The 44,754-nt window shown below is 67.8% G+C and carries 37 protein-coding genes and 2 pseudogenes; 18 read left to right on the forward strand and 21 right to left on the reverse strand.

Features of this window, described 5'->3' with window-relative positions:
* Positions 1–238 precede the first annotated feature (238 nt).
* The 7 genes from NA8_RS28770 to NA8_RS28800 all read right to left on the reverse strand — a co-directional run bounded on the left by NA8_RS28770 (position 239) and on the right by NA8_RS28800 (position 7,200).
* On the reverse strand, positions 239–1,435 hold the full coding sequence (locus NA8_RS28770; RefSeq protein ID WP_157106976.1) for a glycosyltransferase 87 family protein: 1,197 nt from the start codon (positions 1,433–1,435) through the stop codon (positions 239–241).
* A 161-nt stretch (positions 1,436–1,596) separates the two neighbouring features.
* A complete protein-coding gene (locus NA8_RS28775; protein WP_063053463.1) occupies positions 1,597–2,415 on the reverse strand; it encodes a class II glutamine amidotransferase in 819 nt (272 codons plus the stop codon).
* A 99-nt stretch (positions 2,416–2,514) separates the two neighbouring features.
* On the reverse strand, positions 2,515–3,948 hold the full coding sequence (gene rox / locus NA8_RS28780) for a rifampin monooxygenase (protein WP_063053464.1): 1,434 nt from the start codon (positions 3,946–3,948) through the stop codon (positions 2,515–2,517).
* 207 nt (positions 3,949–4,155) lie between these two features.
* A complete protein-coding gene (locus NA8_RS28785; RefSeq protein ID WP_063053465.1) occupies positions 4,156–5,205 on the reverse strand; it encodes an ABC transporter ATP-binding protein in 1,050 nt (349 codons plus the stop codon).
* Positions 5,202–5,960, reverse strand: a complete 759-nt coding sequence (gene modB, locus NA8_RS28790; RefSeq protein ID WP_063053491.1) for a molybdate ABC transporter permease subunit — start codon at positions 5,958–5,960, stop codon at positions 5,202–5,204. Before modB ends, NA8_RS28785 begins: the two co-directional genes overlap by 4 nt.
* A 50-nt stretch (positions 5,961–6,010) precedes the next feature.
* Entirely contained in the window at positions 6,011–6,790 is a 780-nt protein-coding gene (gene modA / locus NA8_RS28795) for a molybdate ABC transporter substrate-binding protein (protein ID WP_063053493.1), read from the reverse strand.
* Positions 6,791–6,801: 11 nt separating this feature from the next.
* Positions 6,802–7,200 carry a TOBE domain-containing protein gene (locus NA8_RS28800; protein ID WP_063053492.1) on the reverse strand — a complete coding sequence of 133 codons (399 nt, stop codon included), beginning with the start codon at positions 7,198–7,200 and terminating at the stop codon, positions 6,802–6,804.
* 206 nt (positions 7,201–7,406) lie between these two features.
* On the opposite strand from NA8_RS28800, the gene NA8_RS28805 reads away from it, so the two are divergent.
* The 5 genes from NA8_RS28805 (at position 7,407) to NA8_RS28825 (ending at position 13,688) form a co-directional block, all read left to right on the forward strand.
* The gene (locus NA8_RS28805; protein WP_063053466.1) at positions 7,407–8,603 is read left to right on the forward strand and encodes a PucR family transcriptional regulator; all 1,197 of its coding nucleotides are present in this window, start codon (positions 7,407–7,409) and stop codon (positions 8,601–8,603) included.
* A gap of 156 nt (positions 8,604–8,759) precedes the next feature.
* A complete protein-coding gene (gene lpdA / locus NA8_RS28810; RefSeq protein WP_063053467.1) occupies positions 8,760–10,211 on the forward strand; it encodes a dihydrolipoyl dehydrogenase in 1,452 nt (483 codons plus the stop codon).
* Between the two features lie 11 nt (positions 10,212–10,222).
* Positions 10,223–11,392, forward strand: coding sequence for a pyruvate dehydrogenase (acetyl-transferring) E1 component subunit alpha (pdhA, locus tag NA8_RS28815; RefSeq protein WP_084467163.1), 1,170 nt, complete (start codon positions 10,223–10,225; stop codon positions 11,390–11,392).
* A gap of 19 nt (positions 11,393–11,411) precedes the next feature.
* Positions 11,412–12,395, forward strand: a complete 984-nt coding sequence (locus NA8_RS28820; protein WP_218019524.1) for an alpha-ketoacid dehydrogenase subunit beta — start codon at positions 11,412–11,414, stop codon at positions 12,393–12,395.
* A gap of 18 nt (positions 12,396–12,413) precedes the next feature.
* The gene (locus tag NA8_RS28825; RefSeq protein ID WP_174550151.1) at positions 12,414–13,688 is read left to right on the forward strand and encodes a dihydrolipoamide acetyltransferase family protein; all 1,275 of its coding nucleotides are present in this window, start codon (positions 12,414–12,416) and stop codon (positions 13,686–13,688) included.
* Between the two features lie 434 nt (positions 13,689–14,122).
* On the opposite strand, the gene NA8_RS28835 is transcribed toward NA8_RS28825, so the two are convergent.
* On the reverse strand, positions 14,123–14,596 hold the full coding sequence (locus NA8_RS28835) for an iron chaperone (protein ID WP_063053470.1): 474 nt from the start codon (positions 14,594–14,596) through the stop codon (positions 14,123–14,125).
* Between the two features lie 56 nt (positions 14,597–14,652).
* Positions 14,653–15,009, reverse strand: a complete 357-nt coding sequence (locus tag NA8_RS28840; protein WP_063053496.1) for a VOC family protein — start codon at positions 15,007–15,009, stop codon at positions 14,653–14,655.
* A 275-nt stretch (positions 15,010–15,284) separates the two neighbouring features.
* Here NA8_RS28840 and NA8_RS28845 point away from each other — a divergent pair, with 275 nt between their 5' ends.
* Complete coding sequence (locus NA8_RS28845) at positions 15,285–18,095, forward strand: ATP-binding protein (protein ID WP_063053471.1); 2,811 nt, start codon at positions 15,285–15,287, stop codon at positions 18,093–18,095.
* A 99-nt stretch (positions 18,096–18,194) separates the two neighbouring features.
* Here NA8_RS28845 and NA8_RS33220 read toward each other — a convergent pair whose 3' ends face one another.
* A complete protein-coding gene (locus NA8_RS33220; RefSeq protein WP_439957430.1) occupies positions 18,195–18,416 on the reverse strand; it encodes a hypothetical protein in 222 nt (73 codons plus the stop codon).
* A 51-nt stretch (positions 18,417–18,467) separates the two neighbouring features.
* Here NA8_RS33220 and NA8_RS28855 point away from each other — a divergent pair, with 51 nt between their 5' ends.
* The 3 genes from NA8_RS28855 (at position 18,468) to NA8_RS28865 (ending at position 20,823) form a co-directional block, all read left to right on the forward strand.
* Positions 18,468–19,124 carry a hypothetical protein gene (locus NA8_RS28855; RefSeq protein WP_063053473.1) on the forward strand — a complete coding sequence of 219 codons (657 nt, stop codon included), beginning with the start codon at positions 18,468–18,470 and terminating at the stop codon, positions 19,122–19,124.
* Positions 19,125–19,397: 273 nt separating this feature from the next.
* Positions 19,398–19,979, forward strand: coding sequence for a TetR/AcrR family transcriptional regulator (locus NA8_RS28860; RefSeq protein ID WP_063053474.1), 582 nt, complete (start codon positions 19,398–19,400; stop codon positions 19,977–19,979).
* A gap of 7 nt (positions 19,980–19,986) precedes the next feature.
* A complete protein-coding gene (locus NA8_RS28865; RefSeq protein WP_063053475.1) occupies positions 19,987–20,823 on the forward strand; it encodes an alpha/beta fold hydrolase in 837 nt (278 codons plus the stop codon).
* 191 nt (positions 20,824–21,014) lie between these two features.
* Here the strand turns inward: NA8_RS28865 and NA8_RS28870 are convergent, their stop codons facing one another.
* From NA8_RS28870 to NA8_RS28880, 3 genes are all read right to left on the reverse strand, one after another.
* Entirely contained in the window at positions 21,015–22,445 is a 1,431-nt protein-coding gene (locus tag NA8_RS28870) for a S8 family peptidase (RefSeq protein ID WP_063053476.1), read from the reverse strand.
* A 52-nt stretch (positions 22,446–22,497) separates the two neighbouring features.
* A complete protein-coding gene (locus NA8_RS28875; RefSeq protein ID WP_063053477.1) occupies positions 22,498–23,094 on the reverse strand; it encodes an HdeD family acid-resistance protein in 597 nt (198 codons plus the stop codon).
* A gap of 315 nt (positions 23,095–23,409) precedes the next feature.
* Positions 23,410–24,363 carry a coiled-coil domain-containing protein gene (locus tag NA8_RS28880; RefSeq protein WP_063053478.1) on the reverse strand — a complete coding sequence of 318 codons (954 nt, stop codon included), beginning with the start codon at positions 24,361–24,363 and terminating at the stop codon, positions 23,410–23,412.
* Positions 24,364–24,651: 288 nt separating this feature from the next.
* Here NA8_RS28880 and NA8_RS28885 point away from each other — a divergent pair, with 288 nt between their 5' ends.
* Both NA8_RS28885 and NA8_RS28890 read left to right on the forward strand, forming a co-directional pair.
* Positions 24,652–25,794 (forward strand): epoxide hydrolase family protein, encoded by a 1,143-nt coding sequence (locus NA8_RS28885; RefSeq protein ID WP_063053479.1) that lies wholly within the window; start codon positions 24,652–24,654, stop codon positions 25,792–25,794.
* A 215-nt stretch (positions 25,795–26,009) separates the two neighbouring features.
* Positions 26,010–26,618 (forward strand): annotated as a pseudogene (locus NA8_RS28890) (Tn3 family transposase); the annotation flags it as partial.
* A gap of 81 nt (positions 26,619–26,699) precedes the next feature.
* Here NA8_RS28890 and NA8_RS28895 read toward each other — a convergent pair.
* Positions 26,700–27,563 carry a class I SAM-dependent methyltransferase gene (locus NA8_RS28895; RefSeq protein ID WP_063053497.1) on the reverse strand — a complete coding sequence of 288 codons (864 nt, stop codon included), beginning with the start codon at positions 27,561–27,563 and terminating at the stop codon, positions 26,700–26,702.
* 104 nt (positions 27,564–27,667) lie between these two features.
* Positions 27,668–28,276 carry a helix-turn-helix transcriptional regulator gene (locus NA8_RS28900; RefSeq protein ID WP_174550152.1) on the reverse strand — a complete coding sequence of 203 codons (609 nt, stop codon included), beginning with the start codon at positions 28,274–28,276 and terminating at the stop codon, positions 27,668–27,670.
* Between the two features lie 93 nt (positions 28,277–28,369).
* Between NA8_RS28900 and NA8_RS28905 the strand changes: the two genes are divergently transcribed.
* From NA8_RS28905 to NA8_RS28915, 3 genes are all read left to right on the forward strand, one after another.
* Positions 28,370–29,374 (forward strand): NAD(P)/FAD-dependent oxidoreductase, encoded by a 1,005-nt coding sequence (locus tag NA8_RS28905; RefSeq protein WP_063053499.1) that lies wholly within the window; start codon positions 28,370–28,372, stop codon positions 29,372–29,374.
* Positions 29,375–29,477: 103 nt separating this feature from the next.
* A complete protein-coding gene (locus NA8_RS28910) occupies positions 29,478–31,076 on the forward strand; it encodes an MFS transporter (RefSeq protein WP_063053481.1) in 1,599 nt (532 codons plus the stop codon).
* 91 nt (positions 31,077–31,167) lie between these two features.
* Entirely contained in the window at positions 31,168–31,359 is a 192-nt protein-coding gene (locus NA8_RS28915) for a hypothetical protein (protein WP_063053482.1), read from the forward strand.
* A gap of 273 nt (positions 31,360–31,632) precedes the next feature.
* Here NA8_RS28915 and NA8_RS28920 read toward each other — a convergent pair.
* The 3 genes and pseudogenes from NA8_RS28920 to NA8_RS28930 form a co-directional block, all read right to left on the reverse strand.
* Positions 31,633–34,124 (reverse strand): annotated as a pseudogene (locus NA8_RS28920) (heavy metal translocating P-type ATPase).
* Between the two features lie 4 nt (positions 34,125–34,128).
* Positions 34,129–34,389 (reverse strand): hypothetical protein, encoded by a 261-nt coding sequence (locus NA8_RS28925; RefSeq protein ID WP_063053483.1) that lies wholly within the window; start codon positions 34,387–34,389, stop codon positions 34,129–34,131.
* Positions 34,390–34,876: 487 nt separating this feature from the next.
* Positions 34,877–35,170 carry an SHOCT domain-containing protein gene (locus NA8_RS28930; RefSeq protein WP_063053484.1) on the reverse strand — a complete coding sequence of 98 codons (294 nt, stop codon included), beginning with the start codon at positions 35,168–35,170 and terminating at the stop codon, positions 34,877–34,879.
* A gap of 1,376 nt (positions 35,171–36,546) precedes the next feature.
* Here NA8_RS28930 and NA8_RS28935 point away from each other — a divergent pair.
* Positions 36,547–37,752, forward strand: a complete 1,206-nt coding sequence (locus NA8_RS28935) for a site-specific integrase (protein WP_063053485.1) — start codon at positions 36,547–36,549, stop codon at positions 37,750–37,752.
* A gap of 275 nt (positions 37,753–38,027) precedes the next feature.
* On the opposite strand, the gene NA8_RS34135 is transcribed toward NA8_RS28935, so the two are convergent.
* Complete coding sequence (locus NA8_RS34135) at positions 38,028–38,810, reverse strand: hypothetical protein (RefSeq protein WP_157106978.1); 783 nt, start codon at positions 38,808–38,810, stop codon at positions 38,028–38,030.
* A gap of 190 nt (positions 38,811–39,000) precedes the next feature.
* Here NA8_RS34135 and NA8_RS34140 point away from each other — a divergent pair, with 190 nt between their 5' ends.
* On the forward strand, positions 39,001–40,371 hold the full coding sequence (locus NA8_RS34140) for an ice-binding family protein (RefSeq protein WP_063053487.1): 1,371 nt from the start codon (positions 39,001–39,003) through the stop codon (positions 40,369–40,371).
* A gap of 402 nt (positions 40,372–40,773) precedes the next feature.
* A complete protein-coding gene (gene ligD / locus NA8_RS28950) occupies positions 40,774–41,715 on the forward strand; it encodes a non-homologous end-joining DNA ligase (RefSeq protein ID WP_063053488.1) in 942 nt (313 codons plus the stop codon).
* 59 nt (positions 41,716–41,774) lie between these two features.
* On the opposite strand, the gene NA8_RS35835 is transcribed toward ligD, so the two are convergent.
* Together NA8_RS35835 and NA8_RS28955 are read right to left on the reverse strand one after the other, a co-directional pair.
* Entirely contained in the window at positions 41,775–42,161 is a 387-nt protein-coding gene (locus tag NA8_RS35835) for a formyltransferase family protein (protein WP_369690273.1), read from the reverse strand.
* 143 nt (positions 42,162–42,304) lie between these two features.
* Entirely contained in the window at positions 42,305–43,720 is a 1,416-nt protein-coding gene (locus NA8_RS28955) for an amidase (RefSeq protein WP_063053489.1), read from the reverse strand.
* A gap of 42 nt (positions 43,721–43,762) precedes the next feature.
* Here NA8_RS28955 and NA8_RS28960 point away from each other — a divergent pair, with 42 nt between their 5' ends.
* Entirely contained in the window at positions 43,763–44,368 is a 606-nt protein-coding gene (locus NA8_RS28960; RefSeq protein ID WP_063053490.1) for a TetR/AcrR family transcriptional regulator, read from the forward strand.
* Positions 44,369–44,754: the final 386 nt, after the last annotated feature.

Genomic DNA, 44,754 nt, shown 5'->3' on the forward strand with positions numbered 1-44,754 from the left:
CGGCCGACGAAGGCCAGCAGCTGGTGGTCGGGCGCGCCGACAGGTGCGGACTGTTGGATGGCGAACATGCCGGGCCTGCGGAAGGCGCTGAAGTCCATCGCTTCCATGATGGTCAGCAGGTGTCGGCAGAGGTTCTGGTCGACGCGGTCTTGCTGGGTTGTGCTCACGGCGAGATCCACGCCGTCGGATCCTCGCCACCGCCGGCCGCACCGGCTAGCGGAGCGGCAGCGGGCGTCGTTCAGCGTGACGATGCGGCCGCCGGTCTGCCCACGAACTGGGGCACTCCCGGGTAATCGCGAAATGTTCGAGACCCCTCGCCGCGCAGCCGCGCCACCGACCACACTGTGGCGCAGAGCAGCAGGCCGTTGCGCATTGTCAGAACAATGACTCCCGGCCAGCTTCCGGTAGCCACCCGGTCGTAGACGAACGGGAATTCCACCTGACTCAGCAGCGCCGTCGCCAGCACGAGCACCACCACAGGCCGCTGCGTGGTGCCCGAGTCGAGCGCGCACACCGCGGCCACCGCCACCGCCCACACCAGGTACTGCGGGCTGAGTACGCGGCTGGTCACCAAGGCGAGCAATACCGCGGCCAATGCGAGATCCGCTGCCGGGGGCCGCATGCGCCACCAGGTGAACAGCAATATCGCGCCGCCGACGACTGCGGCGGCCACGCACCCCCGGGCCGCGGCGGACACCGCGGGCCCGGCCAACTCATCGGCCCCGTAACGGTGCACGATGGTCCACCCGCCGTTCACCAGACGAGCGATCAACAACGGTGTGGCAGCGGCGGATTCGATCTGCAACCCGCGCTTCGACTGGAATTCCAGAAACGACCACGCACCAGGGCCAAGCGCTGTCAAGCCGACGCTCGCCGCCAGACCGGCACCGGCCGCCACCGCGCTCATCCGCCACAGCGTTCGCCGGCGCAACCCCAGCAGAACCACCACCGGCCACACTTTCAGCAAGACGCCCGCAGCAGCGGCCGCGCCCGCCACCGCGGGCCGGCGCGTCGACCACAGCAGTGCCGCGGCCGCCGTCGCGGCGACGATCAAATCGAATCGGCCGTAACAGACCCGGCCCAGCAATGCCACCCCGACCGTCCATACCCACGGCCCTGTCTGCGCGACTGCCCGTCCGTCACGGCGTGCGGCCCGGATCAGCAAACTCAGTACGCTCGCGTCCGCCGCGGCGACCAGCGCGAAGAACAACCAGTTGTAGGCGAACCCGCCGCCGAGCAGCCAAGGCACCGCCAGCAATATCCCCGCTCCGGGCGGATACTGCCACCGCTCGTCGTCCAGCGGGAAAACACTCCGGCCGACGATGATTTCGGCCCATTCCCGGTACAACGTCAAGTCCGCGGCCGAGGCATCCCAAACGCTGTGCGGCAACACCGTCACCCCGGTGAACACCACCATCAGTAGCCGAGTAACCACCCACACCAACCACAACGTCGATACCGACGACAGCCCACGCACAACGCCGCAGCCTAACCATCGCCACACCTTTCCCCCACAAGACGCAGGCCACGACGAGCAGGCACCGACGCACCGGCACAACGGATTCCGACCATGCGGTCAGCGGCCGACCTGGCGTGTCAGGGGGCGATCGGCTGGAACGGGCGGGTTTCGTCGTGGCCGAGGCGCACGACGCCGGCCGATGATTCCCGAACCTCGTTCCACTCCCCCGGCAGGTCGCGCAGCGGCTCGGAGACGACGAATCGCGCCTCCTCGCCGAGCAGGCGGAGAGCTTTCACCTCCGGGTGCAGCGCACGTACTTTCGCGACATCGGTGGAGTAGAACAGCGACCGTGATCGCCGTTCCGTGGAATACCGGAAGAACCACATGGATGCGCCGTCGGTGGTCGCGACGGTCATCTGCACCGGGGCCTCGACCTTGTATGCGCGACCGACGTCCTCGACGAAGCCGACCGCACGGGCGACCGCGCCGAACGGGTCGTCGACGAGTCCGAAGCTCAGTGCCAGGAAGAAGAGCACTTCCGAATCCGTGGAACCCTCGATGTCGGCGAACAACGCCGGTTCCACCGCCGTCATCAGATCGCGCTTGAACCCCCGGAAACCGCGCAGCGATCCGTTGTGCATCCACAACCACTGCCCGTGACGGAACGGGTGGCAGTTGGTGCGCTGCACCTCGGTTCCGGTCGAGGCGCGCACGTGCGCGAAGAACAGCGCCGTGCGCACCTGAGCCGCGATCTCACGCAGGTTGCGGTCGTTCCACGCCGGTTCGATGTTCTTGAACATGGCCGGACGCGGGCCTTCGCCGTACCAGCCGATTCCGAAGCCGTCACCGTTCGTGGTCGTCGCACCGAGCCGGGAGTGCAAGCTCTGATCGATCAACGAATGCGCCGGCCGGAACAAGAGTTCCTCGGCCAGGATCGGCTCACCGGAATAAGCCATCCACCTGCACATACATCGATTCAAGCAAAGCAGGCGGCGTTCGGCCACCAGCATCGGCGCCCAGACCGCTGGTCGCCGTCTCGGATCATGACCGCACGCTCAGCCGACGGGGGCGCCGAACCACTTCGGCAGCTGGCCGAGCAACTCCTGCTGATCTTCACCGACCCACGCCACATGACCGTCCGGACGCAACAGCACCGCGGGCACCTCCAGTTCCTCGCTGACGTCGACGACGTGGTCGACGCGATCCGCCCAGCCCGTCACCGACAGCAGGCCGGTCTGGTCGAGCAGCAGCCCGCGGCCGCCGTGCATCCGCTCGTAGAGGCGCCCCCGCTTCAACGCCACGTCCCGCATCCGCCTGCCGAGCAAGTCGTGCCCCTCACCGAGGTCGTAGCGAACCCCGACCGCGGTGATCATCTCGGTGACGTACCGGTTCACCTCCTCGAAGTCCATCAGCTTCGAGAACAGCTCCCGCAGCGCGGTCGCACCCGGATCGGCCCCCATCAGGGTGATCTGCGCGCGGGTGTTCTCCAGCACGCGCGCGCCCACCGGGTGCCGTTCGGTGTGGTAACTGTCCAGCAGTCCCTCCGGCGCCCATCCGTCGACCTCGGCGGCCAGTTTCCAGCCGAGGTTGAACGCGTCCTGGATCCCGAGGTTGAGCCCCTGCCCACCGGTCGGCGGGTGGATGTGCGCCGCATCGCCGGCCAGCAGCACCCGGCCGACCCGGTAGCGCTCGGCCTGCCGAGTGGCATCGCCGAACCGGGACAGCCAACGCGGCGCCCGCGCGCCGAAGTCGGTGCCCGCGAAGGTGCGCAGTTGCTGTTTGAACTCCTCGAACGTCGGTGCGGCCGCACGATCATCGCTCACCCCGGCGGCGGGCACGACGATGCGGTACACACCGTCCTCGTGCTCGACGGCGGCGGCCCCGAACCGCTTCTGGGTCTGGTGGACCTCCGCGACGATCGCGGCCACCGCCGCCGGGTCCTCGGTCAACTCCATCACGCCCAGCAGCGTCTCGACCTTGGTCGGCTCGCCGGGGAAACCCACGCCCAGCAGTTTGCGCACGGTGCTGCGAGCGCCGTCGCATCCGACGAGGTAGCGCGCACCCAAGTGCGTCCCGTCCGCCAGTTCTACGGTCACCCCGCCTTCGTCCTGGGTCAGCCCCACCAGTTCGCAGCCGCGGCGGATCTCGGCGCCGAGTTCGAGAGCACGCTCGTTCAGCAGCCGTTCGGTGACCGTCTGCGGATTGGCGAGACCGTAGGGGTGCGCCGTGTCCATCCGGTCCGGCCACGGCTTCACGATGCCGCCGAAGAGACCGCCGACCTGGAACTTCTTACTGACCGCGAGGAACCTGTCCAGCAGGCCGCGCTGGTCCATCATCTCGACGCTGCGCGCGTGCAGTCCCTGCCCCCGGGACCGCTCGGTGAGCTCCGCCTCCTTCTCCAGCACCAGCGTGTGCACGCCGTGCAGCCGCAACTCGCAGGCCAGCATCAATCCGGTCGGTCCGCCGCCGGCGACGATCACATCGATCACACAAACTCCATCCCTGTATCCCGCGAAACCCATTCGGAGCCGAAGCGCACATACCCCGCGAATCCTGGATTTCCGCAGGTTGTGGCTTCGGCTGGAGATTGTGCAGCACGACCGGGGCCTTGCCGCAAGGCCCCGGGTGCGACATATGTTGAAAGTGGCAAGGAGTGCAAGACTCCTTGCCTCCGCTTTCTCACGGCCTCCGCTTTCTCACGCCGGGTACGCACGCGTTTCGGTGGCCTTCACCGCGGCCCACAGCCGCTGTCCCGGATGTAGCCGCAACTCGGCGACGGTGGCCGGTGTGATGTCGGCGAGTACGGGCGGGGTGCCGTCGAGACGAATCCGCGTGATGTGCGCGTGTTGCTCGATACCGGTAATGGTGACCGGCCAGCAGTTGCGTGGGCTGCCCACGGGTTGTCGCGGATGCAGGCCGACGGCGTTCGGGCCGAAAGCCACATGGACCCGCCCCTGCGCGGGGTCGGCGATGGTGATGCTGCCGCCCCCGTCCAGGTCGACGAGCGTGCCACGCGCGGTGCCGCGGTAGAGGTTCAGCCCCATCAGCGTGGCCACGTAATCCGATCGGGGCCGCGCCGCCACTTGCGCGGGCGGTCCTTGCTGGACGATCGCGCCGTCCTCGAGGATGACCAGCCGGTCGGCCAGGACCATCGCGTCGAGCGGGTCATGGGTGACCAGCACGGTGTGGCCAGGGTAGTCGCGCAGATGGTGGGCGAGGTCGGAGCGCACGTGCAGCTTGGTGCCGGCGTCCAGCGCGGCGAGTGGCTCGTCGAGCAGCAAAAGCTGTGGTTCGGTGACCAGCGCGCGGGCCAATGCGACCCGTTGCGCCTGCCCGCCCGACAGCGCTCGCGGTTTGCGCTCCGCGAAATCCGCCAGTCCGACCCGGTCGAGCCAGCGGGTGGCCTGCGCGCGGGCGGCAGCGCGCCGATACCCCCTGGCGCGCAGCCCGAAGGCGACGTTCTCCAGTGCCGACAGATGCCCGAACAGCAGGTAGTCCTGGAACACGACACCCACCCGCCTGCGTTCGGCGGGCACGAAAATCGACGGTGGCGCGTCCCAGGTGGTTCCGTCCAACCGGATGTGCCCGCCGGTCAACGCGATCAGTCCCGCCAGGGCGCGCAGGGCAGTGGTCTTGCCCGCTCCGTTCGGACCCAGCAGGGCGACCACCTCCCCCGGTTCGGCGACCAGGGGCAGCTCCAGCGCGAAGCGCCCTCGGTCGATCCGCAGGTCGGCCTCCAAGCTCATACCGCTCCCCGGATCCACCGTTCGCGCAACGCGACCAGCACGGCGACCGAGACGGCCAGCAACACCAGGCTGAGCACGATCGCGGCGTCCGGATCGGTCTCCAGCGCGAGATAGACCGCCAGCGGCATAGTGGTGGTACGGCCCGGGAAGTTGCCCGCGAAGGTGATGGTGGCGCCGAACTCACCGAGTGCACGCGCCCAGCACAGCACCGAACCCGCGATGACACCGGGCAGGACCGACGGCAACGTGACCCGGCGGAAGGCATACCAGCGGGTGGCGCCGAGCGTGGCGGCCGCCTCCTCGACGCGCGGATCAGCCGCCCGCAGGGCTCCTTCGACGGAGATCACCAGAAAGGGCATGGCCACGAATGCTTCGGCCACGACCACCCCGGCGGTGGTGAACGGCAGCGAGACATCGAACCATTCGTAGAGGTACCGTCCGATCAGCCCGCGTCGCCCCAGCACCAGCAGCAGCGCGACACCACCGACCACCGGCGGCAACACCAGCGGCACGGTGACCAAGGCGCGGATCAGCCCGCGCCCCGGCAGTTCGGCGCGCGCGAGTACCCATGCCAGCGGAATGCCCAGAACCAAGCAGATCGCCGTGGCCACGGTCGCGCACACCAGCGAAAGCCGCAGCGCCCGGCCGACTTCGGCACTGAACAGCCGATCCGGCATGGTCGCCCACGGCGCTCGCGACAGCAGCCCGATCAGCGGGACGACCAGGAACGCCAGCCCACAGACGGCGGGCAGCATCAGCGCGACCGGTCGCCGCCCGAGTACGGCCCGCCGACGCGAGGGCGCGATCACGGGGTGTCGAACCCTGCCGCGGCGAAGACCGACTCGGCCTCCTTCGAGGTCACGAACTCGACGAACGCCGCGGCGGCCGCCGCGTTCGGCGCGTGCGCCAGCGGCGCGACCGGGTAGTCGTTGATCGCCTTGGCCGATTCCGGGAAGTCGATGCCCTCGACCTTGTCTCCCGCCGCCTCGACGTCGGTGCGATAGACCAGTGCGGCGTCGACCTCACCGAGGGTGACTTTGGTCAGGACCGCCTTCACGTCCTGCTCGCGGGTATCGGGCCGCGGTGTGATGCCCGCGGTCTGGAACACCGTCTCGGCCGCGGCACCACAGGGCACCTGCTCCGCGCACAAGGCGAGCTTCGGCTCGGTCCTGCCGAAATCGGCCAGCCCGGTGATATGCCCGGGATTGCCTTTCGGGACCGCGATCTCGAGCCGGTTGCGCACGAAAGTGACCGGCGTGGCGGTGACCGAACCTTTGTCGCGAACCTGCTGCATGTTCTTCGGCGCGGCCGAGGCGAACACGTCGGCCGGTGCGCCTTGGTCGATCTGTTCGGCCAGGGCGGAACTCGCGCCGAAGCTGAAGACCACCTCGATACCCGGGTGCGCGGCCTCGAACTGTTCGCCGAGTTCGCCGAACGTCTCGGTCAGCGAAGCGGCGGCGAACACGGTCACCGTGCCCGACACATGCTGGGCGTCGGCGTGCCCGCTCGTGTCGCCGGAACCACAGCCCGCCGTGGTCACGACAGCCAGCACGGTCGCGGCCGCGACACCCCATTTGCGAATCATGCTCATCCTCGTCAACTTTCCGGTATCTCCACGACGACGTGCGTGGATTTCACCGACGCGACAGCGATGCTGCCGACTTCCAGACCGAGCTCGTCGACCGATTCCCGGCTCAGCAGCGACACCAGTCGGAACGGTCCGGCCTGCATCTCCACCTGCGCCATCACGGTGTCCTTGACCACCCGGGTCACGATTCCGCGCATCCGGTTGCGGGCCGAGGCCGCCACCGTCGCCCCGGGTGCGGGCGCATCGGCATTGGCCCGCAGGAATTGGGCGAGCTCGCGGCCGCTGACACCCTTGCGGCCGCTGTCGAGCTGAATCGCGGTCAGACGGCCCTGATCGATCCATCGACGCACCGTGTCGTCGCTGACCCCCAGCAACGCGGCCACTTCACTGATCCGTAGATTCGACACGAAGTACAGCATATTGCCGCATCCACGGCATTGATAACCGATGGCAGCCGCGATATCGCCGCGAGCGGTGGCGCTGTCTCGCCGGAAGGTCGAGTACGGGGGTGAGACCACCCGGTCCATCGCACCGGTTCGTCGGCTATACCGTCGTGGTAAGCCGCCGCTCGCGTAGTCGTCGCGCACGGCCGATGAGAAGGACCTCTAGCGACATGTCGACATCGAAGAAGGCGATTCCGCGAACGCGCAGCCGGGAGCTGGCGGCCGCCTGTCGTGCGGACATCCCGGCGCTGACCGATCGGCTGATCTCGGAGATCTTCACCGACAATCCCGAGTGGACCGACTATTCGACGGTTGCCCGCGCCGACCTCGTCGACGGCTGCCGCCGCTACGTGACCCGCATCCTCGACCTGCTGGGCACTCCGGCCACCGCGTTCGACGACGAGGTCGCCGCGTCCATCGGCCGCCGCCGCGCCGAACAGGGTGTGCCGCTGGAAGCCATGCTGCGCACCTTCCGGCTCGGCGGCCGGATCGTGTGGGAGGTCTTGCTCGACAAGGCAGACGAACTCGCTCCCGGCGAGATCCGTGCCGCGGGCACCGGGTTGTGGGCCGTGATCGACGCGCTGTCCTCGTCCCTGGTCACGTCCTACCGGAATACCGAACTCGAGCAGCTGCGCAGCGACGAGCGCCGCAGGCATGCCCTGATCGAGGACCTGCTCGCGGGCCGAGCCCACGACACCACCTTCGCCGCCCGCGCCGCGCGTGAGTTGAACCTTCCGGCCGGTAGCGCCTTCCTCGTCGTGGTCGCCTGCGGCGAAGGCGAGGCGGTGCAGACCGGCACAGAGACCGCGTTGGCCGCGGTCGGTATCCGTTCGGTGTGGCACGATCGCGTCGACTCGACGGTCGGGCTGATAGCGGTCGAGCGCCACGACGTCGACTCCGTTCTGCGCCGGATCGAACCGCATATCCGCGGACGAGCAGGCGCCTCACCGACAGTCGGCGGACTGGCGCAGGTCGGCACCGCGCACGGCTGGGCACTGCTGACCCTGCAGACCTTGCCCCTGGACGCGACCGGGCTCGTGCCGCTGCATGAGCGCTTCCAGCACGCACTGCTCGTACGCTCGGCCGACCTGACCGACATGCTGGTCACGCACACTCTCGGTCCGGTTCTGGCACTGCCCGCGGCCGAACGCGCGACCTTGCTCGACACCCTGGCGGCCTGGTTGACGCACGACTGCTCCGCGGCCCACGCCGCGACACGACTGCATTGCCACCGCAACACTGTCATCAATCGGCTGCACCGCATCTCGACCTTGCTCGGGCGCCCGCTCGAAGGCCGGCGCGACTATGTGGAACTGTCACTGGCACTGGCCGCGCTCGACCTCGCCCGAGCGTCGGACGGAACCTGATCCTGTCGGACGATTGGGCGCAGCGCCCAATCAGGCCGCTGCACTACTGGGCTTCGTGGCAATTGTCTGTGCACTTCGCTACGGCAACACTCGATAGCGATGATCCACCCCACAACCGAGGGTGGATCGAATCATCGAGGACGAGGAGCACCACGAGTGCCGGATTTCGATCTCCTGGTGGTCGGCGGCGGCCCCGGCGGATATGTCGCCGCCATCCGCGCGGCCCAACGCGGCCTGCGGGTCGGCTTGGTCGAGAAGGAGCGCCCGGGCGGGGTCTGCCTCAACTGGGGCTGCATTCCGACCAAAGCGATGCTGCGATCCGCTGAAATCTTCCACACCCTGAGCACCGCAGCGGATTTCGGAATCTACGCCGACAACGTGCGCTACGACTTCGCCGCGGTGCGCCACCGCAAAGACGGCATCGTCAAGCAACTCACCGACGGCGTGGCGAGCCTGCTCGCCGCCAACGATGTCACGGTGATCGAGGGTCACGCCCGCTTCACCGGCCCGACCTGTGTCGAGGTGTTCGAGGCGGCCCAGTCGCCGGTCTTCCCCGGCGGGCCCCGCTACGCCGCCGCGCCGACGGCCACCGCCACCCGTGCGATCAGCGCGACCGACGTGATCATCGCGACCGGGTCGGTGCCCGCGCGACTGGCGATCCCGGGTGCAGACCTGCCGGGCGTCATCACCTCCGACGGCGCGTTCGGGCTGACCGACGTGCCCGAACGCCTAGTCGTCATCGGCGGCAGCGCGGTCGGCGCGGAATGGGCCAGCCTGTTCGCAGGCTTCGGCAGTCAGGTGACCATCGTCGAAATGCAGGACACCCTGGTGCCGCTGGAGGACGCCGACCTCGGCGCCGCCCTGGGACGGTCGTTCACCAAGCGCGGCATCACCGTGCTCACCGGCGCCACGGTCGATGCCATCACGCGCACCGACGCGCTGCGGGTGAGCGTGACCGGCAAGCACGCGCGCGAACTCGACGCGGACGTGGTGCTGGTCGGCGTCGGACGCCGTCCCAACACCGCCGATCTCGGCCTGGACGTCGCGGGAATCGACACCGACGCTCGCGGTTTCATCCCCGTCGACGAGCAGCTGCGCACCGGCGTCAAGCACGTCTACGCCATCGGAGACGTCACCGGGCGCGCCCTGCTCGCGCACGTCGCCTCGCATCAGGGGCTCACCGCCGCGGATGTGATCGCCGGTCACCCGGCGCGCATCGACTACACCGCGATCCCGGCCGCTACCTTCACCCACCCTGAGATCGCGAGCGTCGGGCTCACCGAGGCGAAGGCACATGCCGCCGGCCACGACATCGTCACCGCACGCTTCCCCTTCGCCGCGCTGGGGCGGGCCCAGACCTTCGGCGAGACCGAGGGATTCGTCAAAATCGTTGCCGGGCAGCGTCATCGAGAAGTGCTCGGCGTGCACATCATCGGCCCGTCGGCCAGCGACCTGATCACCGAGGGCGCGTTGGCAATCTCCCTCGAGGCGACCCTCGACGAGCTCGCCGACACCATCCACGCCCACCCCACTCTCGGCGAGATCGGCATGGAGGCGGCCCTGGCCGGCCTCGGACTGCCCGTGCACATCGCGCCCAGGAAGCGTTGAGGAGCCCCGCCGTGACCACCAGCACCACCCCCCGCAAACCTAGTCGCAAGACGACTCGGTCGGCGACGCGTCCCCCCGCGCCGATCGCCGAGGACCGCGGCATCGACGATGCCTCCACGCAAACCCGCGTCGCCGCCGCGGGCAGCGCCCCGGTCGATGCGCGCATCACCGCACAGGACCCCGACACCCTGCGCGGACTGTATCGCGACATGCTGTTCGTGCGCCGGTTCGAGGAGCGCACCGCACAGAGCTATCAGCAGGCCCAGATCGGCGGTTACTGCCACCTCAACCTGGGCGAAGAGGCCACCGTGGTCGGGCTCGGCGCGGCCATGCGCCCGACCGACTACCTGTTCACCAACTACCGTGAGCACGGCTACGCGCTGGCCAAAGGCATCGAGCCCGGCCGGGTCATGGCCGAACTCTACGGCCGCTCCACCGGCACCTCCAAGGGCTGGGGCGGTTCCATGCACATGTACGACACCACCACCCGCCTGCTGGGCGGCTACGCCATCGTGGGCGGGCAGGTGCCGTTGGCCGTCGGCGCGGCGCTGGCCATCGACTATCGCGGCGAAGACGACGTGGTGGTCTGCCAGATGGGTGAGGGCACCACCAACATCGGCGCGTTCCACGAGTCGTTGAACATCGCGGCGCTGTGGAACCTGCCGGTGGTGTTCCTGGTGATCAACAATCAGACCGGGATGGGCACCACGGTCGAACGCTCCTCCGCCGAACCGGATCTGTGGAAGCGCGCGGCCGCCTACCGCATGCGCGGAGAGCGCGTGGACGGCACCGATGTGCTGGCCGTGCGCGAGATGGCCGGTGAACTGATCGAATCCGCCCGGCGCGAGCGCAAACCCGCTCTGCTGGAGGCGGTCAGCTACCGCCTCAAGGGCCATTCGGTGGTCGACCCGGCGAAATACCGCACCGAAGAAGCCGTTTCGATCGCCCGGAGCAACGATCCCGTCGTCCGGTGGCGCGACGCGCTGCTCGCCGCCGGTGTATTGAGCGACCGGTCCGTGGCCGCGCTGGAAGACGAGGTGAGCGCCGAGGTCGCCGCGGCGGTCGAATTCGCCGCGAGCAGTCCGCACCCGCAGCCGTCGAGCCTGTTCGACTACAACTACGCGACGCCCGTGGCGGGCGACTCGCGCCGCCTGCCCGCCGATCCGCTCTTCTCCCGTTAAGGACATCACCGTGTCTGTCATGACCTATCGTGAAGCGCTGCGCGAAACCCTCCGCGAGGAGATGCGGCGCGACGACGATGTCTTCCTCATCGGGGAGGAGATCGGCATCTTCGAAGGCTCCTACAAGATCACCGCTGGTCTGCTCGCCGAATTCGGCGAGCAACGGGTGCGCGACACTCCTATCGCCGAAGAGGGTTTCGTCGGCGCCGCCATCGGCGCCGCCATGCTCGGCCTGCGCCCGGTGGTGGAGATCATGACGATCAACTTCTCGCTGCTGGCGCTGGACCAGATCGTCAACCACGCCGCCAAGATCTACGGCATGTTCGGAGGGCAGACCAGCGTGCCCATGGTCATCCGTACCCCGGGCGGCGGCGGGCAGCAGCTGGGCGCCACACATTCGCAGAACATCGAGCTGTACTACGCCTTCGTGCCGGGTCTGAAGGTGGTCGCGCCCAGCACTCCGGCCGATGCGCGAGCGCTGCTCAAAGCCGCCATCGAAGACGACGATCCGGTGCTGTTCCTGGAGAACTTGTCGCTGTACAACACCAAGGGCGAAGTGCCGGAGAATCTTCCGGCCGCGCGAATCGGAAAGGCCGCTGTCACGAGAACCGGCGCCGATATCACGCTGATCGGCTACTCCCGGATGGCCACGGTCTGCACCGAGGTCGCCGAGCGACTCGCCGCCGACGGCTTCTCCGCCGAGGTCGTCGACCTGCGCAGCCTTCGCCCGCTCGACCGCGACACCCTCGTCGAGTCAGTTCGCAAGACCGGTTGCGCCGTGATCGGCGAGGACGACTGGCTCACCTATGGAATCGGCGCCGAGGTCGCCGCCTCCATCTCCGACGGCGCCTTCGACTATCTGGACGCTCCGGTTCGCCGGGTGGCCATGGCCGAGGTGCCGCTGCCCTACGCCAAGCCGCTCGAACGGCTCGCCCTGCCGTCGGCCGATTCGCTGTACACCGCCGCGGTGGAAACCCTCGCGGCAGTCGGCAAACGACGCTGAGACCCGAGGACGCATCCCATGCCCGAAATCACCATGCCCCGCCTCTCCGACACCATGGAGGAAGGCGTCATCGTCTCCTGGCTCAAACAGGTGGGCGATCCGGTCGAACGAGGTGAAATCCTCGCCGAGATCGAAACCGACAAAGCCCTCATGGAGCTCGAAGCCTACGACAACGGCGTGCTCGAGCGGATCCTCGCCGCCGAAGGCGCGCGGGTGCCGATCGGAACCCCGATCGGTCTCATCGGCGACGGCAGCGCGACAGCCGCGACCGGTGTGAGCGGTAACGCCCCAACCCCGGCCGCCGCCGCACCCGCCGAGCATGCGCCCGCAGCTCATCCCGGCAACGGCCCCGAGCAGGGCAGCCGCGCGGTCCCGGCCGCCACTGACGGCGCCCACGCGACGCCGGAACGCAAAAAGACCTCGCCGCTGGCCCGCAAGATCGCCGCCGAACTCGGTGTCGACATCTCCACCGTGGCGGGCACCGGCCCCGGCGGACGCGTCGTCCGGCAGGATGTCGAATCCGCCCATCGCGCAGCCGAACTCGACTCGCCGACCGAAGTCGTCCCCGCTGCCTCGATCGGGACCTCTTCTGCGGCTGCGGGTGACTACGAGGAGATCCCGCTGACGACCGTTCAACGGGTCTCGGCCACGCGGCTGACACAGAGCAAACAGCAGGCCCCGCACATCTATCTGACCTCCGCGATCGATGTGACCGAGTTGTTCGGCTTCCGCGCGCAGATCAACGCCACACTGGCGCAGACCGGCGCGGGGAAGGTCAGTGTCAACGATCTGCTGGTCAAGGCCGTCGCCGTGACGCTGCGAACGAACCCTTCGGTCAACGTGTCCTTCGCGGGCGACAAGCTGTTGCGCCACCGCGGAGTTCACCTTGGCATCGCCGTCGCCACTGCCGCGGGCCTGCTCGTCCCGGTGCTGCGCGACGCCGATCGCAAGAGCGTGTCGGAGATCGCCGCCGAAAGCCGCGACAAGGCCGAACGCGCCCGCGAGCGCAAGCTGCGCACCGACGAGATGAACGGCGGCACCTTCACCATCTCCAATCTGGGGATGTTCGGAATCGAGCACTTCACCGCCGTGATCAACCCACCGGAGGCCGCCATTCTGGCCGTCGGCGCGGCCACCGACGAACTGCGGCTGGACGAGGATCGAGTGGTGACCAGGAAAATCCTGCGCGTCACCCTGTCCGCCGACCACCGCGCCATCGACGGAGCCGTGGCCGCCCAGTTCCTGCAACAGCTGAAAGACCTGCTCGAGCATCCCCTCCGGATAGTGACCTGACGCTACGGCCATTACCCTCCCCGAGCGGGCGGCGATTCACCTCCGACCGACCCGGCAGCGGGCGCGTCCGGCCTCGAGCTGCTGGTCGAGCCACGCTGCTACCCCCGTCGGCGGCGCCACCCGGGCGTGACGTTCGCCGGTTGCAGCAACGTCGTGAAGGCCGGTGTCATCGTGTCGAATTCCGGAAGTGACAGCTCGTAGCGAGTGAACAGCTGTTGTACGGCCAAAACCATCTCGAGTATTTCGCGGAAACAGTCGTCCGGTCCGGACGCGCCTCGCAAGGAGCAGGTGGCCAGGTAGCTGCGCCGGGCAAGGGTGTCGGCGAGAACCGGGAATCTGACACAACCTGCGACGCCATCCGCGCGTAGCGAAATCAGCACGACGGCGACTTCCGTGCTCGGCCTGCCACTGTGGCGCAGTGGCAGGCCGGTTCTTCAGCTCACCGCCTTCTTCACCAGGTCACTGATCCGCGCCTCGTCGTCGGCGGTCAGCTTCGTGAGCGCGAAGGCGGTCGGCCATACAGTGCCGTCGTCGAGGGCGGCGATGTCGTTGAAACCGAACGTCGCGTACCGCGACTTGAACTTCTCCGCGCTCTGGAAGAAGCACAGGACCTTGCCGTCCTTGGCGTAGGCGGGCATGCCGTACCACAGTTTCGGCGACAGCTGCGGAGCGCAGGCTTTGACGATGGCGTGCAGACGTTCGGCGATGACCCGATCGGATTCCTGCATCCCAGCGATCTTCGCCAGCACGTCGTTCTCCCCGTCCGCCTTGGCCGCTCGGGAGCCCCGGCGCGCGGCCGTCTTCAGCTCTTGGGCATGTTCTTTCATCGCGGCTCGTTCCTCGTCGGTGAAACCGACGGAAGCCTTCGTCTTAGTGGTGGTACGGGTAGTGGACTGCTGCGCGGTCATGAGCTGGTTTCCTTCGTGGCGATCGTGGATGAAAGTGGGGTCGGGGGGTTCGGCGCTCAGCGGTCCTGGATCAACCCGAGCGCGTTGCCGTCGGTGTCGGCAACGGTGGCGACCAGGCGGCCGCCGCCGACGTCGTGCGCGTGCTCCGTCACGGTGGCGCCCGCGGCGGTCAGCTCGGCCAGCTTCGCCTCGATGTCGAGCACGTGCCAGTAGGCCACCGGTGCGGTCATGCCTTGCGGGCCGCCGCCGGGCACCAGCCCGATGTGCTGGCCTTCGGCCTCGAAACCGACGTAGTAGGACGTGTCGGTCTGCGGCGCCACGCCGAGCAGGGCGGCGTACACGGCCTTCGCCGCCGCCAGGTCGGACACCGGATGCAGCACCGTCTTGATGCCCTGGGTGGAAGAGCTGGTCATGATCACTCCTGAATTCGTCGGTCTCGTTGTTCCTGGTGCCGCCTGTCGAGGCGAACCGAACGTGCACACAGCATCTCCTCCGGCGCGGCCGGCGCACATCCGTGGCGACCACGGAACCGACCACGGAACGCGGCACGGATCACCCACGGTGGGTGCTCGGGCGCCGCGCGGACGTGGTCAGTGGCGAGGGCTGCGGACAGGCCGGAATCAACTCCCCACCACCGGAAACCGACCGCGGAGTAGGAGTGCGGCGCGCATACGGCAGAATCGGTGCCATGGCGGCGGCGGTGGAGATCTCGGCTCGGGAGGCCGAAGTGCTGGCGCTGGTGGGGGAACATTTCAGCAACGCCGAGATCGGGGCGCGGCTGTTCATCTCCGTGCGCACCGTGGAGAGCCATGTCTCCTCGCTCCTGCGCAAGCTGGAGGTGCCGGATCGGCGGGCACTCGCCCAGCGAGCGTCCGATCCGCCTCGCGCGGACCGGGCGCACCCGGCGCCGGTTCTGCCGACACCGCTGACCTCGTTCGTCGGCCGGGCGCGGGAGCGGGCCGAGCTGACCGAGATGATCAGGAAACATCGGCAGGTGACCGCGGTCGGCCCGGGCGGGGTGGGCAAAACCCGGCTCGCGCTGGCGGTGGCCGCGCAGATCGCCGACGAATACTCCGACGGAGTGTGGTTCGTCGACCTGGTCCCGATCACCAGCGCGGATACCTGCGTGGTCGCCGGCACGGTCGCCCTCGCACTCGGTCTCGGCGAGCAACCCGGCCGCGCCATGGACGAGACCGTGCCGGCCGCGCTGGCCGACCGTCGTGCCTTGCTGGTGCTCGACAACTGCGAACACGTGCGGGATGGGGTGGCGCCGTTCATCGAACGGCTGCTCGCGGCGTGCCCCGGCGTGACGGTGCTCGCGACCAGCCGGGCCCGGCTGATGGTTCCGTTCGAACGGGTGTACGCCGTCCCGCCGATGTCACTGACCGGCGAGGGCGCATCGGATGCGGTCGAGTTGTTCATGGACCGCGCGGCGGCAGGCGGCTGGCCGCCGAATCATGCGCTGCGCGACGATGTCGCCGCGTTCTGTGCGCGGCTGGACGGGGTGGCGCTCGCGATCGAACTGGCCGCCGCCCGCTGGACCACGCTCGGGCTCGACGGCCTCGAAGCCGGGCTGTCCGACCAGCTGCGGATGCTGGCGGGGGGCTCGCGCGCCGAGGACCGGCACAGCTCGGTGCGGGCAGCACTGGACTGGAGTCACGCCCTGCTCGAGCCGGACGATCGAGTGCTGCTGCGGCGGGTGTCGGTATTCATGAAGTCGTTCACCGTCGCGGCCGCGGCGGAGGTGGCGGCCTCCGAGAAGAACGTTGTCGCCGACGGCCTGGCCCGGCTCGCCGAGCAGAGCCTGCTGGTGGTGACAGCATCCCCGAGCGGTACCGCATACCGTGCGCTGGAAACCATCCGCCAGTACGGGATGGAGCGGCTCACCGAAGCCGGTGAGCTGGACGACATCCGGGCGCGTCACCTGAGCTGGTGCCTGACCACGGCCGCCGAGCTGGCGGTGGTGGGAACGGAGTGGCGGCCACGATTCGACTCGGTGGCCGACGACTTCCGCGCCGCGATGGCGTGGGCGGGCGACCGGCCGCAGCAGCGCGCGGATGCCGCCCGCTTCGCTCAGCACCTGGCGCAACTGTGCTTCACCCGGAATCTGATCGGCGAGTCCCAGATGCGCTACGAGCAGGCGGCCGCGCTCGCGGACGACCCGGCCACCGCTGCCTCGATGCTGCGACACGCCGCTTCCGCGGCCGGGTGTCAGATGCGGGGCGACGACATGCACCGTCTGCGCCGCGCGGCCGCCGACGCCGCCCTCCGGTCCGGTGACTGCGCCGGCGCCGCTCGCGACCTGGCGATCGCAGCCGCCGACGCGTACCGGTTCGCGAGCAAGTTCGTAAGGCCGTTGCCGTCGGAGGAGGCGGCCGCACTCATCACCGAGGCGCAGCAGCTCGCCGGGGACGACCCGGCCGCCCAGGCCGCCGTGGCGCTGGCCGACACCGGGCGGGCGCTCACCGATGCCCTCATCGCCCAGCACTCCCCCGACGACACCGTGCCGCGGACCATCGAGCGTGCCGAACGGGCGGTCGAACTCGCGCACCGCACGGGCGACCCGCTGGCCGAGTCCGCCGCTCTCGACACTCTCGCCGGTGCCCACAGTCTGGCCGGTGACACTTTCGCCGCCGCGGACATCGCGCGGCGGCGGATGGCGCTGCTGGAGTCCACCACGAACACGCCGGCAGGCACCCACGAGCTGATCGACGCGCTCGGCGAGGCGGCCGAGGCCGAACTCGGCGCGGGGGACCTGCGAGGCGCCCGCCGATGGGCACGGCAGCTTGCGGATCATCCTTTGCTCGCCGAAGTCGGCCATCGTGCGACGAGCTGGCTACTGGTGACCGACGCGCTGGCGGGCAACGTCGATGAGGTACTCACCCACAGCGTCCGGTTCCTGGAGGCGTGGCAGCGGGCAGGCCAGCCCGCCAAGTCGGTCCTGGGTCCGCCGGTAGCCGGTGTGGCGATGATCCACAACCTGCGCGGCGACCACGACGCCACGAGCGAATGGGAGGCTGCCGTGCTCCGGCTCGGCACGCCACCAGCGCACACCCACGGCTACGGCGCGGTCTTCGACGCACTCGCCATGCTCCACCGCGGGCAGATGAGCGAGGCGCTGGAACGGCTGGCGGCCGAGCCCGGCGAGGTGTGGAGATGGGTCACGTGGATCTGGCTGCACTGGTATGTGGCGCTGCGGGCCGAGGCCGCAGTACTCGCCGGGGTCTCCGATGCTGGGGACCGCTTGGCCGAGGCCAGGACCATCGTCGCCGGAAACCCGGTCGCCGGCGCCATCGTGGAGCGAGCCGAAGCCCTGCACGCCGGTGACCGGCAGCGGATGCTCGCGACGGTCGCCGCGTTCGACGCCGCCGGTTGCCGCTACCAGTCGGCGCGAACCGAGGTGCTCGCCGGCGGCGATCATGCCGCCCGCGGCGCGGCCGCGCTCGCCGATCTCGGCTTGGCCCCGATGGCTCCCCAGGGAGGGAGGGCCCAATGCTGATCGACTTCGTTCCCGACGGGAATCTGTACCCCTTTGTTCCGTCCGAACGCCTGTATCCCGCGGATGCGCGCCGTCTTCCGCGATCTCGACTCGTCTTGCCTAGTCGTCCTGCGGCGACCGGCGACGGAACCATTTCCGGATACGCCTGCCGATTCCGGTGACGCCTCGCGGTTCCGCAGCAGCGGTTCCGACGACTTCCGGGACCGTTGTCGCCTGGGCGAATCGTGCGTGCAGTTGTTCGCGAACCTGGTCCGGGGTATAGGCGCGGCGGCGGCGCTCGGCGCGCACCACTACGACACCGGTGGCAACCACACCGGCCACACCCGCTAATCCCACTGCCTTCCACCACCTCATACCGCATAGGCTACGACCATGACGGGGACGGGCATCAGTCTCGACCGAGCGGTCGAGGTCACCAGAACGGGCGACATCTGGCTTTTCCGTGGGCATTCCACGGCCGACCGGGTGATCCGGATGACAACGAACAGCCCGGTGAACCATGTCGGGATGTCCGTCGTGATCGATGATCTGCCCGCGCTGATCTGGCACGCGGAACTGGGGCGATCCCTGACCGACATGTGGTCGGGAACCGCGCACCGTGGCGCTCAGCTGCACAACCTGCGCGACGCCGTGCTCGTGTGGGCGCACCGCTACGGTCAGCGGGCCTGGTTGCGCCAGTTGGAACCTTCGGTCAGCCGGGAGATGGAAGACGGCGCGCTGCGCGCCATCGCCCGCCTCGACGGCACCCCGTTCCCGACCACTGCGGGCATGGCGGGGCGCTGGCTACGCGGCCGCGCCCGCCTCCCCCGCCGCGCGACGAGTCGGGCGGCTGCCCGGGAACTGGAGAACGCGTACTGCGCCGAAATCGTCGCCGCCACGTATCAAGCAATGGGACTGTTGCCCTCCCACCGCAGCCCCGACTGGTACGACCCGGGCCGATTCTGGAGCGGAGACGGACTGCACCTGTCCGGCGACTACACATTGAGCGGCGAAATCGCCGTCCGGACACCGGCTCAGCCGAGTTCTTGAACAAGAATCGTTTTCTCGCAGCGGAATATTCGTTCGCCGCCACTTGGTTTCCAGGCGCCGGAGATCACGTCGAGATCAACGACATCCTCGCGGCGCGCACTGGCACGCACTCACAGCGGTGGCCGGCGCGAGAACGCGCGGACTCATTGGCCACGCGCTGATCGCTTCCTCGCGGTGTGCGAAACAACGCCGACCGGGACGGCCGGCATGCATTGCCAAACCTAGGCACCCTAGGTTATAAACTAGTAGATGTAGGTTTTCGGAGGGACGCACATGGCGCGAGCAGGGTTGACCACGGAGCGGATCACGCTCGCCGCGGCCGACCTCGCCGACGAAGTCGGATTGGATAATGTCACGATGTCGGCGGTGGCCAAGCGGTTCGGCGTGCAGGACGCGAGCCTGTATTCCCACGTCAAGAATCTCCGGGATCTCCGCGCGCGCGTAGCCGCCCTGGCGGCCACGGAGAAAACCGAGCTGATCGCCGCTGCGGTGGCCGGTCGCGCCGGACGCGACGCACTCGCCGCTTACGCCCACGCCTGGCGGGATTACGCCCTGCGCTTCCCCGGCCGCTACGCCGCGACCCAACTCCCGTTCGATCCCGAAGCGGCGCACACCACGACCGGCGCGCTGCGCGCCATCGAACTGACCTACGGCATGCTGCGCGCCTACGGTTTGGCCGAACCCGACAGCACCGACGCGGTCCGATTGCTGCGCAGCACCTTCCACGGATACAGCGTTCTGGAGGCGACCGGCGGTTTCGGGCACACACGCTCCACCGCCGACTCCTGGGAACGCATTATCGACGCCCTGCACGTCACCCTCGAGCAGTGGCCGACCGCCCAAAGAGAAAGGTGAGGAAACCATGAGATCCGGCACTCTGCAGGTCCCGGGAGCGACGCTGTACTACGAGGTGAGCGGCGCCGGGCCGGTGCTGCTGTTGCTGCCGGGCAGCGGAGGCGACGCGGCGGTCTTCGACCCCATCCTCGAGCCCCTCGCCCAGCACTTCACCGTGGTCACCATCGACCCGCGCGGTTACTCACGCAGCGTGCTCGAGCCGGGCCCGCCGGCCGACATCGAGGTCGGGGTGCAGAGCGAGGACGCCCACTTACTCCTCGAGCACCTCACACCCGCGGGCGAACACGCCTACGTCTTCGGCGGCAGCGGCGGCGCGGTGGTCGCGCTGGACCTGCTCGCCCGGCATCCCCAGCGATTGAGGCTGGTGATCGCGCACGAGCCGCCGTCTTTCGGCGTGCTGCCCGACGCCGCCGAGCACAAGGCGTTCGTGGAGGAAGTGTACGAATTGTTCGAGACCGAGGGTCTCGCCGCCGCGGGCGCGCGCTTTCTCGAGGGGATCGGCGGAGGTGTGCAGATGCCCGATGCCGCCCAGCTCTCACCGCGCGCGGCGGCGATGATCGAACGTCTGCACGCCAACGCGCCGCGCAACATGAGACACGAATTGCGCACGATCACTTCCCACATCCCGGACGTGGCGGCTTTGGAACCGGTCACCGACCGCCTTGTACTGGGGGCGGGCCGGGAAAGCAGAGGCAAACTCCCGTACCGTCCCGCCCAGACCCTCGCCGAGCGACTGAGCATCCCGCTGACCGAGTTCCCCGGCGGGCACAGCGGATTCACCGACGCGCCTGATGAATTCGTCCAGCTGATGCTCGAGTTGCTGCTGGCCGCCCGCGTGAACTGAGCACCGCGCGACAACCGGTCGGGCTCGGTCGGCGGGCTCGCCGCGGAATCCGGCAGGCGGTCAGCCACCACTCGCTTGGGTCCGCGCGACTGATTCCATTCCAGGCAATTATGTTCTCAGTGAATTCCACGAAGCGGAATCGGGTCTCGCTGCGTGGGTGTACAGGTGTTTCCGAGCGCCACCTCGACGGCTCACCGTGGCAGGATCATCGATTTCAGGTCCGGTAGGTTGCCGATGCGCTGGGTCACGGGCCGTTCCGGTGCATCGGTTTGTGGGGAGCCGGTTTCCCGCAGCCGAGTGCGCACCTCAGCGGGCGTCTTGCGTCCGGCCGCCGCAGCGCTCATGCCCTGGAAGCTCGTGACGGCGCCGACCACGATCGGGGACGCGCTGGAGGTTCCGCTGAACACGTCGGTGTACCAGAGGTCCTCGTCGGGACCGCCTTGCAGATCGCCGTACCCGGTGGTGGTCACTTCCAGACCCCACCCTTGCACGTCGATCCGTTCGCCGTAGTTGGAGAACGACAGACGCGAGCGAGGCGGGCCGTAGTCGCGCCCGTGGAAACCGGGCGGGGGTGCACCGGCTCCGACCATGATCGCCCCGGAGTCGGCCTCGCCACCGCGGAACGGATTGCGCCATGTGTTCGGGAACTCCGCGGGGCGGGTATCGTAGAGCGCGGCGTCGAGGTCTTCGCCGCCGTTGCCGCCCGCCGCCACCACGACGACGCCCTTGCCGATCGCGTACCGGATCGCCGCGAAGTCGTCGGGCCACCACTCGATCGCGATGTAGCCACGCTGATCCGGCCGGTTGGCATAGGCGAAACGCGGTCCGGGCCGGTGCAGTTCGAGCAGCAGCACGTCGCCGGGGTTCAGCGTATCCGCGGCCGAGCGGATCGCGGCCGCCGATCCGGTTCCGAAGATCGACACCGCGCGGATGTATGCCTCGGGCACGATGCCGGTGATGCCGTAGGCATTCACGTCACCGCTGATCACACCGGCGACCGCCGTGCCGTGGTCGCGCCAGCCCTGCTGCGGTGAGGGGCTGCCACCGATCACACCCCCCTGGTTGACCTGCAAGTCCTCGTGGGTGAACCGCCACGCGCCCTCGACATCCACCACTCGCACGCCGGTCCCCCGGCCCCCGGGAACCGTCCAGGCCCACCGCGCGTCGATGCCCTGCGGCGCGGCGTCCAGATACCCCTGCCGCACGGCGAAATCCGGCGTCACCGGTGGCGCCTCGGCCGCGGAGCGGCCCGTGATCGCTCGAACGCCCTCCGGTGCGATCGGCGGTTCGGCGGGCGGCTTCACATACGCTGCCGCTACCTCGTCGGCGGCACGCAACCGCGCGGCCAGCTCGTCGAGTTCGCCGGTGACACCACCGAGATAGAAGTAGTTCAGATATTCCGCACCGGTCCCCAAGTCGGGGCTACCGGCGAGCCGGCGTTCCAAGCGGTTGGCCGGTCCGAAGATGCGCACCAGTTCCGCGCCGCGGGGCAGCAATTCCTCCAGACGCGCTTGCGTGCTGTGACTGTCGCGCAGAGCGATCGGCGTGATCGCGGTGTCCGCGCCGCGGGTGACCACGATCAGCTCCGCGGGCGACCGTATCTCGGAATGCTGGGATGCCATGGCGCCCAGTCAACCCGGATAACGCACGGCTCGCCACCGGTGGGTGCCGGTGTCAGCCGTCAAGGCGTATGGTCGCCACCATGCCCGGCATCGCGACAGCGCCGCGCCGGGTACCCGCGGCGAACCATGCCTCCATTGTCCCGATCGCGAGCAGGCATGGTCCGGCCACCCAGCCGAGTGCGTCCGGTGAGTCGAACGGCACCGCGCCCACCAGCACGCCGAGCGCCAGCGTGACCAGTCCGAACAGCTCTTGCCGTCCACGTCCGGGCAGGTCGTCGACCCATACCGCGACGGTGGCGTGACAGATCCCGCGGATCGCCCACGCCAATCCGATCCAGAACGACAGCAGCAGAGTCGAATTCCCACCCGCGAAGCACAGCATCGCCAGCAGCGCCGACAGCCCGCCACTGACCAGCACCAGCATTCGCAGCGCGGTGACGAAGCGGGCGCCGATCGCGACCACCAGCTGTAGGACACCGTTGAGCAGCAGGTAGCCGCCGGACAGCAGTTCCGCTGTCGGCAGCGACTTGTGCGGCCACACCGTCAGGGCCACACCCATGATCATCGAGCAGGCACCGGCCACCAGTACCGTCTGCCGGGCTGTGCCGGCCAGTGGTTCCGTACGCCCTCCGATCTCGGTTTCGGGCATAGCTACATGATATGACCGAAGCGGCGGTTAGCGACTCGTTTGCCCCATCACGGCCTCCTCGTCGCCCCGCACCGGGAGCGCAGACGAAGGTCGCCGTATCCGAATTGCCTGGTGAGCGAGAGGAATACGCTGGCGGTAGTGGCGCCCTCGTCGAGTCGCCATGGTGCACCGACCCGACCGGCGCTCCCGCCTCGACAGACGCGCCCGAACCCGCTGAGAGGCGATGGACCCGTACGACATGGTCACCTGTGGCCGCAGGGGACGCGCCCTCCCGCGCCAAGCCGAATCCCTTTGCGAGACAGAGCGTGCCAGCCATCAGACCTCGTCGGGTGGCGCCGGTTCGGTAGCGGGTGATTTGCGGCGAGTTTCGGCGAGGAGTTCGTCGAGTTGGGCTTCGGCGCGTTCGGCGCGGGCGAGGGTCTGCGCGCGGGCCTCATCGAGCGCTTCCAGACGCTGGGCGGCTTCCGCGCGCACTTTGTCCAGCGCCGCGGCGGCTTCGGCTCGGGCGGCGGCGAGTTCGGCCGCGGCGGTGCGGCGGGTTTCGGCGAGCTCGGCGCGGGTGGCGTCGAGCTCGGCGCGCACCCTGCGCCATTCGGCTCTCGCCTCGTCCGCGGCTTCGGCTCGCTCGGCGGCGGCTCGTTCGGCTCGTTCAGCCGTTCTTTCGGCGTCCGCCGCGCGCTGCACGGCGAGGTCGCGTTCGGAGTGGGCGGCCGCGACCAGGGCCGACGCTTCACGCCGGGCGTTCTCGATATCGGTCTCCGCGCGGCGTTCGGCGCGCTGGACTTGCTCTGCGGCTTCTTGTTCGACGCGTTCGGCGTGCTCGGTGGACTCGCGTCGCACGCCGCGGATCTCGGCTTCCGCGGCGCTGCGGGCGGCGAAGACGTCGTCGGCCGCCTGCTTGGTGACGCGTTCGACTTCGCGCAGCGCGTCCTCGCGCGCCGTATTTGCCTCGGCGATCAGCGCTTCGGCTTGCTCGGCGGCGCTCGCGGCGTCGTCGGCGGCGGATTCGGCGAGTTCCCGAGCCTCCTGTGCCTCCCGCCGCGCCTGCTCGGCCGCCACGGCCGCGCCCTCTGCCTCGGCGATCCGCCGTGCCGCGTCCACCTGCACCGCCTGCACCTGCGCCTCGGCGATCGCCGGGTCGGCCAGCGTGGACAATTCCGCGACGGCGGCATTCAGCGTGGTGTTCAACTGTTCGGCCAGTCCTCGGAACTGGGTGAGCAGCTCATCGGCTCGCAGTCGCGCGATGGTCACCGGCCCCGGTTTCGTCACTGTGACGGTAGCGGACGCGGCCTGCGATTCCTGTTGCTGCCGTTGCCGTTCCCGCCACGCGCGCCAGCGCGTGTGATCGGCCCGGTCGCAGTACTCCGAGGGACGGCCAGGCCCTGCCGCGCTCGTGATAGGACGAGAACAACCCGGGTAGTTGCACACCTTCGACACCGCAGAATCGTAGCCCCGGGGGGCGTCGAATCCTGACCCGCCGCCTGACGCCCCCCGGTGTTTCCCATCCTCTAAAACCTAGGGCCGGGGTTGTCCTAGGTAGGTCGTAGTTTGATTCTCATGAGCACAGAGATCACCCCCTTCCGGATCGACGTCCCCCAAGAGCAGCTCGACGACTTGAATCGGCGGCTCGACGCCACCCGCTGGACCGACGACGATCCCGAGGCGGGGTGGGCGCAGGGCATCCCGCTGGACTACACCAGAGAACTGGTCGGCTATTGGCGCAGCACCTACGATTGGCGCGCCCAGGAGGCCCGGCTCAACACCTTCCCCCAGTTCCGTACCGAGATCGACGGCCACGACGTGCACTTCCTCCACGTCCGCTCGCCCGAACCCGACGCTCTGCCGCTGGTGCTCACACACGGATGGCCCGGATCTATCGTGGAATTCCTCGAGGTGATCGGGCCGCTGACCGACCCGGTGGCGCACGGCGGCAACGCGCAGGACGCGTTCCACGTCGTCGTGCCGACCATCCCCGGGTACGGGTTCTCCGGGCCCGCGGTCGGTTGGTCGACCGCGCGGGCCGCGCGGGCATGGGCGGAGCTGATGCGCCGCCTCGGCTACGACCGCTACGGCGCACACGGCGAAGACACCGGTGCCGCGATCTCCCGGCAGCTGGCGGTGATCGACGCCGAGCACCTGGTCGCGGTGCATCTGACGATGATCGCCTCCGCCACTGTCACCGCCGAGACCGCCGACCCCGACAACCCAGCCGAACAGCGAGCCGTCGAACTGGCTCGCCGCGCTCAGTACGAACTCGGCGCCTACGCGATGCTGCAGGCCAGTCGCCCCCAAACGCTGTCCTACGCGCTCGCCGACTCACCGGTGGGGCAATTGGCCTGGATCGTCGAGCGATTCAAGGACTGGACCGACTCCACCGACGCACCCGAGGACGCCGTCGACCGTGACGCGATGCTGACCAACGTCATGATCTACTGGCTCAACGCCACCGCGGGCTCGTCGGCGCGCTACTACTACGAAGGCGCCGCCACCTGGGGAGTGCCCGAACCCGAGACCGATGTGCCGGTCGCCGTGGCAGTCATGCCGCACGACCTCGGCATCCCGGTCCGCCGCATCGCCGAACGAAATCACAACATCGTGCGCTGGACCGAATTCGAGCGTGGCGGCCACTTCGCCGCCATGGAAGAACCCGACCTCATCGTCGACGACCTGCGCGCGACGTTCCGCGCATACCGCAAATAGATACCGAGTCTCCGCCTTCCGCGGCGGCGCCCGTCTTGGTCGTGTGCGAAATCTCTCAGCAGAGGCTGCTCGATCGGCCCGACCACTGACGCGATGGCTCTTTCGGCAGCCCACATCCTGACCCCCGATAAGTGAACCTTATCGGGTGTCAGGATGCGCGCCGCACCCCCATCAGCCGGCATTAAATATGTTTCGTAGCGTTTGATGTGACGAAACGAAATTACAACGGAAAGTATCGAAAACTGGGTACCCCCGGACTGTGGCCGGCTCGGTCGGCGCGCCGAATTTGCCGCCTGGTCGACAAACCTGCCGACCCTGCCCGTGCACTGGCCGCGCTCACCGGCGAGTGGCAGGAGGCGGTCGGCGAACTCGAGCAGATGCTCGCCACCGGTGACGGGCTGGTGCGCCTGGATGAGGACGGTGATCTGGTGATCTCACCGCTGCCCGCCGAAGACATCCCGACCGAGGCCATCGCGTCGAAGGCCGAGCTGACCGACATGCTGCCGCTCGTGTCGCTGCTGATCGAGCTCGACAAACGCACCGGATACCTGGACTGCTTCACCCACGCGGACGGCAAACATGCCCGCAGCCCGGAGCTGAAACGCAACCTCATCGCGGTGCTGCCGGCCTCGTCGACCAATCTGGGGTCGACCCGCATGTCTGAAGCGTCCGGGATCTCCTACGACATCCTGGCGTGGACGGAGGAATGGTATGTGCGGGGGGAGACGCCGCGGGCGGCGAACCTGGCGCTCATCGGCTATCACCAAAGACTGCCGCTCACAGCGGCTTCGTCGGTGACCTCGTACGGGAATTCGTTGGGGCGGGCGGGGTTTGGTAGGCCCACCGCTCTCGGCACACATGCGCGGTCGTCGCCAGCTGGACCATCGGGTTGCTGACTTGACCGGTCAGCTGGTGCGGCGGGCGGCCCAGGCCGTGCGTTCGGTGCGCAGGGCGAGGTCGTCGTGGCGCAGGATGCTGTGTGGGCTGCCGGTATCGAGCAGCCGGTCGAGCGCGGTGAGGTCCTCGGTTGAGATCGTGCCGGTATCGCCGTGGCGTAACCGCTGCAGAACGGCGAGCGCGTAGCGGCCGACGGCTGGAGTCCGCGAGCCCTCGATGTTGACGGTGAAAGTGCGCACACCTTCAACGGTGAATCCGGCAGAGGTCAGCATCGGACCCCAGTCGGCGCCACGGTGGGACACGTGCTCGGCGTGGAAGTGGGCGGTCGCGGCATGGCACCGCTCTTCGAGGCCGGGCCGATCGGCGGGCCCGGTCTCCGGCAGGAACCGCGGCAGTCCCGCCAGCTCGACGACGGCGAACAGGCCGCCGGGCGCGAGTGCGTCGTGGACCTTGCCCAACGCTCGGACAGGGTCGGCCATGTGGTGCATCGAGGCCGAGGCCCAGACCAGGTCAGGCGTGCCGAGGTCGGGCCAGTCGGCAGCGTCGAGGTCGGCCGCAATGGTGTCCACACGCTCGAGTTCCCCGGTGGCGCAGGCCTTATCGCGTAGTCGACGGAGGTGTTCGACGGAGGAGTCGACCGCAGTGATATGCGCGTCAGGGAAGTGCGCGAGGAGGGTGAACGTGCCGGCGCCCGTGCCGGCGCCCAAGTCCACGATTGAGCGTGGCGCTGCCTGGACGGGCAGCCATGCCGCGATAGCGGTGGTGTACTCGGCGAGGAGTTCCGCATCCAGATCGAGGATCTCGACTTGGCCGTTGGAGTCCGCGACATGGGTGGTCGCGTGGTGGGTTCTGCTCGAATGTGTGTGGGCCATGTCCACCACGCTATGACGCCATGCGTAAATAGCAAGCAATCTCCCACTATGCGCAAGCATTGGGTTGTCGAGAGTGCCGCACACGCAAGTGTGCGGCTGCGCGATCAGGTACAGGAGCCGTCGCCTGCGCGGTCCTCGCTTTGCCCTCCCTCGCTGTCGCGTTGGTGGCCTCGGCGGGCGTCGCGGTCGAAGATGCCGAGGATTTCGCACGGGCCGCCTTCTGTGCCGATGGCGTGCGGCAGCATGGTGGGGAACTCGGCAGCCTGGTTGGTCTCCACGCGGAACCGCCGGTGGCCCAGCATGAGGATCGCGGTGCCGGACAGGACGACAAGCCACTCCCGGCCGGGGTGCGCGCGCATGCGGGCGGGATTGTCCGGCGGAAGTTCGGTCATCCGCTGGCGCACGACGCTCATGCCCGGTTCGCCCTTGATCGACCAGCGCATGAGACCGTGCGCGGCGTCGATCATCGGACTGATGATGACATCGTCGGCGGCGGTCTCCACCAGCTGATCCAGCGTGGTGTCCAGCGCGCGGGCGAGGGTGACCAGCTGATCGAGCGCCAGCCGCCGCTGGCCGTTCTCGATGCGGGAGAGGCTGGACTGGCTCAGGTGCGCGCGGGTGGCTAGTTCTTCCAGGGACCAGCCCTGCGCCACACGTAAGGCGCGGATGCGTTTGCGTACGAGGCTGTCCAATTCACCATCTTCTTGCGTCATGGGCAATATTGTATGCCTTTGATGCAAGGTGCGGTTATGGTCGCTCGCAGACGTCCAGAACAGCTGGACCAGGCGTGCATGAAGGGTAAAAGCATGGCGGAGAACGCATTCACCTACGCATCCGACACACTGCCCGACGAGACCATCGACGTCGTGGTGATCGGCGGGGGCGCCGCGGGCCTCAACGGTGCGCTGATGCTGGCCCGCTCCCGTCGTTCGGTCGTCGTTATCGACAGCGGCGACCCCCGCAACGCGCCCGCCGAAGCAATGCACGGCTTCCTCGTGCTCGACGGCACCCCACCCGCGCAGCTACTCGAGCGAGGTCGCCAGCAGGTGCGCCACTACGGCGGCCAGGTCGTGTACGCGACCGTGGCTTCCACCGCGCCGGCCGACCCGTCCGCCGACGGTGACCTGCGGTTCACCGTTGCCCTGACCGACGGCCGCACCCTGACCGCCCGCCGTGTGCTGGTGGCTACTGGACTGCGCGATGTGCTGCCCGACGTACCCGGCTTGGGGCAGCATTGGGGGCACAGCGTGGTGCACTGCCCGTACTGCCACGGCTGGGAGGTACGCGACGAGCCCATCGGCATCATCGCCACCGGACCAGGCTCGATCCATCACGCGCTGCTGTTCCGCCAGTTGACCGACGACCTGATCTATTTCACCGGCGACACCGACCTCGACGACGACACCCGCGCGCGCTTCGCCGCCCGCCACATCACGGTCGTCGACACCCCGGTGGCCGAGGTCGTCACCGCCGCCGACGGCACGCTCACCGGTGTCCGGTTGACCGACGGCCAGGTCGTTACCCGCCATGTCCTCGCCGTCGCCACCCACATGCGGGCCCGCACTGCGGGCCTGGAAGAACTCGAGTTGCCGATGGAGGACCTGCCCGACAACATGGGCCGCCGGTTCTCCTCCGGTATGGCCGGAACCACCGACGTGCCCGGCGTGTGGCTGGCCGGCAATGCCACCGACCTGAGCGCCCAGGTCGGCGCATCCGCGGCGGCCGGTGCACTGGCCGGCGCCCACATCAACGCCGTGCTCGCCACCGCGGACACCGACGCGGCACTGGCCACGATGCGGGCCACCACCTGACGGATCGTCCCGCGAGCCCGCCCCGAGTCGATTTCCCCAGTCCCCCGGCGACCGGACGCTGCCCCGGCGCCGACTTCGGCATGCCCATTTTCGAGAGGAATCCATGAGTACCAACCAACCCGCACACGCGGTGCCCGCCACGAACGGTGGCGGTGTCACACCGGATGCCGGTCAGCTGCGCACCATCCTGATCGCGGTCTCGATTGCGCTGATGGCTGTCATCGCGTCGGTGGCCGGGCTCAATGTCGCCCAGACCCAGATGGCTGTCGAGTTCGGCGCCTCGCAGAACACCATTCTGTGGATCATCAACATCTACACCCTCACCCTGGCCGCCCTTCTGCTGCCACTCGGCGCCGTCGGCGACCGAATGGGCCGCAAACCCATGCTCGTCGCCGGTCTTGCCGTTTTCGGCGTCGCCAACGTCGTGGCGGGCCTTGCTCCGAACGCCGAGGTGATGCTCGGTGCGCGCGTGGCGGGTGGCATCGGCGCGGCCATGATCATGCCCATCACCCTTGCGGTGATCACCTCCACCTTCCCCGAAGAGCAGCGCGGCAAAGCGATCGGTGTGTGGACCGGCGTCGCCGGAGGCGGCGGCATCCTGGGCATGTTCCTGTCCGCACTGCTCGTCGACGTCGCCGACTGGCGCTGGCTGTTCGTCCTTCCCGCGGCTCTGGTCATCGCAGCCCTGGCCACGGCGCTCAAAGCCGTGCCGAACTCTCACGAGCACTCCTCACATGCCTTCGACACCGTCGGGGCGCTGATCTCCGTCGTCGCCGTGGTCGGTCTCATCTTCGTCCTGCAAGAAGGCCCCGAACGAGGCTGGACCGCACCCGCGACACTGATCAGCCTCATCGTGGGCCTCATCGCCACCGTCGGATTCGTGGCATGGGAACTGCGACGCCGCGACGCGGCACTACTGGATGTCCGCCTCTTCGGTGAGCGCGGCCTGGCCGGCGGCTCGATCACGCTGCTGGTCGTCTTCGGTGTCCAAGCCGGCATCGCCGTGGTGCTGTTCCCGTTCTTCCAGGCGGTGCTCGGCTGGTCGGGCCTGCTGGCCACGCTGGCGCTGATGCCCATGGCCGTGGCGATGATGATGACCTCCGGCCTGGCCTCAAAGTCGGCCGAGCGCATCGGCTCCCGCACGACCATGGCGATCGGCATCGCAGTGGGCGGCGTCGGCCTGGCGCAAATGGCCGGGTTCGCCTCCGTCGACGGCGGCTACCTGTCCATCCTGCCCGGCATCCTCGCCATGGGAATCGGCATGGGCCTGGCGATGACTCCCTCTACTCAGGCCATCACCAGCTCTCTGCCACGAGAGAAGCAGGGTGTCGCCTCCGCTCTCAACGACGTCACCCGCGAATTCGGCACCGCACTCGGTGTCGCCCTACTCGGCGCCCTCGTGGCCACCGGCTACCGCAACGCCATCAACGGCAAGCTCGACGGCATCCCGCAGGACACCGCGAACACCGCACGCGAAGGCATCGCCAATGCCGTCAACGCCGCCGACGGTGCAGGCTCTCACGCACAACAGCTGATCCAGGCTGCACAGCAATCCTTCGTCGACGGTTGGCAGCAGGCCATGTGGGTGGGCGTCGGCGTCATGGGTGCCCTGTTCCTCTACATCCTCACGGTCGGCCCGAAGAACACCCTCGCCTACCCAGCGCAGGATGCCGAAGCGCCCGAGCCCATCGCATCGCGCTGACCACGCAACAACCTACAGCCATCCCTCGGTTGACGTGCGGGCCCGGGCAACGCCAGCCCGGTACCTGAACCACCTGCGCACCCGCGAGGGCATGGCCAAGGCCCGCGCGAAAGGCCGCCTCGAGGGCAAACAGCCGAAACTGCCTCTCGCAGCACGGAAAACGATCCACCGCCGCTACCACGACCCCGGCGACGACGCGAGCCTGGCCGACCTGGCCGAGGAATACAGCGTCGGCCGCTCCACCATCCACCGCATCATCAGCGGCACTGCGCCACGGACATAGCGCCCACGGCGTTCATGTACCCGGTGCCCGGCATCCCCCGAACCACTTGACATCGCGGCTGGTCAAGCCATTGTCGTTGTTTTCCGCACGATTACTACCGGAACCCCCACACCCAGGAACGACGCCGTGGTCATCACCACCACAAGGAGATGAGCAGCGATGGATCTCGAGCCGGACCGGACTCTGCACACGATCACTCGACGTCTCTACGAGGTGGTGGCCCGGGCACCGCCATTTCTCGGTCGGTCGGCCCTCGAATCCGGCCGCTGTGCCCTACGCGATCGCCGCGTTTGCCTCGGGTGTTCCGGTGTGGGCGGGTTTCGGTGTGGGGAGGCGGAGTCGTTTCAGAGCGAGGGCGTTGACGGCGACGATGAGGCTGGATCCGGACATGGACAGGGCGGCGATCTCCGGGCGAAGCATCAGGCCGAAAGCGGGTTCGAAGACGCCGGCAGCGATGGGCAGGGCGATGGTGTTGTAGCCGATGGCCCAGGCCAGATTCTGGCGCATTTTGCCCAGTGTGCCGCGGCCGATGCGCAGGGCGGTGGGCACGTCGAGCGGGTCGGAGCGCATGAGCACGACATCGGCGGTTTCGATGGCGACGTCGGTGCCGGCGCCGATCGCGATGCCCAGATCGGCCTGGGCCAGGGCGGGCGCGTCGTTGACGCCGTCGCCGACCATGGCGACCTGGCGGCCGCTGCGTTGTAGTTCGGCGATCTCGGCGGCTTTGTCGCCGGGCAGTACTTCGGCGATGACGGTGTCGATGCCGAGCCGCTCGGCGATGCGCCTGGCGGTGGCTTCGTTGTCGCCGGTGAGCATGACCACCTCGACGCCGAGATCATGCAGCGCGGCGACGGCCGCGGGTGAGGTTTCGCGGGGCGCATCGGCGATGCTGATGACCGCTGCGGCCTTGCCGTCCACGGCGGCGATCACCGCGGTGCGTCCGGTGGCGGCCAGTTCGTCGCGGCGGGCGGCCAGCGCGCCGAGGTCGATGCCCTCTTTCTCGGCCAGCCGCCGGTTGCCGACGACGACACGGCGCCCTCTACCTCGGCGATAGCGCCGTGGCCTGGAACGTTCTCGAACTCTTTTGCCCGAACTCGGCTCACGTTCAGGGTTTCCGCGTGCCGGACGACGGCTTGGGCGAGGGAGTGTTCGGATTCGCGTTCCACTGCGGCGACCAGGCGCAGCACCTCGGCTTCGCCGATGCCGTCGGTGATGACATCGGTGACCTCGGGCTCGCCCTTGGTGAGAGTTCCGGTCTTGTCCATCACCACCACCTGGATGCGGGCCGAGGTCTCGAGCGCCATCGCGTTCTTGAACAGCACACCGCGTTTGGCGCCGAGCCCGGTGCCGACCATGATCGCGGTAGGTGTGGCCAGCCCGAGGGCGTCGGGGCAGGTGATGACCACGACGGTGATGGCGAAAAGGATCGCTGCGGAGAACGGACGGTCGGACAACAGCAGCCAGGCTGCGAGCGTGCCGCCACCGCCGACCAGGGCGACGAGCACCAGCCAGAACGCTGCCTTGTCGGCCAGGCGCTGGCCGGGGGCCTTCGAATTCTGAGCTTCCTGAACAAGTTTCACGATCTGTGCCAGCGCGGTGTCCGCGCCGACTCTGGTAGCGCGCACCCGCAGGGTGCCGTTGGCGTTGATGGTGGCGCCGATGACCGTCGAGCCGGGGGCTTTGTGCACCGGCAGGCTCTCGCCGGTGACCATGGATTCGTCGACCTCGCTGTCACCGTCCTCCACGACCCCGTCGACGGCGATCTTCCCGCCCGGACGCACCAGCAGCAGATCACCGACCACGACCTCGGCGGTGGGGATCTCGACGGGTTCGCCGTCGCGCAGCACCAGCGCTTTCGGTGGCGCGAGGTCGAGCAGGGTGCGGACGGCGTCGTTGGCGCCGCCGCGGGCGCGCATCTCGAACCAGTGCCCGAGCAGCACGAACGCGGCCAGCACGGTGGCGGCCTCGTAGAACACTTCGCCGCCACCGGTCAACGTGATCACGAGCGAGTACAGCCAACCGGAGCCGATCGCGACCGCGACCAGCACCATCATGTCCAGCGTGCGGGCCCGCAATGCCCGCACAGCCCCATCGAAGAATATCCACGACGAGTAGAAGATGACCGGCAGGCTCAGCAACAACGCCCAGATGTCTTCACGCAGACCGAACGGCACCGAAACGTGCAGCCCCAGCACGTCGCGGCCGATCGGCGACCAGATCACGATCGGGATCGAGAACAACAACGCGACCAGGAACCGGTTGCGCATGTCGGCCACCATGGATGCCATCGACATTCCCGCATGCCCGCCGTGGCCCATCGCCTCGTGCGGTGAACGCAGGTCTCCGGCACCGGCCGGGTGCTCGGTGTGAGCAAGGGCCGCCATAGTGTGGCCGACCTCGTCGATTGGCTCCGCAGTTGCCAGCTGACCAGCATGTCCGGCGTGGATGTGGTGCGCGTCGTCGGTGGGTGGGTCCGGCTCGGTCAGCGGGTCGCAGATGTGGGCGGGCACCGACCGACCGGCGCAGTGGTAGCCGCATTCGATCACCCAGTCCCGCAGCGCCGCAATTGTGGTCTGTGTCTGGTCGTAGACCACGATGGCGGTCTGCGCCACCGGGTTGACCTCGACTCGATGTACGCCGGGGCGGCGGGCGAGCCGGGCGACGACAACGTTCTGCTCCGAGGCGAACAGCAAGCCTCGCACATCGAGCACGGCGGTGGCACGTTCCTTCGGTGTGTGTAGATGGGTATCGGGATGGGGTGCCACGGGATCACTCCTCCAAAGGCCGTAGTCGACGGTATTGGTTGCGGGACAGTGTTTCGGTGCGGGATGGGCGTGCGGAGCGGGCCACGACCGCCAGACCGGCCACGACGATGACGTCGCCGATCACGCCGACGAGGGTGAGCGGCTCATCGAGCACCACCACCCCGAGGACCACACCGACAACGGGAACCAGCAGCGTCCACGCCGTGACCGCGGTGAGCGAGGCCCGGCACACGCGATCGTGGTGGGCGGTCCCCGCACCGCCCACGCGCTTCCCGCCAGCACGGTGCCACCGAGCACGAACTGCCAGGCGCCCAACGCCAGCAAATCGATGCCGGACAACCGTCGCGCCAGCAGGACGCCCACCGCGATGCCGAACGCCGCCAACACCGCCAGATCAGCGCCACGACCACCACCCGACGGCGCCGCGACGATCACCAGACCACCGAATCGACCAACGTTGACATGAGCAGTCGACCATGATCAATGGGTGGGCTCGGCCACAGTCCGACGCCGCAGGTGTCGTGTCCGATGCCGAGGTAAGGGGATCGAATCGCTGGCAGCGCTGGGTCATCGGAAGCCACTCCACGCACGGCCGGGAGCTCATCGAATGGTGAGAGCTTCCGGCTAAGCGCCGCGAGCGGTGGTGTCGTCGCCGTCTCCCACGCCAAACTCCTCATTGCCGGAGGGTTGGAGGGGGGTGGTCTGCGCCGGGCGGACTGTCATGGCACCCTCCGAGTAGTACTCGGCCCTTACTACCGGTCGCCGCCGCTCTTCGTACCCGGTCCGGAACCGATGCCGCCGCGCAATGTAGCCAATCGCTGGTGGTATTCGTCGGCATCGATCTCACCGCGGGCGAATCGCTCGGCCAGCACCTGCTCGGCACTCGGGCGCACGATCGGCGCGCCGCCGACCGGCGCGGACGGCTGGGCCAGGTACCGGACCGTCAGAATCACCCCGGCGATCACCAGCGCCCAGAACAACACCATCCCGACCGTCATGAGCCCGTAACCCCACCCGCTCATCCCGTCGCCATACCAGAACATCATCGTGCACTCCTCGATCGATACGAACTCACCGCTGTCGTCGCGACATCCCCCATCCCGCTGTCGTGTCGGCCGGAGCGAGCGCTCCGTACTCCCTACGGTCCGCGTCGCCGAGCGCGGCCGGTAGAGACCAGGTGCCCTTCCGGCGCATCCGAAGGTCCCTACCCCAGGCCGGTATCACCGAGCGGACTTCATGCATTCGCTGCCGCCCGCTGCCACTGCAGGCGCGAGCTCGGCAAACAGGGAACGGATGCGAGCGCTTGCGACTGTCGACCCGGCCGGCGCAATGCGCCGACAACACCGAATCCGAGACTCCACCGCCGAACCGCGCCGCCGCTCCTCACACCGCAAACACCATCTGCCTGGTCGACGTCTGCGGACGAACAGTCAACGAGCACTCTTCTCACCGACGAAGATGCTGCCATTCGCCAGCTACTCACCGGGCGAATGAGCAAGTCCGCCTACCGGATACAGATGCAGGATTTGGCGCGCCGCAACGGGCGAACCTCCCGACCGCCACCCTGATCGACAGATACGACGGCCACCACCCGCACAGCCAGCACGATGATCAGCGTTGATCGTGCCATCGACCGCAGCACCTTGTCAGCGACGCATGCCGCGGTCGAACCAGGGGACGCATCGGTCGTGACACCACCATCGCGCACGGCCCGGGAGCCGCGCCGGGTGTGTCACATCGGCTGCCCCATCATCGGGCAACCACCCATCAGGCTGCACATCCATTGGCACAACATGTGCATGGGGTTCATATCGTCGATTTCCTTCTCGTCGATCGATCCGGCCGCAAGGGCCGGCCCGCAGGGGTTGGACCTGCCGGTGTCCTCGATGTTGCCTCGTCAATACGCCGCATGGATAGGGACCTTTAGCGGTCGGATGGAGGTCCTTCGGCGTCGCTGGAGGCGCCCTCGTCCCATCCTCGGGAACCGGTGTGCGTACCGGATGCCCCAGGGAAGCCGGAGCGCCTATGACCGCCGTGGCGGCGGTCCCGGCGCCGCCACGGACGGCGCTGTGGCCGTTTGTGCGGTACTGGCCATCGGCAGAATCATGAGACCAACAGCGGCACCCGTTTTCGCGCGCGAAGCGGCACGCCGACATCAACAGACTGCCCGGTAATCCGACACCTCATATGAGGAACAGCGATGATGACACCAGGAACACGAGATGTCGAACCCCAGCTCAGCACACAACGGGGCCTCGACACCGTCCGCCATCGCGGAACTCGAGCGGTTCGAAGCCGAAGGTCGTCCGGAACGTGGCACCTTCTGATCGTGGGCATGCCCGCGGGTGTCGTAGGCTGATTTCTCGCGCCGGACGTTCCGGCGCGGACAGCCGAACACCGATATGAACGCGGGAGCCGAGCCATGGACGATCGTTCCAGCGTGGTCGCGGTTCCCGAGTCGGTGCGCACCGAGTTGCGCCGTGGTGTGCGCAGCGTACTGGTCGACGCCGCGGCGTTGCGGCTGGTGCGCGATCGCTTCGACGACGACCAAGCCGGTTCGCTGCGCCGCTATCTGGAAGCGTCCCAATCGGCGAACACGTTGCGCGCCTACCGCACCGACTGGGTGGCCTGGTCGGCGTGGTGCACCACCGAGGGCCGCCAGGCACTGCCCGCCGACGCGCTGGATGTCGCCGTCTACTTGGCCGCCGCCGCCGACGCACGCCGCGACACCGGCGGATGGGCGTTCAGTCCGGCGACGCTGGAACGCAAGTCGGCCGCCATCGCCGCGGTGCACGCGGCCAACGGCTTGCCGTCGCCGACGCGGTCGGATGTGGTACGCCTGACGCTGCGCGGTATCCGCCGTACCCGCCGCACACAGCCCAAACGCAAACGCCCCGTCTTGCTGCACACCCTCGACCAACTGCTCGGCGGGCTCCCCGAACCGGGCTGGCCCACCGAACCCGCCCGCCGCCGGGATGCGCTCGCACTGCTCGTCGGTTTCGCCGGCGCGTTGCGCCGCAGCGAACTGGCCGGTTTGCGCATAGGGGACGTCGAGGTGGGCCTCGACCACACGACCGGCGAACCTATCCTGCTGATCCGGCTGCCCGCGACGAAGACCGACCCGACCGGCGCCGCGGAGCAGCGCGTGGCCCTCCCGCGCGGCCACCGCCCCGCCACCTGCCCGGTCTGCGCCTTCGCCGATTGGTTGCGGCTGCGCGAAAGACACGCCGCCGCAGGGACTGTCGGTGTCCGCGCCTGGCTCGCCGACCTTGCGGCGCGGTCGGCCGACATCCACCGTTGCCACGGCTTCACCGGCACCACGCTCTCCGACGCGGATCTTCCCCTATTCCCCACCATCACCCGGCACGGTGCCATCGGAGACCACGCGATGTCCGGACGCGCGGTCGCCGAACTCGTCAAGCGTTATGCCGCCCGCGCCGGGCTCGACCCCGACCTGTTCTCCGGTCATTCGCTGCGCGCCGGATTCGCCACCCAGGCCGCGCTCGGCGGCGCCAGCGACCGCGAGATCATGCGCCAGGGCCGCTGGTCCAACCCGCGCACCGTCCACGGCTACATTCGCACCGCCAACCCGCTGGAGGACAACGCGGTCACCAAGCTCGGATTGTGAGCTCGGGTAGGCGCATGGCGGCCGAGACATCGCACGGTTTCGCGATGCGGATACGGTGAACACCCCCCACACCGCCCCGCGGACGACGAAGAACATGGTCGAGGGCATGTTCACCGACTTCCGCACCCGGGCGCGAGACACCTTGCGCGCCACGCGTTGAAGAAGCCCACTCGGACAAGCGGGCGGTCGGAGGCGTATCTGCCGATCCACGCTTGTCAAGCCCCTCATCACTGGGCAAACTCCACCTCCACCGCCAGCTACCAAACAGTTACGCTTCACCAACTGATGACGCGGTTCTTGCCGCACCTGGTTCTGATCGAAAATCTTGGGCGCAGTTGGTCCTGAATCGCGACATCACCTGGCGGAGTGCGATTTTTGAGATTTCGAATCGGCATCATTATGTGGCAGGTGCTCGCTCGAATCTCGCGCCGCCCACCGAACAGGGACAGGACGACGGGCCACACCTCGTCCACCCTGCGCTCGGCAGGATCTTCCGCACCAACGTCGGCGTATCCGATAAGGATCAAAGTCGGCGACAACGAATACCTCACACCGGACTCGGAGACCCGGCACCGGCGAATGTCCGTGGTCGTCGCGTCGTTGTCCGGTTCGGTGCGATAGCCCGAACTGGTGATGAAGACAGCTAATTTGTCGCACTTCAGCCGAGGTGGGAACTCGCGGTATTCGTTCCGCCGGGGCGCTGGCACGGTGGATACGTCATCCCAGCTCGGACGGTGGCCTACATGCTGAAACCGAAGCAGTGCCATGGGCTCTCGTCCGCCTGGAACGGAAGCTACGCGAGTCCGGTAGCGCCGCCGCATGAGGTCCTGTGCACCGTCGTCGAGATAGCCGACGCCGACTTCGCTTCCCACCAGCCGGATCTCTATCGAATCCGCCCCCGATACTCCGCCACGCACCGACTCCTGTCCGGTACCGGGATCGGAAACAACCCAGCCCAACCGATACCTCGATTCGCGATCGACCGGCACCGGATTTCGTAAACAAACCCAGGCACGCGAGATGGAAGGCGGTGCGTCGAAGCCGGGCGACAAGGTCACACCTGGTGTCCAGCTTCCCAATAGCTAACGGCAGAAGCCGAAAACGGACAAGACCGGACGAAAACGGACTGCTGATGCATTGTCAAGCGTCGCCACCAGAGGCTAACTGGAATAAGCGGCATAACGGATTGCCAGGCTTGTGCTGCTGTGTGAGAACCTTTTTCACGTTTTCTGAATAGAAGGTAAGGAAATGGCACCTGTCATCACCTCGCTGAATCCGTCTTTCGGTCCTCCAGCGGGTCTCAACTCTGTAATCATCAACGGCTCCGGATTCGCCAATGTCGGTCCTTTGACTGTCCGGTTCGGCACGAACGCAACGACGTTCGCCATCAACTCCGATACCCAGATCACGGCCATCGCCCCGCCTGGCACCGGCACGGTGGACGTCACCGTACAGGCATTGCTGGACGGCACGAGCAACCCGATGCCCTACACCTACGGTGGTGGGCTTCCTACCTTGAGCAGCATCAATCCGGCTTCGGGGTCGGCGTCGGGTGGTACGACGGTCGTGCTCACCGGCACGAACTTGACCGGCGCCACCGCAGTGAGTTTCGGTGGGACACCGGCAACCTCGTTCACGGTCAACTCGCCGACACAGATCACGGCGGTGGCACCTGCTCATACAGCTGGGACGGTGCAGGTCACCGTCACCACCGCGGTTGGCACCAGTAACGGTGTCTCCTACACCTATATCGCGGTGCCGACTCTCGTCAGTGTCACTCCGAACTCGGGGCCGCCCAGCGGTGGGACAGTGGTTGTGCTCACCGGCACAGGCCTGACCGGCGCCACCGCAGTGAGTTTCGGTGGGACACCGGCGACCTTGTTCACCGTCAACTCCGACACCCAGATCACCGTGCTCACCCCAGCGCATGCAGCTGGGACGGTGCAGGTCACCGTCACCACCCCCGGCGGAACCAGCAACGGTGTCTCCTACACCTACGCTTCGGGTCTGGCGCCGGTCAATTTGGGGACAGCCTCGTCGTTCGCGGTGCTGGGTGCCTCGACGGTCACCAACGCCGGAGCCACGGCCATCACCGGGAACCTGGGCGTCAGCCCGGGCACCGCAGTGACCGGATTCCCGCCGGGAACGGTGACCGGCGGAGCGATCCATGCCGGGGACTTGGTCGCGGCACAGGCACACACCGATTTGCTGGCTGCCTACCTCGACGCGGCGGGCCGCACGCCCACCGCTTTCGTGGTCGCCGATCTCGCCGGGCAAACCCTGACCTCCGGGGTGTACAAGGCAGTTGGCGGGATCGGTCTCAACGGCACCGTCACCCTCGACGGGCAAGGTAATCCGAACGCGGTGTTCATCTTCCAGGCCGGGTCGACACTCATCACCGGGGCGAACAGTGTGGTCAACCTCATCAACGGTGCCACCGCGAACAACGTGTTCTGGCAAGTCGGTAGCTCGGCCACACTGGGCGCCAACACCAACTTCGCCGGCAATATCCTGACCTTCACCTCGGACACGGTGTCAGCCGGCACCACCGTGAACGGGAGCGTCCTGGCCCTCAACGGCGCGATCACCCTCGACACCAACACCATCACGGCAGCCTGAGCCCGACCCAGAAAGGATCTCAACCCCTGTCCGCGCGCCTTTGGCGCGCGGACAGGCGCGTATCGGGCGCGGGCGAGGGCTACACAGTCCGGGCCCGCTGTTACGGAGTGTGGGAAACATCGGTGCGAAGAGTCGCGCTGCGGAGGTCGCCGCAGATGAGGCTCACCGCCTTGGCGGCAATCGGCCGGAAGGCAGGGTCGTTAGACGGGCACGGAACATCGCGACGGCGGGCCTGAACCCACACCGGACAACAGAGAAGATAACCAGCAGATCGCGAAACGCGACGAGGTGGAGACAAATCGTTGATGACGCGACGCGAAACGCCAGGTTATACGGGTTGTCTTATTAAATCTACCCGGGATCAGCAGATATGCTGAATGTGTGCTGTCAGCGCCTGCGCCGATGTTGGCCGTCTCCGGACGGCCACCGCAGGAACGCGGCAGGTGGGCATTCGAGATGAAATGGGACGGTATTCGTGCGATCGCGCGGTGCCGGGACGGGGACTGCCGACTCTACAGTCGCAACAATCGCGATCTCAGTGGCTCGTTTCCCGAACTCACGGCGGTGCTGGCGGATATGGGCGAGCGCGGCGAGCTGATTCTCGACGGGGAGATCGTCGCACCCGATCCGAAGACGGGGGCGCCGTCGTTCGCTCGCTTGCAGCGGCGGATGCATGTGGTTGCGCCCAGTGCGGAGTTGCTGCGTGGATTCCCGGTGCAATATCTCGCGTTCGATCTGCTGGTCGTCGAGGATGCGTCCATCATGAATCTGTCCTATACCGAGCGCCGCGAACGCTTGGCCGGACTCGCGCTCGACCGGCCGCTTGCCCGGACACCGCCGTATTACGCGGATGTCGATCCGACTGTCTTGATGGAGGTCGCCCGCGAGCACGGCCTGGAGGGAATCGTCGCCAAGCGTCTGGATTCCGCCTACTATCCCGGCCGCCGCTCCCCCTTGTGGATCAAGACGCCGCTGCGGAGGACGACGGAGGTCGTCGTCGCGGGTTGGCTGCCCGGCACGGGGCGTTTCTCCACGACGTTCGGTTCGCTCGCGCTCGGCGCCTACGACGACCACGACCAGTTGGTACATATCGGCAACGTCGGCACCGGATGGACAATGCACGATCGTCGCGCCCTGCAAGCGCGGCTGAACGAGTTGTCCCGCCCGGACACCCCTTTCGACGTCCCCCCGCCGCGCGTGGTCGCCGCATCCGCGCACTGGGTGGAGCCCGTTCTCGTCGCCGACATCGAATATCGCGAAGCCACCCCCGATGGCCTGCGCCACCCCAGCTGGCGCGGATTGCGCCCGGACAAGACCCCACACGAGGCGAAAATGCCTTTATAGGATCAGATGCAACACTGTATTGCTGATTGATCCCACCGTTTCTGCTGGTAGATCACTCGTCAGAGTAGTGCACTCGGCGATCTCGATGCAGATGACCGCACGGTCGCCTTCCCGACGGACAAGCTCTGTGCTGGAGCTGTACGCCACGCCCGCCGGGCACGTGCCATCGATGCGGACGTCATACCGGCATCAAATCCCTGCCTGCCATACATGCCTTGTCCGCCGTGGCGGGGCAGCAACGTGGGATGGACGTTGATGATGCGGACGGCGAATTCCGCTCCGGTGCGCGGCCCGATCTTCTTCAGGTATCCGGCGGTCACCTGATGACCAGCACGATTCGGAACCGTGCGCCCCACCGGAGGGAAGCGCGGTGCAGCGCACGCAGATTGGCGCCGGATCGATGACGATGTGATGGCATATATCAGCCCGGCGCACAGCGAGAACATCTTCGGGCGATCGAGGTCGACATCGGCGCCGAACTCGCCCAGCTCGGACCCACCGGATATCAGCCCCTACGAGTCCGCGACACTCTCTTCTGATCATGCGCATGTCTGGGCAGCCCCGCACATCGTATGCCGATGTGCGTGCTTCACTGTCCGGCCGCTATCGGGTTGATCGGGGTCAGTACTCCCAAGCGTTGCTCGATGGCACTTGCGGCGGTCAGGCACAGGTCTTCCCGATACATCCGGCCGATGACCTGAACACCCTGAGGTAGCCCGCCGATCACACCAGCCGGAACAGCTACCGCTGGAACTCCTACCAGGGTGGTGGCCGTGCACAAGCGCAACGGGCTCATCATTCGCTCCTGCTCGTCCGCGTCGAGCGGAACAGACGGTGGTGGCGGCAATTCGGTGTAAACCGGTCCGAGCAATAGTGGATACCGGTCGAGGAACTGCGTCCATACACGCTGCACACCCAGCCTGGCGGCGGTCAGCTGGATGTAGCCGGACAGGTCTGATGGTGGTTGCCGGCGCATCATCAACTCCATGTGCAGGCGACTGGTTGTGCTGAGCAGCGGCCGCAGTGTGGGCCAGGCCAAAGAGAATTCGGTGCTGATCAATCCGGAATAGGCTGCCAGCGCTTCGGCCAGTGCGGGTACCTCCACGTCTTCGATCCGGTAACCGGCATCGGCCAAGGCGTCCGCCGCATCGGCCAATCCGGCGCGCACGTCGGGATGCATTCGGTCACCATCGAGATCGGTCACCAGCCCGACCGTGACGGGGCCGCTCAGCGGCGGCCCGTCCGGCGGTGCGGGAACGGCCCTGGGATCTTGCGCGTCGGCACCGGCGAGTACGTCGAACGCCAGCCGCAGATCCGCAACCGACCGAGCGAGTGGACCGTCGACCGGGAACAGTTGTGACGCCAGTGTCGGTTCGCGACCACTGATTCGGTGGTCCGCGGCGAATCGCCCGTAGGTGGGTTTGAGTGCGGTGATCCCATTGAATGTCGCCGGATTGCGTAGCGAGCCACCAGAATCGTTGCCTAGTCCCAGCGGCGCCATGCCTGTGGCTACCGCTGCACCGTCGCCACCACTCGTCCCACCCGGTGTCCGACCATCCGGATCCCACGGGTTGCGCGTATCGCCGTAAAGCGTGCTCGTTGTGTGCAGACCGGCAATCGTCAGATCAGGCAGGTTGGTTCGGCCGATAGCGATCGCCCCAGCCGCGCGCAATCGGCGCACCGGTGGCGCATCAGCGGCGGCCACCAGGTTCCGCATGGCCGGCACACCCATCGTCGTGGCCGAGCCCGCGACATGGATGTTCTCCTTCACCGTGAACGGGACTCCGGCCAGCGGCCCCACCGCTTCGCCCGCCGCGCGCCGCCGGTCGATCGTGCGTGCGGCGTCGAGGGCGCCGTCGGCCAGCACGTTCGTTACCGCGTTCACTGCCGGATTGACCGCATCGATCCTGGCCAGATGCGCTCTGACCACCTCGACTGCGCTGATCTCGCCCGCAGCCACGGCCACAGCGACCTGCGCGGCGGTCGCCTCGTATAGATGCTCCACACCAGGAAATATACATAGCTGTATTCAGATACACTTTTGAATATGAATCAGCGTCCCAGCCGCGAGGAGAGGCGGCGGCAGACCCGTGACCGGCTGCTCGACGCCGCCGCGGAGTTGTTCGGCGAACGGGGTGTCAACGGCACCTCGGTAGAGCAGATAGCCGAACGCGCCGGATACTCCAGAGGAGCCTTCTACGGCAACTTCGCGGACAAGCATGAACTCACACTCGAACTCCTCACCCGACGAACGCAGCGCGAGCTCGACGAAGTCGCCGGACTCGACCACGCCAACCGGGAACCGTTGCGCGAGTTCAATCGCACCCGTGCTCGCCACCTCGACGAATGGCTGGCGCTACGGCTCGAACTCGTACTCCATATCCTGCGCAACCCCCAACTGCGATCACGCTTGGCCGACCGCGAACTCACCGCCCGCCACGCCATCGCCACTGGAATCACCCACGAATTGCCGCATCCTCCAGCGGATCCCGCTTTCCTGGCGCTAATAGTGCACGCCCTCGAAGATGGCCTTCTGGTTCAGAAGCTACTGACCCCCGACGGGATCCCCGACGATATCGTCGTCGACGCCTACGACTTGTTGATCGCCGCATGGGCGGCATTGGCCGAGAAGGATTCCAGGCCAGCGCAATAACCCAGCGCTGAGCGGGATCGCGGTTCAGGCCGAATACTCTTCTGTCGCATGCCGCCGGGGGCGTGATGGGTCAGAAACGAACGATTCCGACCCACACCGCCCCTTACCCATGGCGACTAACGAATCCGCAGGTCGGCGAAACCCGCCAGCGGGTCGTCGTGTCATCTGCACGGCGCGTTCCAGGCCAAGCCCCTCCTACCGAAGCCGCGCAGGCTCCGCCGAGACGACACCTACTCGGCCGCTCCCGGACGGGAGGTTCGCGACCTACCCGGCTGATCGCGCGGAAGGGCTTCCGACGAACACTGGAACTCACATCATCGGGGGGCGCGATCGGGCCCGGCCACTGCGAACATCCCCTGTCCGGGGCGTGACGCACCACCAGAGCC

The sequence above is a fragment of the Nocardia arthritidis NBRC 100137 genome, from assembly GCF_001612765.1.
Lineage (GTDB): Bacteria > Actinomycetota > Actinomycetes > Mycobacteriales > Mycobacteriaceae > Nocardia > Nocardia arthritidis.

What these genes read in the sequence shown, in the direction of transcription:
- ligD (WP_063053488.1), top strand. Translation starts at nt 40,774, where the DNA reads ATGTTGGCCGTCTCCGGACGGCCACCGCAGGAACGCGGCAGGTGGGCA.
- modB (WP_063053491.1), bottom strand. Translation starts at nt 5,960, where the DNA reads ATGCTGCCCGCCGTCTGTGGGCTGGCGTTCCTGGTCGTCCCGCTGATC.
- NA8_RS28915 (WP_063053482.1), top strand. Translation starts at nt 31,168, where the DNA reads ATGGCCAAGGCCCGCGCGAAAGGCCGCCTCGAGGGCAAACAGCCGAAA.
- NA8_RS28785 (WP_063053465.1), bottom strand. Translation starts at nt 5,205, where the DNA reads ATGAGCTTGGAGGCCGACCTGCGGATCGACCGAGGGCGCTTCGCGCTG.
- NA8_RS28835 (WP_063053470.1), bottom strand. Translation starts at nt 14,596, where the DNA reads ATGACCGCGCAGCAGTCCACTACCCGTACCACCACTAAGACGAAGGCT.
- NA8_RS28775 (WP_063053463.1), bottom strand. Translation starts at nt 2,415, where the DNA reads ATGGCTTATTCCGGTGAGCCGATCCTGGCCGAGGAACTCTTGTTCCGG.
- NA8_RS28900 (WP_174550152.1), bottom strand. Translation starts at nt 28,276, where the DNA reads ATGACGCAAGAAGATGGTGAATTGGACAGCCTCGTACGCAAACGCATC.
- NA8_RS28825 (WP_174550151.1), top strand. Translation starts at nt 12,414, where the DNA reads ATGCCCGAAATCACCATGCCCCGCCTCTCCGACACCATGGAGGAAGGC.
- NA8_RS28820 (WP_218019524.1), top strand. Translation starts at nt 11,412, where the DNA reads ATGACCTATCGTGAAGCGCTGCGCGAAACCCTCCGCGAGGAGATGCGG.
- NA8_RS28840 (WP_063053496.1), bottom strand. Translation starts at nt 15,009, where the DNA reads ATGACCAGCTCTTCCACCCAGGGCATCAAGACGGTGCTGCATCCGGTG.
- NA8_RS28870 (WP_063053476.1), bottom strand. Translation starts at nt 22,445, where the DNA reads ATGGCATCCCAGCATTCCGAGATACGGTCGCCCGCGGAGCTGATCGTG.
- NA8_RS34140 (WP_063053487.1), top strand. Translation starts at nt 39,001, where the DNA reads ATGGCACCTGTCATCACCTCGCTGAATCCGTCTTTCGGTCCTCCAGCG.
- NA8_RS28960 (WP_063053490.1), top strand. Translation starts at nt 43,763, where the DNA reads ATGAATCAGCGTCCCAGCCGCGAGGAGAGGCGGCGGCAGACCCGTGAC.
- NA8_RS28895 (WP_063053497.1), bottom strand. Translation starts at nt 27,563, where the DNA reads ATGGCCCACACACATTCGAGCAGAACCCACCACGCGACCACCCATGTC.
- NA8_RS28865 (WP_063053475.1), top strand. Translation starts at nt 19,987, where the DNA reads ATGAGATCCGGCACTCTGCAGGTCCCGGGAGCGACGCTGTACTACGAG.
- NA8_RS28930 (WP_063053484.1), bottom strand. Translation starts at nt 35,170, where the DNA reads ATGATGTTCTGGTATGGCGACGGGATGAGCGGGTGGGGTTACGGGCTC.
- NA8_RS28910 (WP_063053481.1), top strand. Translation starts at nt 29,478, where the DNA reads ATGAGTACCAACCAACCCGCACACGCGGTGCCCGCCACGAACGGTGGC.
- NA8_RS28875 (WP_063053477.1), bottom strand. Translation starts at nt 23,094, where the DNA reads ATGCCCGAAACCGAGATCGGAGGGCGTACGGAACCACTGGCCGGCACA.
- modA (WP_063053493.1), bottom strand. Translation starts at nt 6,790, where the DNA reads ATGATTCGCAAATGGGGTGTCGCGGCCGCGACCGTGCTGGCTGTCGTG.
- NA8_RS28805 (WP_063053466.1), top strand. Translation starts at nt 7,407, where the DNA reads ATGTCGACATCGAAGAAGGCGATTCCGCGAACGCGCAGCCGGGAGCTG.
- NA8_RS28860 (WP_063053474.1), top strand. Translation starts at nt 19,398, where the DNA reads ATGGCGCGAGCAGGGTTGACCACGGAGCGGATCACGCTCGCCGCGGCC.
- NA8_RS35835 (WP_369690273.1), bottom strand. Translation starts at nt 42,161, where the DNA reads ATGTTCTCGCTGTGCGCCGGGCTGATATATGCCATCACATCGTCATCG.
- NA8_RS28885 (WP_063053479.1), top strand. Translation starts at nt 24,652, where the DNA reads ATGAGCACAGAGATCACCCCCTTCCGGATCGACGTCCCCCAAGAGCAG.
- NA8_RS28935 (WP_063053485.1), top strand. Translation starts at nt 36,547, where the DNA reads ATGGACGATCGTTCCAGCGTGGTCGCGGTTCCCGAGTCGGTGCGCACC.
- NA8_RS28855 (WP_063053473.1), top strand. Translation starts at nt 18,468, where the DNA reads ATGACGGGGACGGGCATCAGTCTCGACCGAGCGGTCGAGGTCACCAGA.
- NA8_RS28845 (WP_063053471.1), top strand. Translation starts at nt 15,285, where the DNA reads ATGGCGGCGGCGGTGGAGATCTCGGCTCGGGAGGCCGAAGTGCTGGCG.
- NA8_RS28905 (WP_063053499.1), top strand. Translation starts at nt 28,370, where the DNA reads ATGGCGGAGAACGCATTCACCTACGCATCCGACACACTGCCCGACGAG.